This window comes from Micromonospora sp. NPDC005173 (assembly GCF_040608515.1).
Lineage (GTDB): Bacteria > Actinomycetota > Actinomycetes > Mycobacteriales > Micromonosporaceae > Micromonospora.
Genome location: NZ_JBEXIK010000021.1, coordinates 54,813 through 108,783, shown reverse-complemented (window position 1 = coordinate 108,783; position 53,971 = coordinate 54,813). Strand labels below are relative to the sequence as shown.

The 53,971-nt window shown below is 71.7% G+C and carries 44 protein-coding genes and 1 pseudogene (1 of these 45 running past the window's edge); 26 read left to right on the top strand and 19 right to left on the bottom strand.

Features of this window, described 5'->3' with window-relative positions; genetic code table 11:
* Window positions 1-181: 181 nt before the first annotated feature.
* Window positions 182-799, bottom strand: coding sequence for a DUF4126 domain-containing protein (locus ABZV00_RS22850; protein WP_355609447.1), 618 nt, complete (start codon window positions 797-799; stop codon window positions 182-184).
* Between the two features lie 71 nt (window positions 800-870).
* On the opposite strand from ABZV00_RS22850, the gene nucS reads away from it, so the two are divergent.
* The gene (gene nucS / locus ABZV00_RS22845; RefSeq protein ID WP_328419807.1) at window positions 871-1,530 is read left to right on the top strand and encodes an endonuclease NucS; all 660 of its coding nucleotides are present in this window, start codon (window positions 871-873) and stop codon (window positions 1,528-1,530) included.
* 3 nt (window positions 1,531-1,533) lie between these two features.
* Here nucS and ABZV00_RS22840 read toward each other — a convergent pair whose 3' ends face one another.
* The gene (locus tag ABZV00_RS22840) at window positions 1,534-3,030 is read right to left on the bottom strand and encodes an aldehyde dehydrogenase family protein (protein ID WP_355609443.1); all 1,497 of its coding nucleotides are present in this window, start codon (window positions 3,028-3,030) and stop codon (window positions 1,534-1,536) included.
* A gap of 305 nt (window positions 3,031-3,335) precedes the next feature.
* Between ABZV00_RS22840 and ABZV00_RS22835 the strand changes: the two genes are divergently transcribed.
* From ABZV00_RS22835 to ABZV00_RS22815, 5 genes are all read left to right on the top strand, one after another.
* Window positions 3,336-3,701: an FHA domain-containing protein gene (locus ABZV00_RS22835; RefSeq protein WP_355609440.1), complete on the top strand. Its 366-nt coding sequence runs from the start codon at window positions 3,336-3,338 to the stop codon at window positions 3,699-3,701.
* 97 nt (window positions 3,702-3,798) lie between these two features.
* Window positions 3,799-4,863: an alpha/beta hydrolase gene (locus ABZV00_RS22830; RefSeq protein ID WP_355609437.1), complete on the top strand. Its 1,065-nt coding sequence runs from the start codon at window positions 3,799-3,801 to the stop codon at window positions 4,861-4,863.
* A gap of 147 nt (window positions 4,864-5,010) precedes the next feature.
* On the top strand, window positions 5,011-6,801 hold the full coding sequence (locus ABZV00_RS22825; protein ID WP_355609435.1) for a 3-hydroxybutyryl-CoA dehydrogenase: 1,791 nt from the start codon (window positions 5,011-5,013) through the stop codon (window positions 6,799-6,801).
* A gap of 78 nt (window positions 6,802-6,879) precedes the next feature.
* Window positions 6,880-7,203 (top strand): hypothetical protein, encoded by a 324-nt coding sequence (locus tag ABZV00_RS22820; protein ID WP_355609432.1) that lies wholly within the window; start codon window positions 6,880-6,882, stop codon window positions 7,201-7,203.
* A 66-nt stretch (window positions 7,204-7,269) separates the two neighbouring features.
* Window positions 7,270-8,079, top strand: coding sequence for an alpha/beta hydrolase (locus ABZV00_RS22815; protein ID WP_355609429.1), 810 nt, complete (start codon window positions 7,270-7,272; stop codon window positions 8,077-8,079).
* Window positions 8,080-8,092: 13 nt separating this feature from the next.
* On the opposite strand, the gene ABZV00_RS22810 is transcribed toward ABZV00_RS22815, so the two are convergent.
* The 3 genes from ABZV00_RS22810 to ABZV00_RS22800 all read right to left on the bottom strand — a co-directional run bounded on the left by ABZV00_RS22810 (window position 8,093) and on the right by ABZV00_RS22800 (window position 10,300).
* Window positions 8,093-9,187: an AI-2E family transporter gene (locus ABZV00_RS22810; protein WP_355609465.1), complete on the bottom strand. Its 1,095-nt coding sequence runs from the start codon at window positions 9,185-9,187 to the stop codon at window positions 8,093-8,095.
* 124 nt (window positions 9,188-9,311) lie between these two features.
* Complete coding sequence (locus ABZV00_RS22805) at window positions 9,312-9,500, bottom strand: DUF397 domain-containing protein (RefSeq protein WP_328419793.1); 189 nt, start codon at window positions 9,498-9,500, stop codon at window positions 9,312-9,314.
* The gene (locus tag ABZV00_RS22800; protein WP_355609426.1) at window positions 9,491-10,300 is read right to left on the bottom strand and encodes a helix-turn-helix transcriptional regulator; all 810 of its coding nucleotides are present in this window, start codon (window positions 10,298-10,300) and stop codon (window positions 9,491-9,493) included. The genes ABZV00_RS22805 and ABZV00_RS22800 overlap by 10 nt, the downstream gene beginning before the upstream one ends.
* Before the next feature lie 269 nt (window positions 10,301-10,569).
* On the opposite strand from ABZV00_RS22800, the gene ABZV00_RS22795 reads away from it, so the two are divergent.
* Window positions 10,570-10,926: a hypothetical protein gene (locus tag ABZV00_RS22795; RefSeq protein ID WP_355609462.1), complete on the top strand. Its 357-nt coding sequence runs from the start codon at window positions 10,570-10,572 to the stop codon at window positions 10,924-10,926.
* 123 nt (window positions 10,927-11,049) lie between these two features.
* Here ABZV00_RS22795 and ABZV00_RS22790 read toward each other — a convergent pair whose 3' ends face one another.
* The 4 genes from ABZV00_RS22790 to mce all read right to left on the bottom strand — a co-directional run bounded on the left by ABZV00_RS22790 (window position 11,050) and on the right by mce (window position 17,171).
* Window positions 11,050-13,236, bottom strand: coding sequence for a hypothetical protein (locus tag ABZV00_RS22790; protein WP_355609423.1), 2,187 nt, complete (start codon window positions 13,234-13,236; stop codon window positions 11,050-11,052).
* A gap of 178 nt (window positions 13,237-13,414) precedes the next feature.
* Window positions 13,415-14,677 carry a DivIVA domain-containing protein gene (locus tag ABZV00_RS22785; protein ID WP_328419787.1) on the bottom strand — a complete coding sequence of 421 codons (1,263 nt, stop codon included), beginning with the start codon at window positions 14,675-14,677 and terminating at the stop codon, window positions 13,415-13,417.
* Between the two features lie 285 nt (window positions 14,678-14,962).
* On the bottom strand, window positions 14,963-16,318 hold the full coding sequence (gene ccrA / locus ABZV00_RS22780) for a crotonyl-CoA carboxylase/reductase (RefSeq protein ID WP_328426059.1): 1,356 nt from the start codon (window positions 16,316-16,318) through the stop codon (window positions 14,963-14,965).
* Window positions 16,319-16,697: 379 nt separating this feature from the next.
* The gene (gene mce, locus ABZV00_RS22775) at window positions 16,698-17,171 is read right to left on the bottom strand and encodes a methylmalonyl-CoA epimerase (protein ID WP_355609420.1); all 474 of its coding nucleotides are present in this window, start codon (window positions 17,169-17,171) and stop codon (window positions 16,698-16,700) included.
* A gap of 62 nt (window positions 17,172-17,233) precedes the next feature.
* Between mce and ABZV00_RS22770 the strand changes: the two genes are divergently transcribed.
* The 7 genes and pseudogenes from ABZV00_RS22770 to ABZV00_RS22740 form a co-directional block, all read left to right on the top strand.
* The gene (locus tag ABZV00_RS22770; protein ID WP_355609417.1) at window positions 17,234-18,433 is read left to right on the top strand and encodes an acetyl-CoA C-acetyltransferase; all 1,200 of its coding nucleotides are present in this window, start codon (window positions 17,234-17,236) and stop codon (window positions 18,431-18,433) included.
* 55 nt (window positions 18,434-18,488) lie between these two features.
* The gene (meaB, locus tag ABZV00_RS22765; RefSeq protein WP_355609414.1) at window positions 18,489-19,493 is read left to right on the top strand and encodes a methylmalonyl Co-A mutase-associated GTPase MeaB; all 1,005 of its coding nucleotides are present in this window, start codon (window positions 18,489-18,491) and stop codon (window positions 19,491-19,493) included.
* A 114-nt stretch (window positions 19,494-19,607) separates the two neighbouring features.
* The gene (locus ABZV00_RS22760; protein ID WP_328419779.1) at window positions 19,608-20,018 is read left to right on the top strand and encodes an Asp23/Gls24 family envelope stress response protein; all 411 of its coding nucleotides are present in this window, start codon (window positions 19,608-19,610) and stop codon (window positions 20,016-20,018) included.
* Between the two features lie 112 nt (window positions 20,019-20,130).
* Window positions 20,131-20,388 carry a hypothetical protein gene (locus ABZV00_RS22755; protein ID WP_328419777.1) on the top strand — a complete coding sequence of 86 codons (258 nt, stop codon included), beginning with the start codon at window positions 20,131-20,133 and terminating at the stop codon, window positions 20,386-20,388.
* 280 nt (window positions 20,389-20,668) lie between these two features.
* Window positions 20,669-22,357, top strand: a complete 1,689-nt coding sequence (locus ABZV00_RS22750) for a methylmalonyl-CoA mutase family protein (protein WP_355609410.1) — start codon at window positions 20,669-20,671, stop codon at window positions 22,355-22,357.
* A gap of 183 nt (window positions 22,358-22,540) precedes the next feature.
* On the top strand, window positions 22,541-23,464 hold the full coding sequence (locus tag ABZV00_RS22745) for a tetratricopeptide repeat protein (protein WP_355609407.1): 924 nt from the start codon (window positions 22,541-22,543) through the stop codon (window positions 23,462-23,464).
* 66 nt (window positions 23,465-23,530) lie between these two features.
* Window positions 23,531-24,475, top strand: a pseudogene (locus tag ABZV00_RS22740) (arginase family protein); the annotation flags it as partial.
* Between the two features lie 539 nt (window positions 24,476-25,014).
* Here ABZV00_RS22740 and ABZV00_RS22735 read toward each other — a convergent pair.
* Complete coding sequence (locus ABZV00_RS22735) at window positions 25,015-26,982, bottom strand: penicillin-binding transpeptidase domain-containing protein (protein WP_355609405.1); 1,968 nt, start codon at window positions 26,980-26,982, stop codon at window positions 25,015-25,017.
* A gap of 288 nt (window positions 26,983-27,270) precedes the next feature.
* Here ABZV00_RS22735 and ABZV00_RS22730 point away from each other — a divergent pair, with 288 nt between their 5' ends.
* Window positions 27,271-32,352 (top strand): NAD-glutamate dehydrogenase, encoded by a 5,082-nt coding sequence (locus ABZV00_RS22730; protein ID WP_355609403.1) that lies wholly within the window; start codon window positions 27,271-27,273, stop codon window positions 32,350-32,352.
* Between the two features lie 70 nt (window positions 32,353-32,422).
* Here the strand turns inward: ABZV00_RS22730 and ABZV00_RS22725 are convergent, their stop codons facing one another.
* Together ABZV00_RS22725 and ABZV00_RS22720 are read right to left on the bottom strand one after the other, a co-directional pair.
* Window positions 32,423-33,130: a class F sortase gene (locus ABZV00_RS22725; RefSeq protein WP_355609400.1), complete on the bottom strand. Its 708-nt coding sequence runs from the start codon at window positions 33,128-33,130 to the stop codon at window positions 32,423-32,425.
* 1 nt (window position 33,131) lies between these two features.
* A complete protein-coding gene (locus ABZV00_RS22720; protein ID WP_355609397.1) occupies window positions 33,132-34,322 on the bottom strand; it encodes a hypothetical protein in 1,191 nt (396 codons plus the stop codon).
* A gap of 617 nt (window positions 34,323-34,939) precedes the next feature.
* Between ABZV00_RS22720 and ABZV00_RS22715 the strand changes: the two genes are divergently transcribed.
* A complete protein-coding gene (locus ABZV00_RS22715) occupies window positions 34,940-36,706 on the top strand; it encodes a glycoside hydrolase family 6 protein (RefSeq protein WP_355609394.1) in 1,767 nt (588 codons plus the stop codon).
* Window positions 36,707-36,829: 123 nt separating this feature from the next.
* Here the strand turns inward: ABZV00_RS22715 and ABZV00_RS22710 are convergent, their stop codons facing one another.
* The 3 genes from ABZV00_RS22710 to ABZV00_RS22700 form a co-directional block, all read right to left on the bottom strand.
* Complete coding sequence (locus tag ABZV00_RS22710; protein ID WP_328419762.1) at window positions 36,830-37,216, bottom strand: hypothetical protein; 387 nt, start codon at window positions 37,214-37,216, stop codon at window positions 36,830-36,832.
* Between the two features lie 345 nt (window positions 37,217-37,561).
* The gene (locus ABZV00_RS22705; RefSeq protein WP_328419757.1) at window positions 37,562-38,563 is read right to left on the bottom strand and encodes a hypothetical protein; all 1,002 of its coding nucleotides are present in this window, start codon (window positions 38,561-38,563) and stop codon (window positions 37,562-37,564) included.
* Between the two features lie 11 nt (window positions 38,564-38,574).
* Window positions 38,575-39,168, bottom strand: a complete 594-nt coding sequence (locus ABZV00_RS22700; RefSeq protein WP_355609390.1) for a hypothetical protein — start codon at window positions 39,166-39,168, stop codon at window positions 38,575-38,577.
* 177 nt (window positions 39,169-39,345) lie between these two features.
* Here ABZV00_RS22700 and ABZV00_RS22695 point away from each other — a divergent pair, with 177 nt between their 5' ends.
* The 9 genes from ABZV00_RS22695 (at window position 39,346) to ABZV00_RS22655 (ending at window position 50,331) form a co-directional block, all read left to right on the top strand.
* The gene (locus ABZV00_RS22695; RefSeq protein ID WP_355609387.1) at window positions 39,346-39,801 is read left to right on the top strand and encodes a Fur family transcriptional regulator; all 456 of its coding nucleotides are present in this window, start codon (window positions 39,346-39,348) and stop codon (window positions 39,799-39,801) included.
* Window positions 39,798-41,285: a catalase gene (locus ABZV00_RS22690; protein WP_355609384.1), complete on the top strand. Its 1,488-nt coding sequence runs from the start codon at window positions 39,798-39,800 to the stop codon at window positions 41,283-41,285. Before ABZV00_RS22695 ends, ABZV00_RS22690 begins: the two co-directional genes overlap by 4 nt.
* A gap of 240 nt (window positions 41,286-41,525) precedes the next feature.
* Window positions 41,526-44,144: a nitrate- and nitrite sensing domain-containing protein gene (locus ABZV00_RS22685; protein WP_355609381.1), complete on the top strand. Its 2,619-nt coding sequence runs from the start codon at window positions 41,526-41,528 to the stop codon at window positions 44,142-44,144.
* On the top strand, window positions 44,144-44,566 hold the full coding sequence (locus tag ABZV00_RS22680; RefSeq protein WP_355609378.1) for a roadblock/LC7 domain-containing protein: 423 nt from the start codon (window positions 44,144-44,146) through the stop codon (window positions 44,564-44,566). The genes ABZV00_RS22685 and ABZV00_RS22680 overlap by 1 nt, the downstream gene beginning before the upstream one ends.
* Window positions 44,556-44,945 carry a DUF742 domain-containing protein gene (locus ABZV00_RS22675; protein WP_355609375.1) on the top strand — a complete coding sequence of 130 codons (390 nt, stop codon included), beginning with the start codon at window positions 44,556-44,558 and terminating at the stop codon, window positions 44,943-44,945. The genes ABZV00_RS22680 and ABZV00_RS22675 overlap by 11 nt, the downstream gene beginning before the upstream one ends.
* On the top strand, window positions 44,926-45,528 hold the full coding sequence (locus ABZV00_RS22670; protein ID WP_355609373.1) for an ATP/GTP-binding protein: 603 nt from the start codon (window positions 44,926-44,928) through the stop codon (window positions 45,526-45,528). The genes ABZV00_RS22675 and ABZV00_RS22670 overlap by 20 nt, the downstream gene beginning before the upstream one ends.
* 150 nt (window positions 45,529-45,678) lie before the next feature.
* Window positions 45,679-46,716: a lactonase family protein gene (locus tag ABZV00_RS22665; RefSeq protein WP_355609370.1), complete on the top strand. Its 1,038-nt coding sequence runs from the start codon at window positions 45,679-45,681 to the stop codon at window positions 46,714-46,716.
* 164 nt (window positions 46,717-46,880) lie between these two features.
* Window positions 46,881-48,635, top strand: a complete 1,755-nt coding sequence (locus ABZV00_RS22660) for a substrate-binding domain-containing protein (RefSeq protein WP_355609367.1) — start codon at window positions 46,881-46,883, stop codon at window positions 48,633-48,635.
* Window positions 48,636-48,846: 211 nt separating this feature from the next.
* Window positions 48,847-50,331, top strand: a complete 1,485-nt coding sequence (locus tag ABZV00_RS22655) for a sugar transferase (RefSeq protein ID WP_355609364.1) — start codon at window positions 48,847-48,849, stop codon at window positions 50,329-50,331.
* Window positions 50,332-50,374: 43 nt separating this feature from the next.
* On the opposite strand, the gene ABZV00_RS22650 is transcribed toward ABZV00_RS22655, so the two are convergent.
* Window positions 50,375-51,505: a PP2C family protein-serine/threonine phosphatase gene (locus ABZV00_RS22650; RefSeq protein ID WP_355609361.1), complete on the bottom strand. Its 1,131-nt coding sequence runs from the start codon at window positions 51,503-51,505 to the stop codon at window positions 50,375-50,377.
* Between the two features lie 58 nt (window positions 51,506-51,563).
* On the opposite strand from ABZV00_RS22650, the gene ABZV00_RS22645 reads away from it, so the two are divergent.
* On the top strand, window positions 51,564-52,205 hold the full coding sequence (locus tag ABZV00_RS22645; protein ID WP_355609358.1) for a MarR family transcriptional regulator: 642 nt from the start codon (window positions 51,564-51,566) through the stop codon (window positions 52,203-52,205).
* A gap of 11 nt (window positions 52,206-52,216) precedes the next feature.
* On the opposite strand, the gene ABZV00_RS22640 is transcribed toward ABZV00_RS22645, so the two are convergent.
* The 3 genes from ABZV00_RS22640 to ABZV00_RS22630 all read right to left on the bottom strand — a co-directional run.
* On the bottom strand, window positions 52,217-53,242 hold the full coding sequence (locus ABZV00_RS22640) for a PP2C family protein-serine/threonine phosphatase (RefSeq protein ID WP_355609356.1): 1,026 nt from the start codon (window positions 53,240-53,242) through the stop codon (window positions 52,217-52,219).
* 57 nt (window positions 53,243-53,299) lie between these two features.
* Window positions 53,300-53,830 carry a hypothetical protein gene (locus tag ABZV00_RS22635; protein ID WP_355609353.1) on the bottom strand — a complete coding sequence of 177 codons (531 nt, stop codon included), beginning with the start codon at window positions 53,828-53,830 and terminating at the stop codon, window positions 53,300-53,302.
* A gap of 126 nt (window positions 53,831-53,956) precedes the next feature.
* Window positions 53,957-53,971 carry the final stretch of an ROK family transcriptional regulator gene (locus ABZV00_RS22630; RefSeq protein ID WP_355609351.1) on the bottom strand. 1,224 nt of this gene lie beyond the right edge of the window, so 15 of the gene's 1,239 nt are visible here — the last part of the coding sequence; the start codon falls outside the window, past its right edge; it ends in the stop codon at window positions 53,957-53,959.

Here is a 53,971-nt window from a genome sequence, read left to right as displayed (position 1 = left end):
GTCGGCCAGAACTGGAACAGCTGACCCACACCAGCATCACCGCATGAACCGACCGCTGGCCGGCACCCCCAACCCGGGGTGCCGGCCAGCGGCATCTCCAGGGTCACGACGAACCTGGACAGCAGACGAGCCCTGGACAGCAGACGAGCCCTGGACAACAGACGAACCTGGACAGCAGCCGTCAGACGCGGAAGCCGGCGGCGCGGGCTGCCTGGCGTTCCCGGCGACGTTCGGAGCGCCGGCGTAGGAACCAGTAGACGAACGCCACGAGGCCGAGCAGGAAGGCGAGCACCAACACCGGCAGGAGGATCGCCGCCAGTGAGACCAACACGCTTGTGGCGTCCTCGGCGGTGCTGGCAACCGGGGCACCGAACCCGGCGGTGGTGGCGTTGACCACCGGCCGCGCGGCGGACTTGAGCAGGTGTACGCCGAACGCGAGCAGAACGCCGACGACCACTGGCACCCACTGGTGGGACGAGAAGAAGCTCGCCGGGTCGCTGACCGTCACCGTCTCCGACGATGATCCGGCGCCGAAGGCCAGGCCGCCGGCGGTGGGTCGGACCACGGTCTGCACCACGTCGTTGACGTGGTCGACCACCGGCACCTTGTCCGCCACCATCTCCACGGCGAGCAGGGCGGCCAGGATGACGATGACCCAGCCGTTGCCGAGCCACGTCCAGCCGCTGGGCAGGTCGATCAGGTCGGTGTAGCGGGCGAGCAGACCGAGGGTGAGCAGGGGGATGTAGGCGTTCAGCCCCGCCGACGCGGCGAGTCCGGTACCGGTGAGGACTTCGAGCACGGTCTCAGCATCGCATCGACGCGCCAGTGCCGCTCGCTGGCGACCGGTGGGTGCTCGGCTACCCTCGTCGGGTGCGGTTGGTCATTGCGAAGTGCTCTGTGGACTACGTCGGACGGCTCTCGGCTCACCTGCCGCTGGCCACCAGGCTCCTGATGGTGAAGGCGGACGGGTCGGTGTCGATCCATGCCGACGACCGGGCGTACAAGCCGTTGAACTGGATGAGCCCGCCGTGCCGGCTGGAGGAGGCCCCCGGTGTGTGGCGGGTGGTCAACAAGGCCGGCGAGGAGCTGCGGATCACCCTGGAGGAGATCTTCCAGGACACCTCGTACGAGCTGGGGCTGGATCCTGGCCTGCGCAAGGACGGGGTGGAGGCGCACCTGCAGGAGTTGCTGGCGGCCAACCCGGGCACGTTGGGCGAGGGGTACACGCTGGTCCGCCGCGAGTACATGACGGCGATCGGTCCGGTCGACCTGCTCTGCCGGGACGCCAACCAGGGCGCGGTCGCCGTCGAGGTCAAACGGCGCGGTGAGATCGACGGGGTGGAGCAGCTCACCCGCTATCTCGAGTTGATGAACCGCGACCCGCTGCTCACCCCGGTCGCCGGGGTCTTCGCCGCGCAGGAGATCAAGCCGCAGGCGCGGGTGCTCGCCGCCGACCGGGGCATCCGGTGCGTGGTGGTGGATTACGACAAGCTGCGGGGCATCGAGAAGGACGAGCTGACCCTCTTCTGAGAGTCACCGCCCGTACAGCATCTTGATGGTCTTGACCAGTCGGGCGACGTCGGCCGGGGTCCGCTCGAAGGTCATCGACGGCAGCAGTGACCGGGCTCGCCGACGGGTGATCGCCTTTGTCCGGCCGAACTCGCGCAAGCCGTCCTCGCCGTGGATCCGCCCGAAGCCGGAGTCGCCGACCCCGCCGAACGGCAGGGTGGACATCCCGGCGAAGGTCAGGGTGGAGTTGACCGACGCCATCCCGGAGCGCAGCCGTCGGGCGATGGTCACCGCGCGGCGCCGGCCGAAGACCGAACCACCGAGCCCGTACGGCAGCGCGTTGGCCCGGTCGACGGCCTCGTCGGCGTCGCGGACCCGGCTGATGGTCAGCGTCGGCCCGAAGGTCTCCTCGCGGACGGCGGCCGACTCTTCCGGTACGTCCACGAGCACGGTCGGGTGCACGTACGGCGGCTGCACCGCACTCGGGCCGCCGAGCACGGCGCGCCCACCGGAGCTGACCGCGTCCTCGATGTGGCGGCGGATCACGTCGATCTGACCGGGCATGGTGATCGGGCCGATGTCCTCGCCGTCCGGCCCAACGGTCAGCCGGCCCGCACGGGCCACCACCTTGTCGACGAAGGCGTCGAAGATCGGGTCGACGGCGTACACCCGCTCGATGCCGATGCAGGTCTGGCCGGCGTTGGTCATGCCGCCCCAGACGCACGCCGTCGCGGCGGCGTCCAGGTCGGCGTCGCTGTCGACGATCATGGCGTCCTTGCCGCCGCCCTCGATGACCACCGGGGTCAGCGTCTCGGCGCAGGCGGCCATCACCTTCCGGCCGGTCGCCGTGGAGCCGGTGAAGGCCACCTTGTTCACCCCGGAGCGGCACAGCGCGGCGCCCACGTCGCCCAGCCCGTGCACGGCGGTGAACACGGGCTGCTCGGGGACGACCTCGGCGAAGCTGTCCACCAGCCACTGGCCGATTGCCGGCGTGTACTCGCTCGGCTTGAACACCACGGCGTTGCCGGCGGCGAGGGCGTACGCCGCGGAGCCGATCGGGGTGAGGACCGGATAGTTCCACGGCGCGAGGACGCCGACCACGCCGTACGGCTGGTATTCGAGGTGCCCGGAGAACTCGGCGAGGATGAGCCGGGACCGCACCCGGCGCGGGCCGAGCACCCGGCCGGCGTTGCGGGCGGCCCAGTCGACGTGCTCGATCGCGGTGACGATCTCGACGATGGCGTCGGCGACGGGCTTGCCGCCCTCGAGGTGCATCAGCTCGGCGAGCTGCTCGATCCGCTTGGCGAGCAGGGCGCGCCAGCGCAGCAGCCGCGCCCGACGGCCGGTGAAGCCCAGACCGGCCCACCACTCGCCCGCGGCGCGGGCGCGGTCGACGGCCTGCCGCACGTCGGTGTGGGTGGCGACGGGGAAGCGACCGGCCTCGGCGCCAGTGGCCGGGCTGGTGGACACCAGCAGGCCCGCATCGATGACCGGGGTGCCCGGGACATGAACAGCCGTCATGGCGGAAGTCTAGACCCGGAGATTACTCGCCGGTAGGCCCCGATTCGGGCCGGCGGGACGAGAGTCGCATCGACCCGCCCACTCGTTGATCAGAGCAGTTCAGGCCCTTGGGGCCGGATGCTGCCCGTCCGAATCGTCGAACGGGAGGTGGCCGGGAGGTGGCGCGGAGCTGACCGGCCGGTCAATATTGACGATTACCGTCTGGTGGCAGGCTGACGCGCGGAGTGACGGTGTGGGTGGAGGGATGACTGTCGATGGACGAACATCCGGAACTGAGGCCACTGTTGACGGTCGCAGGTGGGCCGATGCGCGGGGCGAGCTTTCGACTGCGGGCCGAGCCGCAGGTGATCGGTCGCGCCCCGACCGGTCATGTGGTCATCAACGACCCGCACCTGAGCCGTCGGCACGCGGAGGTGTGGCTGGCCCCGGAGGGCGCCTCGCTCCGGGACCTGGGCTCCACCAACGGCACCTGGCTCAACGACCGCCGGATCACCGAGGTGGAACGACTCTCCGACGGCGACCTGATCCGGATCGGCCGCACCGAGCTGCGCCTGTTCGACCCGGGGGTGGCCCACACCGATCCGGTCGGGCTCAGCTTCGGCCCGTCCCGGCTCGACATCCGGCCGACGCTGCCTCTGCCCCTGGCCACACCGCCCTCCGCGCGCCGCTGACCCCTCACTCGGATGCCGGTGGGCCACATTCGCGGCGGACCGCGGATGGGTGGCTGGCACATGGACCGGCGTCGGCGGGCGTGGCACCATCCCGCGAATGGAGACCGAGCAGCGGACCGTGACGGCGAACGGCATCACCCAGGCGGTACGGGTGGCAGGCCCGCCGGACGGCATCCCGGTGCTGCTGATCCACGGCAACTGCTCGTCCGCGCTGTTCTGGGAGCCGCTGGTCCGGCGGCTGCCGCCGACGCTGCGGGTGGTCGCCCCGGACCTGCGCGGCTACGGCGACTCCGAAACCGCCCCGGTGAACGCCACCCGAGGGCTGACGGACTTCGCCGACGACGTGGCCGCCCTGCTGGACGACCCGACGCTCTTCGGCACCGCCGACGCCCGCCCGGTGGTGGTCGGGCACTCCCTCGGCGGGGGCGTGGCGATGCGGCTGCTGGTCGACCACCCACACCGGGTGGGCGCGCTGCTGCTCGCCGCGCCGGTCTCCCCGTACGGCTTCGGTGGCACCCGCGACCTGGTCGGTACACCGACCACCGCCGACTTCGCGGGGACCGGCGCCGGCACGGCCAACGCGGACTTCGTCGCCCGGCTGGCCGCCCACGACCGGAGCGCGGATGCCCAGACCAGCCCACGCGCCGTGCTGCGGGCCACCTATGTGGCTGATCCGGCGTCGCTGGGCGCGGACGAGGAACTGCTGCTGGACAGCCTGCTCTCCACCGCGACCGGGGACGACAACTACCCGGGCACGGCGGCGTCCTCGGAGAACTGGCCGGGCATGGCGCCGGGGGAGCGCGGGGTGCTCAACGCGCTCGCGCCGACCTGGTTCCGGCTCGCCGACGAGCTGGTGGCCGTCGCCGACAAGCCCTCGGTCACCTGGGTACGCGGCGACGCCGACGTGATCGTCTCGGACACCTCGCTGTTCGACCTGGCGTACCTGGGCTCGCTCGGTGTGGTGCCCGGCTGGCCTGGTGAGGAGGACTGCCCGGCGCAGCCGATGATCGGCCAGACCCGGGCGGTGCTGGAGCGGTACGCGGCGGCCGGCGGCGCGTACCACGAGGTGGTGCTGCCCGGCTGTGGGCACAGTCCGCACCTGGAGCGGCCAGCGGCGTTCGTCTCGGAGCTGCTGGCGCTGACCGCCGTCCCGGCGAGCTGAAGCGGAGCCTCGGCAACCCGGGCAGACGGTGTCGTCGTGGGTGAAATATGCCACGGCGCCTCGACAACTGTGCGTCACGTGGCAGACTCGCGCGCATAACCTTAGCGGCCGTTCAGTGGTCGTGCGGACTGTCTGGGGAGGCCGGTCGTGGCGCGCGAGTTCAGCACCGTAGGCGTTGTGGGGCTGGGCACCATGGGTGCCGGCATCGTCGAGGTCTTCGCCCGCAATGGCATCGACGTGGTGGCGGTCGAGATCTCCGAGCCGGCGCTGGAGCGTGGCCGAGTCACCCTCACCGGCTCCACCGACCGTGCGGTGGCCAAGGGCAAGCTCGCCGCGGCGGACCGGGACGCCCTGCACGAGCGGGTGCACTTCGCGGTCGGGCTGGACGCGCTGCACTCCGTCGACCTGGTCATCGAGGCGGTGCCCGAGCACCTGGACCTGAAGCAGCGGATCTTCGCGGAGCTGGACCGGGTCTGCCGGCCGGAAACCATCCTGGCCACCAACACCTCGTCGCTGAGCGTCACCGAGATCTCGGTGGCCACCACCCGGCCCAACCAGGTGATCGGCATCCACTTCTTCAACCCCGCGCCGGTGATGAAGCTGGTCGAGGTGGTCCGCACCGTGGTCACCGCGCCCGAGGTGGTCGCCGACGTGGAGGCGCTCTGCGCCCGGCTCGGCAAGGTCGACGTCACCATCAACGACCGCGCCGGCTTCATCGCCAACGCGCTGCTCTTCGGCTACCTCAACCACGCGGTCGGCATGTTCGAGTCGCACTACGCGACCCGGGAGGACATCGACGCCGCCATGAAGCTCGGCTGCGGCCTGCCGATGGGCCCGCTGGCGCTGATGGACCTGATCGGCCTGGACACCGCGTACGAGATCCTGGACACCATGTACCGGCGCGGCGGGCGGGACCGCCGGCACGCCCCGGTGCCGCTGCTCAAGCAGATGGTGACGGCGGGGCTGCTCGGTCGGAAGTCCGGCCGGGGCTTCTACACCTACGAGCGGCCCGGCTCGCCGGTGGTCGTACCGGACGAGGCGACGCCGCTGGCCTCGGCGGTCGCGCTCGCCGACGGCGCGCGGGCCATCACCAAAGTTGGCGTGGTCGGCTCGGGGACGATGGCCACCGGGATCATCGAGGTCTTCGCGAAGGCCGGCTACGAGGTCGTCTCGGTGACCCGGGGCGCGGAGAAGTCCGCGAAGGTCTGCGAGGCGGTGAAGACCTCGCTGAACAAGGGCGTGGTGCGCGGCAAGCTTGCGGAGGCCGACCGGGACGCCGCGCTGGGCCGGATCAGCTGGTCGGCCGCGCTCGACCACCTCGCCGACGTCGACCTGGTGGTCGAGGCCGTGGTCGAGGAGTTGAGCGTGAAGAAGGCGCTCTTCGCCAGCCTCGACGAGATCTGCAAGCCGGGCGTGGTGCTGGCCACCACCACCTCGTCCCTGCCGGTGATCGACGTGGCGATGGCCACCCACCGGCCGGCCGACGTGGTGGGGCTGCACTTCTTCAACCCGGCGCCGATCATGCCGCTGGTCGAGGTGGTCCGCACCATCCGCACCTCCCCGGAAACCACCGCGACCGCCCGGGCGGTCTGCGCCGCGCTGGGCAAGACCGCCGTGGTCTGCGGCGACCGATCCGGGTTCATCGTCAACGCGCTGCTCTTCCCGTACCTCAACGACGCGGTGAAGATGCTGGAGGCCAGCTACTCCACGGCCGACGACATCGACCACGCCATGAAGCTGGGCTGCGGCTACCCGATGGGCCCGTTCGACCTGCTCGACGTGGTCGGGTTGGACGTCTCGCTGGCCATCCAGCGGGAGCTGTACCTGGAGCTGCGCGAGCCGGGCTTCGCGCCCGCGCCGCTGCTGGAGCACCTCGTCACCGCCGGCTACCTGGGTCGCAAGACCCGCCGGGGCTTCCGCGACCACTCGCACCGCTGACGGGTCAACGCCGATCTCAGCCGTCGGGCGGGACGGCCGTGGGGCCGTCCCGCCCGTCGGACCGTACGCTTGGTGACTGTGAGCCCCCGTCGCAATCGCCCCCGCCGGGACGAGAACGCCAACCTGGACGACGACCGGGTCCGGCAGGGCGTCGCCTCGGTGCAGCAGTGGACCGACGGCGCCTGGCAGGTACGCGGGATCGGCGCGGGGGCGTCGGTCAAGACGTACCGTTGCCCCGGCTGTAACCAGGAGATTCGGCCCGGCGTGGCGCACCTGGTGGCCTGGCCTGCGGACGGCCTTGGTGACCTCACCGACCGGCGGCACTGGCACAGCGGCTGCTGGCGCGCTCGCGACCGGCGTGGCCCGGCGGTGCAGCGCGGCCGGGGCACTCCGCGCTACTGAGCGACCTGGATCACCCTGTTCGTGCCTGGGCGGGCGGCGGCGGTGACTTCGCGACAGACTTGAGCGGTGAGCACAGCGATCCGCGCGTCGTCGATCCTGCCCGGCCGCCGGGAGGACATCGAGCTGCACACCGCCGATGGTCTGCGGCTGGTCGGCGAGTTGGCCGTGCCGGCCGACCGGCCGCCGGTGGCCACCCTGGTCTGTCTGCACCCGCTGCCGACCCACGGCGGGATGATGGACAGCCACGTGTTCCGCAAGGCGGCCTGGCGGCTGCCCGCGCTGGCAGACGTGGCCGTGCTCCGGTTCAACACCCGGGGGACCAGCAGCGTGCGCGGCACCAGCGAGGGGGCCTTCGACGGGGCCGTCGGCGAGCGCTTCGACGTGGCTGCCGCCATCGAGTACGCGGAGTTCGCCGAACTGCCGAACATCTGGCTGGTCGGCTGGTCGTTCGGCACCGACCTGGCGCTCAAGTACGGCTGCGACCCGGCGATCGCCGGCGCGATCCTGCTCTCCCCGCCGCTGCGCTTCTCGGCACCGGAGGACCTGGCCACCTGGGCCGCCTCCGGTCGGCCGCTGGTGGCCCTGGTGCCGGAGTTCGACGACTACCTGCGCCCGGCGGAGGCCGAGGAGCGGTTCGCCGCGGTGCCGCAGGCCGAGGTGGTGGGGGTGTCGGGCGCCAAACACCTCTGGGTCGGCGACGCGGAGAGGGTGCTCGACGAGATCGTCCGTCGGGTCAACCCGGCGGTCGCGGTGCCGCTGCCGACCACCTGGGACGGCCCGATGGAGGCCGGCGACGTCAGCGCGTACGCCGACCGGACGGTGGCGTCGTTCGCCGACATCCCCGTCCCCGGCCCGCTCGCCGGCCAGGCCGACTGACGCCAGGGGCCGGTCAGCGGGTCTCCTGCCGGGGGAGCACCACCTCGCGCAGGATCAGTTGCAGCGCGGCCACCGTGGGGATGGCGATCAGCGCGCCCACCACGCCCAGCAGCGCCACCCCGAGCAGCGCGGCCAGCAGGGCGGCCACCTCGTTGACCTCGACCGAGCGTCGCATCACCTTCGGGTAGATCAGATAGTTCTCCACCTGCTGGTAGATGAGGAAGAACACCACGCAGGCGATACCCACCGGCAGGCTGGTGGCGAAACCGACCAGGCTCACGACCACCGCGCCCAGAGTGGCACCGATCTGCGGGATCAGGTCGGTCACCGCGACCACCACGGCCAGCGCGAAGGGGTACGGCAGCCCGACGATCAACGCGAACACGAAGGTGGTCGCGCCGGCCAGCACCGCGATGCTCAACGCGCCGACCATGTACGCGCCGACCTTGGCCAGGATCTCGTCACCGATCAGCTGTACGCGCTCCCGGCGTGAGCGCGGCACCAGCGCGTAGCCCAGGGAGCGCAGCCGGTTGAAGTAGGCCAGGAAGTAGATGGTCAGCACCAGCACGGTCAGCGTCCGGAACACCGTGCCGAAGATCAGTTGGGCGCCGCCGAGCACCCCGCCCAGCGCCCGGCCCACCGTCTGGGCGTTGGCCGCGCTCTGCACCCGCTCCATCACGTCGTACCGCTCCACCAGGTCATTGACCGTCGGGTTGCGGCGCAGGTCCTCGACCAGGCTGGGGATCTGGTCGATGAACTGCCCGGACTGGGTCACGATCGGCGGGACCAGCGCCACCACGCCGCCGCAGAGCAGCAGCACCACCGTCAGCGCCACCACCGCGACCGCCAGGCCGTGCGGCAGCTTCCAGCGGCGCAGCCGGACCACCGCCGGGTTGAGGCCGACCGCGAGGAAGAGCGCGATCACCACCAGCACCAGGATGCCGCCGGCGTTGCGGACCCCCAGATAAAGGGTGTACGCCAGCAGCACGCCGACCGCGCCGGTGAAGCCGATCAGGAAGCTGTTGCGCCGAAGCGGACGCCCCGGCGTGCCGAACTTTCCGGACGGGACGGCCGGCGGCTCGTCCGGGTCGACGCCCGGGTCGGGGATCGGCACCGGGCGTGGCGTCTCGGTTGGCGGGGGAGTGATCGGCGGGGGACTGGCCGGCGGGCGACCGGGCGTCGCGTCCGGGTTCTCGGCCGGCGGGCCGTTCTGCGGCAACAGGACCTCCGGGTCAGGCGGTGGGTCGGCGGGCGAGGGCGACGAACGCCCGCCAGGCGGCCGGCGCGAAGACCAGCACCGGGCCGGTTCGGTCCTTGCTGTCCCGCACGCCCACCACCCCGGGAAGATTGTCCGCCACCTCGACGCACTCTCCGTTGCCGCTCCGGCTGGATGTGCGCCACCGGGCACCGGTCAGGTCCATGTGGTCACGACTTCCTTCATCAGCTCGATCGACTGCCGGCGCGAAAGGGCACCATTCCTGATCATTTCCCAGCGCGCCAGCAGTGTGGCCACCTCATGGTCGCCATCTACCACGAGGCCGTCAATCTGGTGTTCCATGTGTCCCACCCAACCACCGTCGGCGCCACGGGCCAGATTGAACGGCCCCGACAGGCCGACGTGCAGCCCGACCTCGGCCGGAATGATGTGCAGGCTGACGTGCGGCCGTTCCAGGCTGGCAACCAGATGAGTGATCTGCTCGACCATCAGCCCTCGGAAGTCCTCCCCGGCACGCCGCAGCACCAACTCGTCGACGACCGCGATGAACTGCGGCGGCTCCGGCTGGACCAGCAGCGACTGTCGGTCAAGCCGGGCGTGCACCCGTCGCTCCACCTCGTCGTCGCTGAGCAGGTCATCGCAGCGAATGACGGCGCGGGCGTAGTTCTCGGTCTGGAGCAGGCCGGGGATCAGCGTGGGCTGGAAGCAGCGCAACTGGCGGGCGCTGCGCTCGGCGTCCAGCCAGGGCCGGAACCAGCTTGGCTGGCCGTCCCGCTCGGCGAGCTTGAGCAGGTAGACCAGCAGGCCGCCGGTGGCCAGCACCTCGTCGGCGCGGGCCAGGAAGAGCCGGTCCAGCGGGCGCTGACCCAGCTCCAGCGCGGACACCATCGAACCGGAGTAGTGCACCAGCCGGCCGAAGTCCTCCTGACTCATCCCGGCGGCGGTGCGCAGCCGGCGCAGTTGGGCGCGGATCATGTCGGCCGTCGGCGCGGCGTCGCCTTCCACAGTGCCTCCGCAGGTCGGGGGTCGTCTCCACCGGCCCGCCCGGCGGGTCGCGCAACCGACGCAGCTCCGCCGTCGGACGCGCCGATGCCTTCCGACCGTAGCGGTGTGATCAGCAGACTGTCACCTACCGGATCGCCGTCGGCAGCTCCGGTTGTCACCCCACCGGGCCCGCGCACCCGGCGGCGCGTTCCCGTCCCCAGTCGAGGAGGTACCCCATGCCCAGCTCAAGCCGCCCCGGCTGGCCCCGACGGTCGCGGGCGCGTACGTCGATGGCCGGGCTGCCGCACCCGCGGCTCGGGCCGTACCCCGCACATCCCCGAGCCTGCGGTGAACGGACGCCGCACACCCCGCTGCGGCCGATGTGGTGCTGCCGGGCCGACGGCCGGCCGTGGCCGTGCGCGGAGGCCCGGTTGCTGCTCAAGGCGGAGTTCGACGCGGACCCGGCGGCCCTGACCATCTACCTGGCCGGGCTCTATCACGAGGCGGCACACGACCTGTACCAGCTCAACCCCTACGACGGGCCGACCCCTCGGGAGCTGTTCGAACGCTTCGTGGCGTGGGGCCCGTTCCGCCGCCCGGTCATCGACCCGCCCCCGGGCCCTGACCTGCCGTGCCAGCCCGGCTGATCAGGCCGGTGCCCGATGCTGTTCCGACGCCCTGTCGAGCTGCCCCAGATCTGGGGCAGCTCGACAACCAGATCTGGGGCAGCTCGACAGCGACGCGGCGGGGCCGGGCTGTTGCCGTGCGGGTCAGTCCTTCTCGACGGTGACCTTGCTGGGCTTGGCACTGCGCTCGTCGGTGGTCGGCTTGGTCGGCCGCTTGCCGTTCTCGCCGGTGCTGGTGATCTTGGTCGGCTTGGCGCCCCGGCCACCCTCACCCGGAACGGCGGCCACGGTCGGCTCGCCGTCCACCCCGGCGCTGGCCGCCCCGCCGTCGACGGTGGTCAACGGCTCGGCCACCGGCCGGGTCGTGGACTGCTCGGCGGGCTCGGCCTCGGCCTCGGCGCTCGCCGGCTGCCGGGCGTCGGCAGGCTCGGCCTTGAACCCGTTCGCGGCGGCTCCGGCGGTCGCCGGGGCAGCCGCGGGGGCGGTCACGCGGCCGTCGCCAGCAACCGGTGCGGTCAGGCCGTCTCCAGCGACCGGCGCGGTCGGACCGTCTCCAGCAACCGGTGCGGTCGAGCCGTCTCCGCTGGTCGGCGCGCTCGCCGTCGCTCCGTCGCGCGTGGCCGGCGCGCTCGCGGCCCCGTCGACGGTCGGGACGGTGACGCTCTGCAACCGCAGCTCGGCCATCTGCCGCTGGAGCTCGTCGGACTCCTGCCGGGACTTCCAGGTTTCCTGCCGCAGGTCGGCGAGCTGCTGCTGGGCCTGGGCGATCTCCAGCATCACCTGGGCGAGCTGCTGCCGGCCGGCCGCCGACTCCTGCTGAGTGGCAGCCAGATGCTGCTGGGTGGTGGCCAGGTGCTGCTGCGTGGTGGCCGCGTACTCCTCGAACTGGCGGCGGGAGGCCGCGACATGCTCGTCGGCCTCGCGGCGCTTGTCACCCGCCTCGGTCTCGGCCCGGCTCAGCATCTCGGCGGACTCTTCCTCGGCCTGCCGGCGCATGGTCAGCGCATCCTGCTCGGCCGCCTGGCGGATCGCGTCGGCGCCCTGCTCGACCTCGTTCTTGCGGGTGGTGTACTCGGTCTCCAGTGTGTCGCGCCGGGTGATGAAGCCCGTCTCCAGCTCCTGCTGGCGGCTGCTGAAGGTGGTCTCCAGCTCCTCCTGCCGGCTGGTGAAACCGGTCTCCAGCTCGTGCTGGCGGGACTTGTACTGCTTTTCCAGCTCGTCGCGACGCTTGGCGAACTCCTGCTCGGCAGTGGACCGCCGCTGGGTCAGCTCCCGGTCGGCCGTCTCCCGCCGGGAGTTGACCTCCTGTTCCACGCCGGCCCGCCAGGCGCCCAGCTCCTGCTGGGTCTGCGCCCGGGCGTGCTGCACGTACGCCTCGGTCTCGCTGCGCATCCGCTGCACGTACGCTTCGGTCTCGCCCCGGCTGCGCTTGGCCGACTCGGTGGCCTGCGTTATCAGCCGCTCCGCCTCCTGCTGGGCCTTCGCCCTGGTGGCCCGGCCGGCCATCGACGCATCGTCGATGATCTGCTTGGCCTCCTGCTGCGCCTTGGCGTGAGTGGCCCGGCCGGCCTCGGTCGCGGTGTCGGTGAGCCGCTTGGCCTCCTGCAGGGCCTTGGCGTGCACCTCCTTCGCGGCCTCGCGCAGCTCGCTGGCCTCCTGTCGGGCGGTGGTCAGCGTCTCGCGGGCCGCCTCGCGCAGCTTGGTGGCCTCCTGCTGGGCCCGGGTGTGGATCTCCTTGGCGGTGTCCCGCAGCTGGGTGGCCTCCTGCTGGGCCTTCGCCAGCGCGTCCTGCGCCGTCTTGCGCAACTGCGCCGACTCGTCCTTGGCCGACTGCAGAGTCTCTTCCGCCTCGGCGCGCCGGGCGGCGCTGTGCCGCTCCTCCTCCGCGCGTCGTGCGGCGAGGGTGATCTCGAAGTCCTTCAGTGCCCGCGCGGCCTGCTCGCGGGCCTCATCGATGATGTGCTCGGCAGCGGCGCGGCGGGCCTCGATCTCCTCGTTCGCCGCGGACAGGATCTCCTCGCCCTGCTCCTCGGCGAGGGCGAGGATCGACTCGACCCGGGGGCCGAGGTGCCGGAACGAGGCCCGGTCCACCACGTTCATCTGCTTGCGCACCTGGACGAGGTCCCGCTGAAGCACCTCGACCTGGCCGGCGAGCTTGTGGATCTGTGTGTACGCCTGTTCCCGTTCGGCGGCGAGGGTCGCGATCTCGTGCTCGGCACGCGCGACGTACCGGTCGACCTGTTTCTTCTCGTATCCCCGCAGAGCGGACTCGAAGCTGGGCTCCGTGGTCACGTCCCCGCCGAGTGCGAACAGTTCCTCGCCGTGCGACATGCCCCCATCCTCACACGCAACGGCCCCTGCTGGGGCGATACGGACGCCCCTTATGGGACCTACTTCACTCCGGACGCAACGGGTGAATGCCAAGGGGCGGGAAACGCACACGGCGCGAGGTCACACCGGTTACCCGGTGTCACCTCGCGCCGTCGTTGCCCCAACCTGACGCCTGGCGTCAGCCGGCAGTCTCCGCCGTCGCCCGCTCCTGACCGCCGTCGGCCTTCTTGGCCTCCGGCTTGGCCGCCGGAGCGGCCGCGGCTGGCATGCCGGGGACGATGCCGGCGAGCCCGGAGAGCATCTGACCGAGCTGCGAGGTGACCGCGTCCTTCTGCCGGGTGAGGTCCTCGACCTCGCGGCGGGCGGCCTGAGTGGTCAGCTCCGCCTCGGTGCGGGCCTCGGTGAGCAGGCGCTGCGACTCGGCCTTGGCCTCGTTGAGCGTCTTCTCCGAGTGCGCCTTCGCCTTGTCGAGCGTCTCGGCTGCGCTGCGCTCCGACTCGACCCGGCGGGCCTCAGCGCGCTGCTCGATCTCCTTGGCGCGCTCCTGCGCGGCGCGGGCCCGCTGCTCGGCCTCGCTGACCATCTTCTGGGTCTGCGCGACCTGGGCGGCGTGCCGCTCGGACTCTTCGCGCTCGGCCTTCTCCCGCCGCTCGGCGAGCTGCAGCTCCAGGGCCTGGAGGTCCTTGTCGCGCTTGTCCCGTGCGTCGGTGAGCAGCTTGGTCGCCTCGGCGCGCTTCTCCTCGGCCTCGCGGGCGGCCTTGGCCCGCTGCTGGGTGATCTCCCGCTCGGCAGTGGCCCGGAGGGTGGCCACCTCCCGCTCGACGGTCGACTTCAGCTCGGCCACCTCGTGCGCGGTGACGGTCCGAAGCTGCTTGGTCTCGCGGTCGGCGTCGGCGCGCAGCGTGTCGGCCTCGCGGCGGGCCTGCACCCGGACCTCGGCGGCCTCGCGCTCGGCGGCGGTGCGCAGGTTGCCGGCCTCGCGCTCGGCGCTCGCCTTCATCGCGGCGGCCTCGGCGCGGGCCTTGTCCGTGATCTCACGGGCCTCGAGGCGGGCGGCGGAGAGGATGCCCTCAGACTCGCGCTTGGCCTCGTTGCGGTGGTCGTTGGCCTGCTCCTCGGCGAGCCGGAGGATCTGCTCGACGCGGGTGCCGAGCCCGGAGAGGGTGGGCCGGTTGTTCTCTTCGAGCTGCTTGTTCGTGTCGGTGAGCTTCTGCTCCAGCGCACTCATGCGCTGCTCGGCCTGGCGGAGGCGACGCTGGGCGTCGTTCATCCGCTGCTCGGCCTCGGCACGGGCCTGCTCGGACTGGGTCAGCGCGGCCGTCATCCGGCCGAGGAAGTCGTCGACCTGGTGAGTGTTGTATCCGCGCAGGCCAACGGTGAAATCTGGCTGCGAGTTCGCGTTATCGAAGAACGCGAGAGGGGAGGACTGCTGCTGGGGCATTGGGACATACTGGCAGACGCCCCAGGGTGCTTCGCAAGAGCGGTGCGCAGCTTTCGTGTCCTCTTTACATGGTCAACTCCCGCAATCGGCGAGGCCGGACCAATCGGCGATCTTGGCAGGTCCCGGGCGGGTCGGACGCCACGGAGAGTGACACGAAAAAGGGCCACGGGACGTGCCCGTGGCCCTTTGTTCGATCCGGCTGGGTATCCCACAAATAGGGTGGAAGAACAATGGCCGTTCACCGCAATGGCCATCCGGTGCTCGTCCGTCCGGCCTGCGGCCCGGTCAGTGCCCCCGGAACCGGTTGATCGCGTCCTCGTGCCGGGCCCGCAACTCCCCGTCACGGACGCCCAGCCCGTCGGCGGGGGCGAGGCAGCGCACTCCGACTTTGCCCTGGTGGGCGTTGCGGTGCACCTCGTACGCCGCCTGGCCGGTCTGCTCCAGCGGGTAGGTGCGGGACACCGTCGGGTGCACCTTGCCGAGCGCGACCAGGCGGTTGGCCTGCCACGCCTCGTGGTAGTTGGCGAAGTGGCTGCCGACGATCCTCTTGAGGTGCATCCACAGGTAGCGGTTGTCGTACTGGTGCTGGAAGCCGCTGGTGGAGGCACAGGTGACGATGGTGCCGCCGCGCCGGGCCACGTAGACGCTCGCGCCGAAGGTCTCCCGGCCGGGGTGCTCGAAGACGATGTCCGGGTCCTCACCCCCGGTCAGCTCGCGGATCCGCTCGCCCAGGCGCTTCCACTCGTCCGGGTCCTGGGTCTCCTCGTCCTTCCAGAACCGGAAGCCCTCGGCCGCCCGGTCGATGACCAGCTCCGCGCCCATCCGGCGGCACAGCTCGGCCTTCTCCGGCGACGAGACGACGCAGACCGGGATGGCGCCGCCGTTCAGCGCCATCTGGGTGGCGTACCCGCCGAGGCCGCCGGAGGCGCCCCAGATCAGCACCACGTCGCCCTGTTTCATGTTGGCCCCGTGGTGCGAGACGAGCTGCCGGTACGCGGTGGAGTTGACCAGCCCTGGGCTGGCCGCCTCCTCCCAGCTCAGGTGGCGCGGCTTGGGCATCAGCTGGTTGGCCTTGACCACGGCCAGTTCGGCCAGCCCGCCGAAGTTCGTCTCGAAGCCCCAGATCCGTTGCTGTGGGTCGAGCATGGTGTCGTCGTGCCCGGCCGCGTCCTCCAGCTCGACGGAGAGGCAGTGCGCGACGACCTCGTCGCCAGCGGCCCACCGGGTCACCCCGGGGCCGGTGCGCAGCACCACGCCGGCCGCGTCCGAGCCGACCACGTGGTACGGCAGGTCGTGGCGGCGGGTCAGCTCGGAGATCCGGCCGTACCGCTGGAGGAACTTGAAGGTGGGCAGCGGCTCGAAGATGCTGGTCCACACCGTGTTGTAGTTGATTGCGCTGGCCATCACCGCGATCAGCGCCTCGCCCGGCCCGAGCTCCGGTGTCGGCACCTCCTGCACGTGTAGCGCCTTGCGGGGGTCCTTGTCCCGGGTGGCCATGCCGTCGAACATCCGGGCCTCTTCGGCGCGGACGACCACGCCCCGGTAGCTCTCCGGTACGGGCAGCCCGGCGAGGCCGGCCAGTTCGCGGTCCGGGTCGCTCGATTCCTCCGCCGCCATGATTGCTTCGAGGATGTCCTGCACGGTGACCTCCGGTTCGTCCGCACCCGCACGGGCCCGGGTGCTGCCATCGTCGGCGCCGGTGGGGCACGACCGCCATGTCGGCATTCGACACATCCGGCACCGGTCGCGCTCCTGTGGGCCGGGACGTTACTGAACGGTAGCTAAAGCCGGAAGTCATCTGTGAAAAACTGCATCGGCCGATGCGTGAAGGTGTCCGGCGGCCCCGCCAACCGCGCACCCACGCGCTCTCGGGCCCGTTGCGCGGTCCCCGCGACGCTTGATCGTCTCCATTTCGCCGATGTGGCGGTGTCCGGACGATCGCGACACCGCCACATCGGCGATCTGGAGTTGATCAGAGCCCCGCCGCCAGCGAGCGGCGCCGCGTGGGGGCGTGGGGGGCTCAGTGCGAGGCGGCGGGTTCGACGAGTTCGACCAGGACGCCGCCGGCGTCCTTGGGGTGCACGAAGTTGATCCGCGAGTCCGCGGTCCCGCGCCGCGGGGCGTCGTAGAGCAGCCGCATCCCCCGCGCGCGCAGCGCCGCGCAGGCCACGTCGATGTCCACCACGGTGTACGCGACCTGCTGCACGCCCGGCCCGTTGCGGTCCAGGAACTTGGCGATCGTCGACTCGGGGGTGAGCGGGGCGAGCAACTGCACGCAGCCGCCCTCGGCGGTCGGCCCGACGGCCAGCATCGCTTCCCGGACGCCCTGCTCGGCGTTGGTCTCGATGTGTACGCAGCACATCCCGAACGTCCGCTGGTAGAAGTCGATCGCGGCGTCCAGGTCGGCCACGGCGATCCCGACGTGGTCAATCTTGCGAAGCCCGATGTCTGTGACGTAGTCCGCACCGGGCTCGGCGGGGGAGTTCTCAGCCATGGCGCTAGTCTGACCGAACAATCGTTAAGGCGTACAGCTCGGCACCCCCCTCGGAGGCAGGCATGGCTTCGGTGATCGTCAGCGGCGCGCGGACCCCGATGGGGCGGCTGCTGGGCAACCTCAAGGACCTCCCGGCCACGAAGCTCGGCGGGATCGCGATCAAGGCAGCGCTGGAGCGGGCCGGTATCAGCCCGGACCAGGTCCAGTACGTGATCATGGGTCAGGTCCTCCAGGCCGGTGCGGGCCAGATCCCGGCCCGGCAGGCGGCGGTCGAGGCCGGCGTGCCGATGTCCGTGCCGGCGCTGACCATCAACAAGGTCTGCCTCTCCGGCCTGGACGCGATCGCCCTGGCCGACCAGCTGATCCGGGCCGGCGAGTTCGACGTCGTGGTGGCCGGTGGCATGGAGTCGATGACCAACGCCCCGCACCTGCTGCTCGGCCAGCGCTCCGGCTACAAGTACGGCGACGTGGTGATCAAGGACCACATGGCGCACGACGGGCTCAGCGACGCCTGGGACTGCTGCTCCATGGGCGAGTCCACCGAGCGGCTCGGTACGAAGCACGGCATCTCCCGCACCGAGCAGGACGCCTTCGCGGCGGCCAGCCACCAGCGGGCCGCGGCCGCGCAGAAGAACGGCCACTTCGCCGAGGAGATCACCCCGGTGGTGATCCCGCAGCGCAAGGGCGACCCACTGGTGATCAACGAGGACGAGGGGATCCGCCCGGACACCACCGTCGAGTCGCTGGCCAAGCTGCGTCCCGCCTTCGCCAAGGACGGCACGATCACCGCCGGCAGCTCCTCGCCGATCTCCGACGGCGCCGCCGCAGTGGTCGTGATGAGCAAGGCCAAGGCCAAGGAGCTGGGGCTGACCTGGCTGGCCGAGATCGGCGCGCACGGCAACGTGGCGGGCCCGGACAACTCCCTGCACTCGCAGCCGTCCAACGCGATCAACCACGCCCTGAAGAAGGGCGGCCTGAGCGTCGAGGACCTGGACCTCATCGAGATCAACGAGGCTTTCGCCCAGGTCGGCGTGCAGTCCACCCGTGACCTTGGGATCAACCCGGACAAGGTCAACGTCAACGGCGGCGCCATCGCGCTGGGGCACCCGATCGGCATGTCCGGTGCCCGGCTGGTGCTCACCCTCGCGCTGGAGCTGAGGCGGCGTGGCGGCGGCACCGGCGCGGCGGCGCTCTGCGGCGGCGGCGGCCAGGGCGACGCCCTGATCATCCATGTTCCGGGTAAGGCTGAGACCAACCAGTGAGCGCGAGAAGTGAGCCGGTTCTGCGAGCCCCGCAGTCGTGAACGAAAATGGCACAGTGAGCGAAGCGGTCGAGCACGTTCCGGCGGCGGGCGCCTCGTCGGTGCGCCGTAGCCGGGACGTACCGCTGCTGGTCGAGCGGGCCCGCGCGGGCGACCCCCGCGCGGTGGCCCGGCTGATCACGCTGGTGGAGAACGGCGACGATCTGCTGCCGGAGATCGCGGCGGCGCTCGCGCCCTACGCCGGGCAGGCCCAGGTGGTCGGGCTGACCGGTTCGCCCGGGGTGGGCAAGTCGACCACCACCAATGAGCTGGTCCGCGCGCTGCGGGCCCGGGGGCACCGGGTCGGCGTGCTGGCGGTCGACCCGTCCAGCCCGTTCACCGGCGGGGCGATCCTCGGCGACCGGGTGCGGATGCAGGACCACGCCACCGACCCGGGCGTCTACATCCGGTCGATGTCCAGCCGCGGGCACCTCGGCGGGCTGGCCGCCGCGACGCCGCAGGCGGTCCGGGTGCTGGAGGGCGCCGGCTGCGACGTGGTGCTGGTGGAGACCGTCGGCGTCGGGCAGGCCGAGGTGGAGGTCGCGTCGCTGGCCGACACCACGCTGGTGCTGCTCGCCCCCGGCATGGGCGACGCCATCCAGGCGGTCAAGGCCGGCATCCTGGAGATCGCCGACGTGTTCGTGGTCAACAAGGCCGACCGGGACGGCGTCGACGCCACGGTCCGCGACATCCAGGGCATGATCGCCCTCGGTGAGCGCGGCCCGGGGCAGTGGCGGCCGCAGGTGGTCCGCTCGGTCGCCGCGCGGGGCGAGGGCATCGACGACATCGCCGCCGCGATCGACAAGCACCGTGGCTGGCTGGTCGAGCACGGCGAGCTGCGCCGCCGCCAGGAGACGCGGGCCGCCGCCGAGATCGAGGCCATCGCGCTCGGCGTGCTCCGAGCCCGGATCGGCTCACTGCGTGACGGTACGGAGCTGCCCACGCTCGCCGCCAAGGTGGCCGAGGGCGCGCTCGACCCGTACGCGGCGGCGGATACCCTGCTCTCCCAGCTCGCCCGCTGACCGTCCACCAGGGACACCCCGACATCCCGGCGCCCTTGTAGGCTCGCACCGCCCCACGGCGGTGGGGGTCGGGCGTGTGCCAGTCTGGTGGCGCGAAGAGCAGGGGAGCGGGACGTGAGTGACGAGGCGACGCGAGAGCTGACCACGGTGTCGGCGGCGGCCGGTGGGTCGACGCAGGTCTCCGACGAGGTGATCGAGAAGATCGCCGTAGCGGCGGCCCGCGCGGTGCCCGGGGTGGCCGAGCTTGGTGGGGACGTCGCCCGGTTCTTCAACTCGTTCCTCGACAAGGTGGGGCTGGATGAGGTGGGCGATGCCCGGCGGGGCTGCTCGGCCCACGTGACCGGGAACGCGGCTGTGGTCAACCTGGTGCTGGTGATCCAGGCCGGCCAGCCGGTGCCGGAGGTGACCGGCCAGGTGCGGGCCCGGGTCACCGAGGCGGTCGAGGCGTACGGGCTGCGGGTCGACGAGGTCAACATCCGGGTCGACGACGTGGAGATGGGCGGGGCCGCGGCTCCGACGGCCTGACCTCCGACAGGGCGGCCGCAGAGGTAGACGCCCGGCGTGCGCATCCCGGTGGGTGCCTTAAGCTCCTGGTGTCAAGATCCATAATGGACGGTTCACCAGGAATGGAGTAAGGATGGCGAAGAACTCGCGTCACCCCCGCCCCCGCACCCTCATCGCTGCTGTCGCCTTGGCTGGCGGCTTGGTGCTGGGCACCGCCTCGCCCGCTCTTGCGGACTACAACAGCCCGATGTACCCGACGATGTCGGCGTGCAAGGCGGCGCGGCCGACGTACGTCTCGTCGTGGACGTCGCCCCAGCAGTGCTGGCCGATGTACAACTACAACGGCACCAAGTTGCTTGGTTACCAGTTCCTCGTGAAGACCCGCTACTGAGATCAGTCTCCTGACCTCGGCTGGCGGTGGGCCGAAGGTGGCCATCGTAGGGGGATGACAATCGCCCGCCGTGCCACCGGCGGCCTCTCATTCCGGTGCGACGGTGGCAACGGCCACCGTCGCGCCGGCACCCTCACCGACTCGGTCCACGTACTCGGCCTGCCGTCGAATGGAAACCGCCCAGCTCACGTTACCCACGGGTACGGCGTGACTTAGCGATCGTTCAGGCGAGGGCTCTACACTCGATGTGCAGTCGAGGACCCGAGGAGGAGCCCTGCGCATGGACGCCGACGAGATCGCCGCCGGACGGGCACGCTGGCAGGCCCGGTACGACTCCGCGCGCAAGCGGGACGCGGACTTCACCACGCTCTCCGGGATGCCGGTCGACCCGGTCTACGGACCGCCGGAGGGTGCCGCGTACCCGGGCTTCGAGCGGATCGGCTGGCCGGGCGAGTACCCGTACACCCGGGGTCTCCATCCGACCGGCTACCGCGGGCGGACCTGGACGATCCGGCAGTTCGCCGGCTTCGGCAACGCCCAGCAGACCAACGAGCGCTACAAGATGATCCTCGGTGCCGGCGGTGGTGGCCTCTCGGTCGCGTTCGACATGCCGACCCTGATGGGCCGCGACTCCGACGACCCGCAGGCGCTCGGCGAGGTCGGGCACTGCGGCGTCGCCATCGACACCGCCACCGACATGGAGGCGCTCTTCGACGGCATCGACCTGGCCAGCGTCACCACCTCGATGACCATTTCCGGCCCGGCCGTGCCGGTGTTCTGCATGTACCTGGTCGCCGCCGAGCGGCAGGGCGCCGACCTGTCCAAGCTGGATGGCACCCTGCAGACCGACATCTTCAAGGAGTACATCGCGCAGAAGGAGTGGCTCTTCGACCCCGAGCCGCACCTGCGCCTCATCGGCGACCTGATGGAGTACTGCGCCGGGGAGATCCCGCGCTACAAGCCGCTGTCGGTCTCCGGCTACCACATCCGCGAGGCCGGCTCGACCGCCGCGCAGGAGCTGGCGTACACCCTGGCTGACGGGTTCGGCTACGTGGAGCTGGGGCTGAGCCGAGGGCTCGACGTCAACGTCTTCGCGCCGGGGCTGAGCTTCTTCTTCGACTCGCACGTCGACTTCTTCGAGGAGATCGCCAAGTTCCGGGCCGCCCGCCGGATCTGGGCCCGCTGGCTGCGCGACGTCTACGGCGCGACCAGCGAGAAGGCCCTCTGGCTGCGGTTCCACACGCAGACCGCCGGGGTGTCGCTGACCGCCCAGCAGCCGGTCAACAACGTCGTACGCACCGCCGTCGAGGCGCTGGCCGCGGTGCTCGGCGGGACCAACTCGCTGCACACCAACGCGCTGGACGAGACCCTGGCGCTGCCCACCGACGAGTCCGCCGAGATCGCCCTGCGTACCCAGCAGGTGTTGATGGAGGAGACCGGTGTGGTCAACGTGGCCGACCCGCTCGGCGGCTCCTGGTACGTCGAGGCGCTCACCGACAAGATCGAGGCCGAGGCGGAGGAGATCTTCGCCCGGATCAGGCAGCTCGGCGGCGAGGGCCCGCACCAGATCGGCCCGATGACCTCCGGCATCCTGCGCGGCATCGAGGACGGCTGGTTCACCGGGCACATCGCCGAGTCGGCCTTCGTCTACCAGCAGGCGCTGGAGAAGGGCGACAAGAAGATCGTCGGCGTAAACTGCCACACCGGCACGGTCGCCAAGGAGCTGGAGATCCTGCGCATCTCGCACGAGGTGGAGCTGGAGCAGCGCCGGGTGCTCGCCGAGCGCAAGGGCGCCCGGGACGAGTCGGCGGTCCGCGCGGCGGTGGCCCGGATGGTCGAGGTCGGCCGCACCGACCAGAACATGATTCCCGCCATGTTGGACGCGGTCCGCGTCGAAGCCACCCTCGGCGAGATCTGCGACGCTCTGCGCGCCGAATGGGGCACCTACCGCGAACCCGCCCGCTTCTGACCCTTCACCGCCCCCGACCCCCCTCGATCTTGCACCTTCTGCCCCGACATATGCCGCGTCTCGGGGACAGAAAGTGCATGATCACGGGGGTTGGGGGCGGCGCGGGTTGGTGGGCGTGAGAGTTGCAACGTCGGGGTTGCGGGTGAGCTGAGATCGCGGGCTCACGTGCGAGACTAGGTAACCATGAGCGACCCACGGATCACCTCGTCGATCTTCACCCGCGGCGCGGTCGACCTCAGCACGCTGCGCGGCCCCGCACCAGCCAGTACCCGACCCGGCACACCCCCGCAGGGCGGCCCGTCCGCAGGCGCGCCCGGCGCGCCCACCGCTGGCGGTAACGCCGCCATCGTCGACGTCACCGAGGCCACCATCCAGGCCGACGTGCTCGAACGGTCGATGGCCCTGCCGGTCATCGTCTTCTTCGGCGCGGCCGGCTTCCCGGAGAGCGACGAGTTCGCCCCGGTGCTGGAGCGGCTGGCCGCCGAGAGTGGCGGCGCGTGGGTGCTCGCCCGGGTCGACGTGCAGGAAAGTCCGCGGATCGCCCAGATGTTCCGGGTCCAGGGCATCCCCATGGTCTACGCGGTGGCCGGCGGCCAGCCGATCGACGCCTTCTCGGGCGTGGTGCCCGAGGCGCAGTTGCGCCAGTGGCTCCAGGCCGTGCTCAAGGCCGGTGGCGTGGCTGTCGCCGAGCCGGAGGACCCGCGCCTCGACGAGGCGGACGACGCGCTGATGAGCGGCGACCTGGACGCCGCCGAGCGGGCGTACCGCAAGATCCTGGCCGACTCCCCGGCGGATGCCGCGGCCGAGGCCGGTCTGGCCCAGGTCGGGGTGGCCCGCCGGGTGGCCGGTGCCGACCCGACCGCCGCGCTGGCCGCCGCCGAGAGCGCTCCCGACGACGTGGCGGCCCAACTGCTGGCCGCCGACATCGAGGTGCTCAGCGGCATGGCCGAGCAGGCGTACGCCCGGCTGGTCGGCCTGGTCCGGCGCACCGCTGGCGAGGACCGCGAGACGGCACGCCAGCACCTGGTCTCGCTGTTCACCATCGCCGGCCCCGACGATCCGGCGGTCGCCTCGGCGCGCCGGGCTCTGGCCAGCGCCCTGTTCTGAGTTCGTAGCACGCCAGCGCGGGCCGGCGTTCCGGCCGGCCCGCCCGACCACCGAGGACGGGAGCTCATGATGCGCCGGATCGCCGTCCTCGATGCGCCGACAAATCTTGGTCTGCGGCCGCCGACGTCCACCTCGGTCCCGGGCTGCGGCAAGGCGCCCGGTGCGCTGCGGGACCACGACCTGCTGGCCCGGCTGCGGGCCCGCGACGCCGGCTGCCTCACCCCGCCCCGGTACGACCCGGGCGACTGGCGGCCCGGCGACGGGGTGTGCCACGCCCGGGAGATCGCCGACTACTCGATGGCGCTCGCCGAGCGGATCGGCTCGATCATCGACCGGGGCGAGTTCCCGGTGGTGCTGGGCGGCGACTGCTCGGTGCTGCTCGGCTCGGCGCTGGCCATGCACCGCCTCGGTGAGGCGGTCGGCGGGCGGATCGGGCTCGTCTTCGTGGACGGGCACTCCGACTTCCGGCACCCCGGCAACGCCTCCTACGTGGGTGCTGCGGCCGGCGAGGACCTGGCCCTGGTCACCGGTCGGGGGCAGGCCGACCTGGCCGCGCTGGAGGGGCGTCGGCCCTACTTCCGTGACATCGACGTGGTGGTGCTCGGCATCCGGGCGCAGGACGAGTACCGGCTCGACCTCCAGGCGGCCGGGATCATCACCCGGCCGGTGCCCGCGCTGCGCGCCGAGGGTGCCGCTCGGACGGCTCAGTGGGCGCACGAGCAGCTCGCCGACTGCGCGGGCTACTGGGTGCACATCGACGTGGACGTGCTCGACCCGGCCGTGATGCCCGCCGTGGACGCGCCCGACCCGGGCGGGATCGCCTTCGCCGAGCTGGAGATCCTGCTCGCCGGCCTGGTGGACACTCCGCACTGCCTGGGCGTCGAGCTGACCGTCTTCGACCCCGACTACGACCCGGACGGCTCCTATGCCGCCGAGATCGTCAACACCGTGGTGGCCGGCCTGGCCCCGGTCACCGCCCCGGAGGCGGTACCGCCCCGGTTGCTGTCGGCCCGCCCCGCCGCCCCCGCCCCGCGGCGCGGGAAGGGGCGGCCAGCGGTTGCCCCCGAGCGGCCCGACGGAGCGCGTCCCGCGCCCGTCGACGAGGCGCAGTCCGCCGCGCTCGACTTCGCCGTCGCTGCCGGTTCGCCCGCCGACGGCCCCTCCGGCGTCCGCCCGTCGGGCCGGCCGCGCGGCGTTCCGGCCCCCGCCGAGCCGGAGCCGCTCGGCACCCTGGCGTCGGTGCACGCGGAGCCGGCGGGCGTCGCGGCTCCGGTCGAGCGGGAACCGGTCGGCCCGCCCGCATCGGCCGGCCCGGGTCTGCTGCGGCGGCCCTCGCCAGCCGCCCCGGACTCCACCGACCGCCCCAACGTCGACACGGCCTGACCTACCGACCGCCCGAACGTCGACACGGCCTGACCTACCGACCGCCCCGATGCGGGGGCGGCCGGTGGCCGTGATCGACACGGTATCGGCGATGTTGGGGTGTCCAGTGGCTCGGACACCCCAACATCAGCGACCTCGCGAGTGGATCACCGCAGTGCCTGGGCGGGTCAGCGGGCCGGTAGGGCGCGCAGGAAGCGCTCGGCGATCGGCACGGCCGAGGCGGTGCTGGCGCCGCCCCTCTCCACGAAGACGGCGAACGCGACGTCGCCCCGCCAACCGACGAACCAGGCGTGCGTGTGGGCCGGATTGTCGTCGTACTCGGCGGTGCCGGTCTTGCCGTACACCTCGCCGCCCGGCACGTCCTTGAGCGCGCTGCCGGTGCCGACGGTGACCACCTCGCGCATCATCGTGCGCAGCGCCGCGACCGACTCCGGCTTGAGCTGCTCGCCGGCTGCGGCGGGCTTGGCCGGTGCCGGGTCGATCAGCAGCTTCGGCTGCTCGAACCGGCCTCGGGCGACCGCGGCGGTGGCGCCGGCCATGGCCAGCGGGCTGACCAGCGTGGTGCCCTGCCCGAACGAGGCGGCGGCCTGCTCGGCCGGGCTGCCGCCGGTCGACACCTTGCCGGTGAACGCGTCCGCGCCGAGGTCCCACTGCCCCTCCAGGCCCAGCGAGCGGCCGGCCGCGGCCAGCCCGTCGCCGCCGAGCTTCGGCGCCAGCGCCGCGAACGCGGTGTTGCAGGACTTGGCGAAGTCGGTGCGGAACGGCACCGAGCCGAGCTGGAAATTGTCCGAGTTCTTGAACGAGCGACCGTCGACGGTGAAGGTCTTCGGGCAGTTCACCGGCCCGTCCAGCGTCACCGCGCCCCGGTCCAGCAGGCCCAGCGCGCTGACCATCTTGAACGTGGAGCCCGGCGGCACCTGGGCGGTGAAGGCCAGGTTCTCCCCGGCCGGCCCGGGGCCGTTCGCCACGGCGAGCACCGCACCGTCGCTGATCCGTACCGCCACCAGGGACGATCGGCGGGGCTCCGCACGCAGTGCCCCGTCGGCCGCGTTCTGAGCGGCCACGTCCAGCGTGGTCTTCAGCGCCTGCCCGGGCTGCGGCTCCCGACGGAACAACTCGGTGCCGGTGGGTGCCAGCTTGCCGCCCTCGTCCGGGCGTTCGACCACCACGGTCAGCCCGGGGTTGCCGCGCAGCCGCTCGTCGTAGCGGCCCTGCAAGCCGCCGTGCCCGACCAGGTCGCCGGCGACGTACCGGTCCGGGTGCGCGGCGAGGTCGTCGGCCTGCGCCTGATCGACCGAGCCGAGCAGCGCCCGGGCGAACTCCCGGGTGGGCGCCAGGTCGATCTTGTCGGACTGGAACTTGGTGCCGGGCAGGTCGTAGATCCGGGGCTTGATCTGGAGGTACGCCTCCTCGCGCAGCGACACCACCTCGACGAAGGCGCCCGGCTCGGCCTTCGCCACCCGCGAGGGCAGATCGGTCAGGTCGATCGCGGGGACCAGCGCCGGTCGGATCGCCTTGAAGGCCGCGTCGAGATCCTTGACCAGCTTATTGATGTCGGCGACCCCGTTCGGCTGCACGCCCACCCGGATCACCGGACGCGGTGACACGATCGGCTGCCCGGCGGCGTCCAGCAGCCCGGCCCGGGGACCGGTGTCGCGGCGCAACCCCAGCCGGTCACCCTTCGTGAGCTGCTCGTGCAGCACCCGGGGCTCCCACGTCACCTGCCACTGGTCGTCGTCGCCCTGGACGAGCCGCACCTCCCGGTCGTACGCCCAGCGGGTCTGACCGGGCAGGGTCCACTCCACCCGGATCGGCACGGTCGCGATGTCGGCGGTGACCTTCGGCTCGCCCCGGCGGGTCAGCGTGGGCGGGGTGGCCGCCAGCTCACCGGAGAGCTCCTTGATCTCGCGGCTCACCTCGGCCGCCGGCACCTTGGCGCCGGTCGTGTCGACCAGGCCGACCGCCTGGAGGTCGCCACTGCGCCAGCCGGCCAGAAACGCGTCGACGCTGCGCTGCGGCCCGTCGTCGCCGGAGCAGGCGGCCAGGAGACCGGCGGCGACCAGGGTCGCGGTGAGGGCGGCGATGCGCCGGCGGGCATGGTTCGGCCGGTGGGGCCGGGGGTACGACAGGGGCATGAAGCGGGTCCTTCCAATCTCGGACTGCCCTGCACGGTAGTACGCGGATGGTGTCCTCAACGTCCCGTGATGCGGCCCTACGTGCGGAAAGACGGTCCGTGCCGGTGTGATGAACATCGCGTGGCGGGGTATCCCGCAACCGGCCAACCTCATGACCCGCAACGGGTGAAAGGACAGAGTCCCGATCCGGACGTCTGGCCGGTGGTCCGCCGACGATCGTGCAGAACGGCAGGGCCTAGGCTTGGGCTGAGTGACCCACAACGTGGTGGGTCGAGGGGAGTGGCACCGATGGACCGGCGTCCGGCGATCAAACCGGAACCCGACCTCCGGCAGGATGACTCTGGCCGGGACGACGACAGCTTCGATTCGGCGACCGACGGGGACGGCTACGGCCGACTCGACACGGGAGTGACCGGGCTGACCGGGTCGAGTATCGACACGATCTACGATCTGGGCCTGCCGACAGAGGCGTTGGCCGACGATGTGGAGGACGCCGAGCTCGACGAGCCGGTGCCCAACGCGGAGCGCCTGGTGGCCCAGGCCGTCGCGCTCGCCGGAGACGATCACGACGCGGCGACCCTGGTAGGCCGCTTCTGGCGGTTCGCCCCGGACGAGGAGCTGGTCGGCTTCACGGCGGAGGAGATGCTCGACGCGGCCCGCGCGCACCGGGACCTCGCCCAGCAACGGGTGCCGGGAGAGCTCAAGCTGCGGATCCACGAACCGCACGCGGACCAGCACCACACTGTCGTCGAGTTCGTCACCGACGACATGCCGTTCCTGGTCGACTCGGTGACCGCGCTGCTCAACTCGTACCACCTGGACGTGCACCTGCTGGTGCACCCGCTGGTGGTGGTCCGGCGCGAGCCGCTGGGCCGGCTCACCGAGGTTTCCGCGGACGTCGAACCGGACGACGCGATCGCCGGTGACATCATCGAGAGTTGGATGCGGATCGAGATCGATCCGGTCCGGGACGCCGCGGAGCGGGATCGGTTGCGCCGCGAGCTGCAACGGGTGCTCACCGACGTGCGGGAGGCGGTGGAGGACTGGCCGAAGATGCGTCAGCGGGCCCTCGCGCTCGCCGACGAGCTGGCCTCGGCCCGCACCTCGGACAACCGTCCGCCGGTGCCGGAGAAGGACATCACCGACTCGGTGGAGTTGCTGCGCTGGCTCGCCCAGGACCACTTCACCTTCCTCGGCTACCGCGAGTACCGGTTGGTGGACGCCGCCGGTGGCGGCGGCGCGGACATGGTCGACGGCAAGGCCCTGGAGGCGGTGCTCGGCACCGGTCTGGGCATCCTGCGTTCGGATTCGCCGGAGGCCCGGTCGCTGTCGTCGATGACGCCCGAGGCGCACGAGAAGGTGCTGGAGAAGCGCCTTCTGATCATCACTAAGGCCAACTCGCGCGCTACCGTGCACCGCTCGGCGTACCTGGACTACATCGGCTTCAAGATCTTCAACGAGGCCGGCGAGGTGATCGGCGAGCGGCGCTTCCTGGGCCTGTTCTCCACCGCCGCGTACCGGACCAGCGTGCGGGAACTGCCGGTGGTACGCCGCAAGGTGGCCGAGGTGCTGGACCGCTCCGGCCTGAGCCGGCGCAGCCACTCCGGCAAGGACCTGCTCCAGATCCTGGAGACGTACCCGCGCGACGAGCTGTTCCAGATCAAGACCGACGACCTGTACCACGCGGTGATCGGCGTGCTGCGGATGGCGGGCCGGCGACAGCTGCGGGTCTTCCTGCGCCGGGACGCGTACGGGCGGTTCATCTCCTGCCTGATCTACCTGCCCCGGGACCGGTTCACCACGCAGAACCGGCTCCGCATGCAGGACATCCTGCTGCGCGAGCTGAACGGTGTCGGGGTGGACTACACCACCCGGGTGACCGAGTCGATGCTGGCGCGGGTCCACTTCATCGTCCGTACCGACCCGACCCGGCCGCCCGGTGAGATCGACGCCGACCTGCTCGCCGAGGAGTTGGCCGACGCGACCCGGCTCTGGGACGACGACTACCGGCTGGTGCTGGAGCGCAAGCTCGGCGACGAGCAGGCCAAGCACCTCTTCGCCCGGTACGCCGACGCGTTCCCGGAGGGCTACAAGGACGGGCACACGCCGTACGAGGCGATGAAGGACCTGGCCAAGCTGGAGCTGCTGGAGGAGCCGGGCCAGCTGGAGATGCACCTGTTCCGCAAGCAGCTCCCGCCCCGGCCCGGCACCCGCGTGCCGGGGGCGGACCCGACCGAGGCGATGGACGTCCGGTTCAAGGTCTACCGGTACGGCGAGCCGATGATGCTCTCCGCCGTACTGCCGGTGCTGCACTCGCTCGGTGTCCGGGTGGTCGACGAGCACCCGTACGAGGTGGACCGGATCGACGGCCGGGTGTACCTCTACGACTTCGGCCTGATGCTGCCCGAGGCGCACCAGGAGCTGGCCGAGGTACGCCCGCACGTGGAGAACGCGTTCGCGGCCGCCTGGCGTGGCGAGGCCGAGGTGGACCGGTTCAACGAACTGGTGCTGCGCGGCGGGCTGACCTGGCGGCAGGTGGTGGTGCTGCGGGCGTACGCGAAGTACCTGCGGCAGGCCGGCACGGTCTTCTCGCAGGACTACATGGAGCAGACCTTCATCGCGTACCCGAAGCTCGCCGCGCTGCTGGTGGAGCTCTTCGAGACCCGGTTCGCGCCGGGCGAGCTGAGCACCGAGCAACGTCAGCAGCGCAGCGGTGAGCTGGTGGAGACGATCCGGGGCGCGCTGGACGACGTGGCCAGCCTCGACCAGGACCGGATTCTGCGCTCGTACCTGACGCTGATCGAGGCGACCCTGCGGACCAGCTTCTACCAGAAGCGCGCCGACGGGCGGCCGAAGGCGTACGTGGCCTTCAAGCTCGACCCGCAGGCCATCCCGGACCTGCCGGCGCCGCGACCGAAGTTCGAGATCTTCGTCTACTCACCCCGGTTCGAGGGCGTGCACCTGCGGTTCGGGCCGGTGGCCCGGGGCGGGCTGCGCTGGTCCGACCGGCGGGAGGACTTCCGCACCGAGGTGCTCGGCCTGGTCAAGGCGCAGATGGTGAAGAACACCGTGATCGTGCCGGTGGGTGCCAAGGGCGGCTTCGTGCTGAAGCAGAAGCCGGGCGACCGGGACGAGGCGGTCGCCTGCTACCAGGCGTTCGTCGGCGCGATGCTGGACGTCACCGACAACATCGTCAGCGGGCAGATCGTGCCGCCCGAGGACGTGGTCCGGCACGACGGCGACGATCCGTACCTGGTCGTGGCGGCGGACAAGGGCACCGCGACGTTCTCCGACATCGCCAACGAGATCTCCAAGACCCACAACTTCTGGATGGGTGACGCGTTCGCCTCCGGCGGTTCGGCCGGCTACGACCACAAGAGGATGGGCATCACCGCCCGGGGCGCCTGGGAGTCGGTCAAGCGGCACTTCCGGGAGCTGGGCCTGGACACCCAGACCCAGGACTTCACCGTGGTCGGCGTCGGCGACATGTCCGGTGACGTGTTCGGTAACGGGATGCTGCTCTCCGAGCACATCCGGCTGGTGGCCGCCTTCGACCACCGGCACATCTTCCTCGACCCGACCCCGGACGCGGCCACCTCGTACGCCGAGCGCAGGCGGCTGTTCGAAATGCCCCGATCATCCTGGGAGGACTACAACCCGGAGCTGATCTCGGCCGGCGGTGGCATCTTCTCGCGTACCGCCAAGTCCATCCCGATCACCCCGCAGGTCCGCGCGGCGATCGGCCTGGACGACGACGTCACGCAGATCTCGCCGCAGGAGCTGATGAAGGCGATCGTCACCGCGCCGGTCGACCTGTTCTGGAACGGCGGCATCGGCACCTACGTCAAGGCGTCGAGCCAGACCAACGCCGAAGTGGGCGACAAGTCCAACGACGCGATCCGGGTGGACGGGCGTAGCCTGCGCTGCCGGGTGGCGGGCGAGGGCGGCAACCTGGGCTGGACCCAGCTCGGCCGGATCGAGTACGCGTTGACCGGTGGCCGGATCTACACCGACTTCATCGACAACGCGGCCGGCGTGGACACCTCCGACCACGAGGTGAACATCAAGATCCTGCTGAACACCGCGGTCGCCGACGGGGAGCTGACCACGGCTGCGCGGGACGAGTTGCTGGCCGAGATGACCGACGAGGTCGCGGAGTTGGTGCTGCGGGACAACTACGACCAGGCCCGGGCGATCAACAACGCCCAGGCCCAGGCCGCCTCGCTGCTCCCGGTGCACCGCCGGATGATCAACGACCTGGAGCGCTCGGGCGCGTTGGACCGGGCACTGGAGGCGTTGCCGCCGGACGAGGAGCTGGCGGTCCGCAGCGAGTCGGGGCTGACCGCGCCGGAGTTCGCGGTGCTGCTCGCGTACGTGAAGATCGTCCTGGAGCGGGAGATCCTCACCGAGGGGCTGGCCGACGAGGAGTGGACGACCGAGGTTCTGGTCAACTACTTCCCGACGCCGATGCGCGAGCGGTTCGCCGACCGGATGGGCCGGCACCGGCTGCGCCGGGACATCGTCACCACCGTGCTGGTCAACGAGGCGATCAACCGGGGCGGCATCTCGTTCGTCTTCCGGGTGGTCGAGGAGACCGCGGCCAGCGCGGCCGACGTGATCCGGGCCTACGTGGTGGTCAGCGAGGTGTTCGGGCTGCGCGAGCTGTGGGACGCGGTCGAGGCGCTGGACAACAAGGTTGCGCCGGAACTGCAGACCAGCGTCTACCTGGACACCCGGCGGCTGCTCGACCGCGCGGTGCGGTGGCTGGTGTCCAACCGGCGCTCGCCGATCGACGTGCCGGCCGAGATCGCCCGGCTGCGCGACGGGGTGGCCCGGCTGCTGCCGGGGCTGGAGGAGCTGTTCTACGGCACCGAGCGGCAGGGCATCGTGGCGCACATCGACTCGATGACCGAGCGTGGCCTGCCCCGGGAGCTGGCGGAACGCGCGACCCGGCTCATGTACAGCTTCGGTCTGATGGACGTGGTGGAGACCGCGACCGGCAGCGGGCGGGACGTCAGCGAGGTGGCCTCGGTCTACTTCGTGCTCTCCGACCTGTTCCGGGTGGATTCGCTGCTGTCGAAGATCTCCCTGCTGCCGCGGGAGGACCGCTGGCAGACGTTGGCCCGGATGGCGCTGCGCTACGACCTGTACGCCGCGCTGGCCGCGCTCACCGCGGAGGTGCTCGGCTCGACCCCGGACGAGCTGCCGCCGCACGAGCGGGTGCAGCAGTGGGAGCAGTCGAACGCCACCTCGATCCACCGGGCCCGCCGAGCCATGGGGGAGTTCGACGAGTCGAGGGCGGATCTCGCCGCCCTGTCCGTGCTGCTGCGCCAGATCCGCACCCTGGTGCGGACCTCCGCCGCAGCCTGAGTCGGTACGCCGGACGCGGTCCGGCCGGTCGGGTAACCCCAACCGGCCGGACCGCGTTGGTGTTGGCTGGTCATTCCACCAGGGTGGCGAAGACGACCACGTTGTCCGGGTAGCTCTTGACGGTCTCGTCGAACTGACCGCCGCAGGTCACCACGCGCAGACCGGCCCGGTCGTTCGGCCCATAGACCAGCTCGTTGGGGAAGGACGTCTTCGGGTACGACTTCACCGAGTCGACCCGGAAGGCGACCGGTTTTCCGTCCGCCCGCCCCACGGTGATCCTGTCGCCCGGGACGAGGGAGCCGAGGTCGAAGAAGACGGCCGGGCCGAGCTTCGCCGAGTCCACGTGCCCGACGATGACCGCGTTACCGGTCTCGCCGGGGCTCACGCCCGGCTCGTACCAGCCGGCCTGATCGGCCTTGCTCAGCGGAGGGACCTGGACGGTGCCGTCCGGGTTGGTGCCCAGCGACATGATCGTCGCGTTGACGCCGATCCGGGGGATCTCGATCGTCGTCGCTGCGGAGCGGGCCAGTCCGGCCGGAGCGTCTGCCTGCGCGACGGATTCCCCGTCGACGGGAGGGACGCCGGTGGCGGTGACCGTCGGCCCGGTGACCTCGGGACCGGCCTGGGCCAGTGGCTGCGGCGGGCGGGGTGCGGGCGTGGTCTTCAGGGAGGCACCGATCATGCCGGCGCCGATCATGGCCAGGGTGACGACGGCGACGGCCGCGCCGGCGGCGCGCCACGGTTTCCCGTGACGGCCGCCGGCCCGTGTCGTCGTCATGTCAGACGAGCGAACCATCGGTCCGCCGACGACGCATCAGCACGATCCCGCCCAGCGCGGCAGCGCCGAGCAGGCTCGCCCCACCGGTAGCCAGGCCACGGTCGGTGCCGGTGCTGGCGCCACCGTCACCACCGTCGACCCCGCCGCGGGGCAGGACGACGAGCTCACCCTCGCCGCACGAGCCCTTGAGCTCGTGGCGACCCGGACGGGCGTCCTTGTCGACCTTGGCCTCGCCGTAGTAGACGAAGTCCTTCTTGTGCTCCCAGTCCTTCTTGTCGTGGTCCTTGGAGTCCCGGTCCTTCTTGTCTTCGTCCTTGGAGTCCCAGTCCTTCTTGTCGTGGTCCTTGGAGTCCCGGTCCTTCTTGTCTTCGTCCTTGGACTCCCAGTCCTTCTTGTCGTGGTCCTTGGAGTCCCGGTCCTTCTTGTCGTGGTCCTTGGAGTCCCGGTCCTTCTTGTCTTCGTCCTTGGACTCCCAGTCCTTCTTGTCCTGGTCCTTGGAGTCCCAGTCCTTCTTGTCGTGGTCCTTGGAGTCCCGGTCCTTCTTGTCCTCGTCCTTGGACTCCCAGTCCTTCTTGTCGCGGCTGTCCTCCGCGTCCTGGCCGTGCTCCTCGCCCTTCCAGTCCTTGCTGCCCTCGTCGGCGGCAGCGCCGCCGCCCTGGCCGTAGCGCTCGCCGTTGGGCGGCTGCGGCTTGCCCGTGCCGTTCTCGTCCTTGCCGTGCTCGTCCTTGTCCTTGTCCTTGTCGTCCTTGCCGTTCTCGTCCTTGCCGTCGTGGTCCTTGCCCTTGTCGTCCTTGCCGTGCTCGTCCTTGTCCTTGTCCTTGTCGTCCTTGCCGTGCTCGTCCTTGCCCTCGTGGTCCTTGTCCCTGTCGTCCTTGCCGTGCTCGTCCTTGCCGTGCTCGTCCTTGTCGTCCTTGTCGTCCTTGCCGTGCTCGTCGTGCACCGGCTTGAGCTTGACCTTGCCGGTGACCTTGGACCACACGAACGCGTGCTCCTGTCGCTCCGAGCAGATCTCGAGGAGCTTGACCTCGTCGCCGGCCTTGACCACGTGCGGCTTGGCGAACACCTTGCCGTCACGGTCCTTGCCGTCGTCGTGGTGACCGTCAGCGAACGCGATCCCCGGCGCGAACACCAGCAGCGACGCGCTCCCGAGCGCGGCGCCCGCAACGACCTTCCCGAGCATCTTCTTAGCCATGACCTGCGTCACTCCATCCCTGTTGTCCTGAGCCCGGCGACAACCGAGCTACGACCGACGTTAGACCGTTTCATGACCTTTGAAGCGAAAGATTCGTGTTTTGGCGGTTGCTGTTGGTAGGTGGCAAAGGAGGCACTGCGCGGCTTTCGCCGCAGTGAGTGCCGTCTCAGGCGCGGCACGCCGTTGCGAGCGGCCCGCGCTGTTCCGCGCTCGCTGTGCCCTGCCCGTCGTGCTCATCCGGTAGGGGTGAGCACGGTGCCGCTCGTGCCGCTCGGGCCCGGCTCGGCGGTATCGTCCGACTCGGGTCACGGGCCTCACCATGGGAACGCATCGAGCCATTGCCATGGAAGCGCTCCCATGCAAGAATCGGCGCACGCGGTTCGGGGAGCCACACCGCGCAGGCAGGGAGTCGAGGGCATCCGGTCCACCGGACGACATCCCGCCGCCGATTGACCGCCCGGCCGCGTGCCGGTCGTTCACCACCACCACCACGCCCGTCCGGGTCGGGCACCCCCGAAGAATCCCGTTTGGCGCCGGCGGCCGTCCGTCCAGGACGCCCACCGGGCCGTCTCGCCGGGCCGTACGCGAGCCCGGTCTCGCCCAAGGAGATCAGTGGCATGAATGTGTGGAGAAGGCTGTCCGGCCAACGCCGGGCCCTCGCGCTCGCCGGCGCGGGCGTCCTGGTCGCCGGCGGGTTGGTGACCATTCCGGTCACCGTCGCGCACGCCGCGACGCAGTGCGACGTCGCTTACACGACGAACGACTGGCCCGGTGGCTTCACCGCGAGCATCACCCTCAAGAACCTCGGCGACCCGGTCAACGGCTGGACCCTCGGCTGGACCTTCCCGAACGCGGGCCAGCGGGTTCAGCAGGGCTGGTCGGCCGAGTTCACCCAGTCCGGCAGCCAGGTCACCGCACGCAACCTGTCCTACAACGGCAGCCTCGCCACCGGTGCCTCGATCAGCCTCGGCTTCAACGGCGCGTGGAGTGGCAGCAACCCCAAGCCGACGTCGTTCACCCTCAACGGGGTGACCTGCAACGGCGGCACCACGCCGCCCCCAACCACCCCGCCGCCGACCACGCCACCCCCGACCACCCCGCCGCCGACCACGCCGCCGCCCGCCGGCAGCAAGGTGGACAACCCGTACGCCGGGGCGCGGGGGTACGTGAACCCGGAGTGGAAGGCCAAGGCGGACGCCGAGGCGGGTGGCAGCCGGATCTCCAACAACCCGACCGCCGTCTGGCTGGACCGGATCGCCGCCATCAACGGCACCCCGGACAGCAGCTCCAACGGCGCTTTCGGGGTACGGGACCACCTGGAGGAGGCGCTGCGCCAGGGCGCCGGCTACATCCAGTTCGTGATCTACAACCTGCCCGGCCGGGACTGCGCCGCGCTCGCCTCCAACGGTGAGCTGGGCCCGAACGACCTGCCCCGCTACAAGGCCGAGTACATCGACCCGATCGCCGCGATCCAGGCCGACCCGAAGTACCGGAACCTACGCATCATCAACATCATTGAGATCGACTCGCTGCCGAACCTGGTGACCAACACCTCGGGACAGCCGGGCGGTACGGCCATGTGCGACACGGTCAAGGCCAACGGCGCGTACGTCAACGGCGTCGGCTACGCCCTGACGAAGCTGGGCGCGCTCGGCAACGTCTACAACTACATCGACGCCGCGCACCACGGCTGGATCGGCTGGGACAGCAACTTCGGCCCGACCGCCGACATGCTCAAGAGCGCCGCGGTCGCCTCCGGCAGCACGGTGGCGAACGTGCACGGCTTCATCGTCAACACGGCCAACTACTCGGCTCTCCGCGAGCCGTACGTCAAGATCACCGACTCGGTCAACGGCCAGTCGGTGCGGCAGTCCAAGTGGGTCGACTGGAACTTCTACGTTGACGAGCTGTCCTTCGCCCAGGCGTTCCGGCAGAAGCTGGTCCAGGTCGGCTTCGACGCCAACATCGGCATGCTGATCGACACTTCCCGCAACGGCTGGGGCGGCTCCGCGCGGCCCACCGGACCGGGCGCGACGACCAGCGTGGACACCTACGTCAACGGGGGTCGGATCGACCGCCGGATCCACGCCGGCAACTGGTGCAACCAGTCCGGTGCGGGCCTCGGCGAGCGGCCCCGGTCGGCGCCGGAGTCCGGCATCGACGCGTACGTCTGGGTGAAGCCTCCGGGCGAGTCGGACGGCTCCAGCGAGCTGATCCCGAACGACGAGGGCAAGGGCTTCGACCGGATGTGCGACCCGACCTACGGCGGCAACCCCCGCAACGGCAACAGCGCGACGGGTGCCCTGCCGAACGCGCCGATCTCCGGTGCCTGGTTCTCCGCCCAGTTCCAGGAGTTGATGCGCAACGCGTACCCGGCGCTCTGACCGGCTCGCTCCCGCACCCACCCGCCGCCGGCAGTAGGTGAGGCACTGCCGGCGGCAGGTTCCCCCCGGGTCCCCGGTCCGACCGTTGTGGTCGGGCCGGGGACCCGCCCTCGTGCGCCGGGATCAGGGCACGGTGCGTTCGATCGCCGCCCGACCCTGCTCGGCCAGATCGCGGCGGGCCTTGTCCAGGTTCTCCGGGGTGAGGTCCTGCCCGCGGGCCATCACCAGATCCTCCGGCTCCCAGGGTTGCTCCGCCCCGGTCCGGATGTTGTCCCCGCCGGCGCCGGTACCCGTCCCGGTCGCTCCGGTGCCCGCCGCGTACGGGTCGCCGATCAGGTCGTCGGTGTCCGGCGCGAGGTCGTCCGGCCGGTCGCGGGGCTCGGCGAAGGCCGGGGTGTCCCGGTCGGGGCCGCCGCCGGTCCGCAGCTCCGGGACGGTGCTGTCATCGTCCACCGCAGAGGCCACCTCCGGGCTGTCCTCCAGCGGCGGTCGGCGATCGCGATCGGTCATGGTGCTGCCTCCTGTGTCCGACACGTTGCCTGATCCCCCTCGCGTACCCCCTCGGGCCGCGCTCATGCCCCGCGCCCCCGACACCGGCGTACACCGGTGCGCGGCCGATGGTCAGCGACCGGGCTCCTCCTCGTTGGGGGCGGGTGGTTCCGCCGGGCGCAGCCGCTGCCAGAGCAGCATGAGCAGGCCGAAGACGAGCATCACCAGGCCGGCCCACAGGTTGATCCGGAGGCCCTGGGCCTTGTCCCACCCGGCTTCGCCCGCCCGGAGGGTGCCGTGGGCGCTTTGACGGATGTGCGCGGGCGCCCCGGCCGGTCGGCCGGGGCGCCCGTGGTTTGTCGTCGCTCAGCGACCCAGCACGCGGTCCAGGAAGTCCCGGTAGCGGCGCACCGCCACCCGCAGGTGCTCGGTGTCCGCCGAGCCGGCGTCCTGCCATCCGCCCAGGGTGGTCTTCTGCGCGGCCAGCGCCGAGGCGAGTGCCTGGATGGCCTCCTCCACCAGCGCCTGCGCCTCGGCGGCCGCGGCCTGCGGATCGTCCACGAAGCGCAGCTGCACGTCCCGCCAGCGGTCCCGGAACGCCTGTGCCGTGTCCGCGTCGAGGAGCGCGGCCGCCTCGGCCGCCACGGTCGAGCCGGCCGGTCGCGACGTCCCAGCGGACTCCAGCGAGGTGCCGGCGCCACGTCCGGCGAGCACCGGGTCGGCGTCCGGCGAGACCGCGTCCGGGTCGACCATCTCCGGCGTCGCGCTGCCGTAGGCGGCCGCGTCCGGATCGCCACCGGCCGCGGTCAGATCGCTGCGCCGCTCGGGCGCACCGTCCGTGCTTCCCGGCGGTACGACGGTCCGCGAGGTGTCCGCGTCGGCCCGCCAGTCGTCGTCGGTGTCCGCGTCCTCGTCCGCGTCGGTGTTTCGGCGGTGCAGCTCGGCCGTGGGGTCGGCGCGCAGACCCTCGCGTTCGCCGTCCTCGGCACCGTCGCCCGGCTGGGCGGTCCGCTCGCCCCGGGGGTCCGGCTTGTCCTGCGGGCGCGGGCTGGCCAGCGCGGAAGCCGCCACCGCGTCGGCCACCGTGGTGGCGCCGAACGTGGTCGGCAGCGGCCCCGGCTCGTGGAACCCGCCCTCGTCGGCGGACCGGTCGTCCGGGTCGGCGGACCGGTCGTCCGGCCGGTCGCGCCGGGACCCGTCGGCCCGCTCGTCGGCGACGGACGGGTCGTCGAACGTGCCCCGGTCGTCCAGGGCGTCCTCGGGTATGTCCGAGCGGCCGGCCCGGTCACCGGCCGGCGGCACCGGGACCGGCGCGGACCGGACGGCCTCCGGGTGGTCGTTGCTCACCTGCTGCTCTTCCTGGCGCATCGGTGGTCTCCTCAGCGGCTCGTGGCGTCGTGCGGGGTGTCCGGATGGCGCTGCTCGGGCGGATGGTGGCCGACCGGCTCCTCGCCGAGCAGGTCGGCGAAGAGTGCCCGGTAGTGCACGACCGCCTGGCGCAGCTCCTCGGTGCTGGCCTCGCCCCGGGAGTTGCGCAGGTGGATCTCGTGCGCGTCCCGGTAGTTGGCCAGCGTGCGGGCGTGGTCGACGGAGAGGTGGGCGGTCTGGTCGGAGAAGTCCCCGGTCGGGTAGCCCTGCTCCTCGATGAGCCGGGTGACCAGTTCATCCGCGTCACCCACGGTCTCGCTCGGCGAGTCGATGAAGCGGACCTGGAGCTCCTCCCAGGCGGCGGCGTAGCGGGCCCGGGACTCCGGGCTGAGCGGGGTGAGCGCGAGATCGGCGTGCCGGCGTTCCCGGTCGCGCAGTTCGCGCTCCGCGGCAGACCGGCTGTCCTGCTCGGCAACCACCCGGTCGTACTCCGGCCCGAACCGGCTGCGCAGCTCGCGGCGCCGGATGAGCGACCGGGCGGCCACGGCCAGCGCCGCGATCACCAGCACGACGAGCACGATGACGATTATCTGCGTGGGCGACATGGGCTCCTCCTTCGTTACCCGGTATTCCCTCCGCGTACTGATCGCCAATCCCCATCCGGGGCACTTTCCTTGCCGGCCCGCGTCCGATGTCGGGATTCCTCCCGGCGATGACGAGGCACACAGTGCCGCACCCGACTAAAACTTGACTCATTCCAGAAAACGAGCTTGGGTGGTGTGATGCCGCTCGGAACCGACGTCGAACGCCTGCGGGCCGCTGGGCTGCGGGTCACGCAGCCTCGCCTCGCGGTGCTCGCGACGGTGCGTGAGCGGCCGCACCTGGATGCCGACACGATCACCCGGCGGACCCGGGTCCGCCTCGACCGGGTCTCCGGCCAGGCGGTCTACGACGTCCTGCACGCACTGACCGACGCGGGTCTGCTGCGCCGGTTCACCCCGGCCGGCGGGCCGGCCCGGTACGAGGTGGGCGGGGACGACCACGACCACCTCGTCTGCCGGGAATGTGGGGCGATCGTCGACACCGGCCGGAGCGCCGCCCCCGGGCCCTGCCTGGACCCGGGAGCCGCCGCGTTCGAGGTCGGCTACACCGAGGTCACCTACTGGGGCCGCTGCCCCGACTGTCAGTCCCAGCACCGATCAGAAACGCCGCACCAGCCACCTGGAGGAGAGCGATGAGCGACCAGGCCAACAAGCCGATCCTCACCACCCGGCAGGGTCACCCTGTCAACAACAACCAGCAGCAGCGGACGGTCGGCTCGCGCGGCCCCGCGACGCTGGAGAACTACCACTTCCTGGAGAAGATCAGCCACTTCGACCGGGAGCGGATCCCGGAGCGGGTCGTGCACGCGCGCGGTTTCGTCGCACACGGCGATTTCGAGGCGTACGGGACGATCGGTGACGAACCGGCGGCGAAGTACACCCGCGCCAAGCTGTTCCAGACCAAGGGCAAGAAGACCCCGGTCACCATCCGGTTCTCCACCGTCATCGGCGGCCGGGACTCCTCCGAGGCCGCCCGCGACCCGCGCGGCTTCGCGGTCAAGTTCCGCACCGAGGACGGCAACTGGGACGTGGTGGGCAACAACCTCCAGGTCTTCTTCATCCGCGACGCGATCAAGTTCCCCGACGTGATCCACTCGCTGAAGCCGGACCCGGTGACCTTCCGCCAGGAGCCGAACCGGATCTTCGACTTCATGTCGAACACGCCGGAGTCGATGCACATGCTGACCTGGCTCTTCTCCCCGTACGGAATCCCGAAGAACTACCGCACCATGCGCGGCTCCGGGGTGAACACCTACCGTCTCGTCAACGCCCAGGGCGAGGGCGTGCTGGTCAAGTTCCACTGGATCACCCAGCAGGGCGAGCACAACCTGACCCAGGCCGAGGCGGACGCGATCCAGGCCACCGAGCTGGGCCACGCCTCCAAGGACCTCTACGACGCCATCGAGAGCGGCGAGTACCCGCAGTGGGAGCTCAACGTGCAGGTCATGAGCGACGACGAGCACCCGGAGCTGGACTTCGACCCGCTCGACGACACCAAGATCTGGCCGGAGGAGCAGTTCCCCTACCTGCCGGTCGGCATGATGACGCTCAACCGCAACATCACCGACCACCACAACGAGAACGAGCAGATCGCCTTCGGCACCGGCGTGCTGGTCGACGGCATCGACTTCTCCGACGACAAGATGCTGGTCGGCCGGACCTTCTCCTACTCGGACACCCAGCGCTACCGGGTCGGCCCGAACTACCTCCAGCTGCCGGTGAACCGGCCGCGCGAGGACGTCCAGGTCAGCACCAACCAGGGTGGCGGCCAGATGTCGTACGGGGTGGACAACCGGGGCGGCAACCCGCACATCAACTTCGAGCCGTCCTCGGTCGCCGGCCTCCAGGAGGCCGACGAGTCCTACCGGGAGTACCGGCCGTTCGTCTCCGGGCAGGTCATGAAGGCCCCGATCGAGCGGCAGAACAACTACTCCCAGGCGGGCCGCCGCTTCCGCGAGATGGCGGACTGGGAGCGCGACGACCTGATTCTCAACCTGACCACGCTGCTGGCTCAGTGCGACAAGCACATCCAGGAGAAGATGGTCTGGCACTTCAGCCAGTGCGACGAGAACTACGGCCGTCGGGTCGCCGAAGGGCTCGGCATCTCCGCCAACGCCTGACCCGTACCGCACCACCACGAGCGCCCCGCCGGTCCGCCGGCGGGGCGCTCGCCGTACCGCTCGGGGTGCATTCCGGAGCGTCGATCTCGGCGCGACAGGCGGTAGTGCAACGGCCCGCGATTACGTATCCTGCCCAAGGCGCCCGCGCCGGTGCCCGGCGTCATGGCCGGGCGCAGCCGGCCGGCGCGTTGCCCGGCGGTGCCGGCGCCCCTCCTGCCACCCCTGCACGGGCGAGGTCTGATGAGAACCCGCGACTGGCCGATCCGTTCGAAGTTGACCGCGCTGGTCGTCGCGCCGGTCACCGCACTACTGGCGTTATGGATCTTCGCGACCACGCTGACCTTCGGTCCCGCCCTGAACCTGCTCTCCGCCCGGACCCTGCTGTACGACCTGGGTCGCCCCGGTGAAGTCGTGGTCACCGAGCTGCAACGGGAACGCCGGCTCTCGGTGGTCCAACTCGCCGGCACCACCGAGCTGCCCGCGCTGACCGAGCAACGGCAGCGCACCGATCGGGCGGTCACCGAGCTGCGCCGCCGGGTCGACGGGGAGGAGCTGCGCGACGCCGCCAACGACCTGCTCGACACCCGGGTCGACCAGCTGGTCACCGCGCTGGCGGCGCTGCCGGCCGGCCGGGACTTCATCGACGACCGCAAGGTGGACCGGGCCGGCGCGATAGGCCTCTACAGCGGCATGATCTCCTCGGCCTTCCAGGCGTTCGCCGGCATGGCGACCCTGGCCGACCCCGACCTCAACCGGCAGGCGTTGGCGCTCACCGCGCTGGGCCGCTCCCGCGAGCTGCTCGGCCAGACCGACGCCCTGCTGGCCGGCGCGCTGACCGCCGGCCGGTACGCCGAGGGGGAGCACACCCAGCTCGTGCAGGCCATCGGCAACCAGCGGTGGCTCACCGAGAGCGCGGTGGCCGACCTGCCCGAGGCCGGCCGGGCCGCGTACCAGCGGTTGACCGAGAGCGAGGCGTTCACCCAGCTGCGCACCATGCAGGACGCGCTGGTCGTGGCCGACCGGTCCAGCCGGCCGCAGGTGGACGCGGCGAGCTGGCAGGCCAGCCACGACGCGGTGCAGCAGCAGTTGCGTGACTTCGAGCTGGCCGAGGCCGACGGGCTCACCGACCGCTCGGTGCCGATGGCGGTCCGGATCCTGATCCGCCTGGCCGCCGCCGGGGTGCTCGGGCTCGTCGCCGTGGTGGTCTCGGTGCTGGTGGCGGTGCGGGTCGGCCGCACACTGGTCCGACGGCTCAGCGGGGTCCGCACCGCCGCCCTGGAGTTGGCCGAGCACCGGCTCCCGGACGTGGTGACCCGGCTGCGCCGAGGCGAGCAGGTCGACGTCGCCCGGGAGGCACCCCCACTGGAGTACGGCCACGACGAGATCGGCGAGGTCGGGCGAGCCTTCACCGAGGTGCAGCGCACCGCAGTCCAGGCCGCGGTGGACGAGGTCACCCTGCGTCGTGGGCTCAACGAGGTCTTCCTCAACATCGCCCGGCGCAGCCAGAGCCTGGTGCACCGGCAGTTGCACCTGCTGGACCGGATGGAGCGACGCGCCGAGGACCCGGACGAGCTGGCCGAGCTGTTCCAGGTGGACCACCTCGCCACCCGGCTCCGCCGGCACGCCGAGGACCTGGTGATCCTCGCCGGCTCCGCGCCGGGCCGGGGCTGGCGCAACCCGGTCGCGATGGTCGACCTGGTCCGCGGTGCGATCTCCGAGGTCGAGGCCTACGACCGGGTGGACATCACCTCCGTACAGCCGGCCGGTGTGCTGGGCCGGGCCGTCGGCGACGTCATCCACCTGCTCGCCGAGCTGATCGAGAACGCCACCGCCTTCTCCCCGCCGGACACCCGGGTCACCGTGACCGGGGAGCAGGTGGCCAACGGCTACGCCCTGGAGATCACCGACCGTGGGCTGGGGATGTCCGCCGCCGCGTTGGAGACCGCCAACACCCGGCTGGCCAGCTCGCCCGAGTTCGACCCGGCGCAGAGCGCCCGGCTCGGCCTGTTCGTGGTGGCGCGGCTGGCCGCTCGGCACGGCGTACGGGTGCGGCTACGCCCGTCCGGGGAGGGCGGGGTGACCGCCGTGGCGCTGGTTCCCACCGACCTGGTCACCGCCGAGCCTCCGGCCGGCCCCGACCCTGCCGCACCGGGTGCCGCGCCGGCCGGCCCGGACCGGCGGCTGACCCGGACCAGCCGTCGGGGCGCCGTGCCCCGGCCCCGGATGGGCCGCAGTCGACCGACCACCGCGGCGTCCGCCGCCGGTGCCCCGTCCGCTCCAGCCACCGGCACCCCGGCTCTGGGCAGCCTGGCTCCGGCCGTGCCTCCCGCGATCGGGTCGGACGCCACCGAGCTGGGCGATCACGGGTCGCCGGTCACCGCGCCGGCCGCGGTCGATGGGCCAGGTGACGGTGTCGCCGACCGGGTGCCACCCGCTGACGAGTCGGTGGACGAGCTGGACGGGCTGCCTCGCCGGGTGCGGCGGCGTACCCCCACCACCCGGCCCCGGTCGACCGTCGCCGACACAGCGACGCCCCGATCGCCGGAGGAGGTACGCCGGGTGATGTCGGCCCTCCAGGCCGGCACCGCCCGGGGCCGCGCCACCGTCATCACCCCGGCCATCCCGGCGGTCCCGGCAGCTCCGGAAAGCCCGGCGGCCCGGGCAACTCCGGTCAGCCCGGCCGCTCCGGCGGACGCGGCGGCTCCGGTGAGTTCGGCCGCGCCGGTGACCCCGGCCAGCCCGGTCGGCGCGGACCCCCGTACCGGTCCGGCTGCCGACCCTGGGCCCGCCTCGCCCACCGCCGCGCCCGGACCGGCGGCGGCCCCCGAACCCCTGACCGCGAGTGAGAGGGACGCCTAGTGCGGCATTCGACGAAGCAGAGCGCCGGCCTCGACTGGCTGCTCGACGAGTTGGTTGTACGGGTACCGGCCGCCCGGGAGGCGGTGGTGCTCTCCGCCGACGGGCTGCTGCTCGGCTCGTCGGCCGAGTTGGGGCGCTCCGACGCTGAGCACCTCTGCGCGCTCGCCGCCGGCTTCTCCAGCCTGGCCAGGGGCGCGAGCCGGCACGTGGACGGCGGCCCGGTCCGGCAGACCGTGGTGGAGATGGAGTCGGCGTACCTCTTCGTCACCGCCGCCGGGCAGGGCGCCTGCCTGGCCGTGGTGAGCGATGCCGACGCGGACATCGGGCTGGTCGCGTACGAGATGGCGATGCTGGTGATCCGGGTGGGGGAGAACCTCACCGCGCCAGCCCGATCGTCGGCCGGTGCCGGTGATGCGGGCTGAGCCGCCCGGGCCGCAGCACGAGTGGCTGGACGGCGACGCCGGCCCGGTAGTGCGCCCGTACACACTCACCGGCGGCCGGGTACGCTCCGCCGTCGACGGTTTCGACCTGGTCGCGTTCGTACTGGCCAGGTCGGACCTCGATCCGGCGGGTGACCCGCGGCTGCTTCCGGAGCACCGGCGGCTGGTCGAGCTGGCCCGTCAACCTGTTTCGGTGGCCGAGTTGGCGGCCGAGTTGGACCTCGCGGTCGGGGTGGTCCGGGTGCTGCTCGGTGACCTCCTCGCCCAGGGCCTGGTCGCGGTGCACGAACCGCCGGCCGCCGGCAACCTTCCCGACGACGACATCCTCAAGGCGGTGGTCAGTGGACTCCGTGCGCTATGACCATGTGGGATCTGGCACCACCATCCCGCTGGCACTGAAGATCCTCATCGCCGGAGGCTTCGGAGCAGGCAAGACGACGCTGGTGAGCGCGCTCAGCGAGGTCCGGCCGTTGCAGACCGAGGAGGTGCTGACCGGTGCCGGGATCGGCACCGATGACGTCTCCGGGGTGGAGGGGAAGTCGACCACCACGGTGGCGATGGACTTCGGACGGATCACCATCACCGAGGATCTTCAGGTCTACCTGTTCGGCACCCCGGGCCAGGACCGGTTCTGGTTCCTCTGGGACGAGTTGGCCTTCGGCGCGCTCGGTGCGGTGGTGCTCGCGGACACTCGGCGGTTGGCCGACTGCTTCCCCTCCATCGACTACTTCGAGCAGCGCGGCATCCCGTTCGTGGTCGGCGTGAACTGCTTCGACGACTCGCGCCGGTTCAACCTGGAGACCGTACGCCGGGCGCTCGACCTGGACCCGGACGTGCCGATGGTGCTCTGTGACGCCCGGGACCGGCAGTCCGGCAAGTTGGTGTTGATCTCCCTGGTCGAGCATGTTGCCCGGCAGCGCGGGGAGCCGGTGCCGGCCGCCTGAGCGGGGCGCCGCCCGCGTTCGGCAGCGCCGACGCTGTCGTGGGCGAAGGCGTCGACGATGCCGATCCGCCGCCGGAAAGCCGGTTAACGGGCGGGCATCGCGGGCAGCCTCTGGTTGGATCGACGGAGGATGCCGGCGGAGGGGTTGCACGTGAGTGGTCAGGGCGAGATCGTCCACATCGGGGGTTACACGGCGCAGAGCGGCGGGCGGGGCAGCGGCATCGTGGCGGCCCGCCGTGACCCGGCCACCGGGGCGCTGACTCCGCTCGGCACGGTGGCGGTCACCCCGTCGCCCTCCTTCCTGGTTCGGCATCCCACCCAGCCGGTGCTCTACGCGGTCAACGAGCTGACGGACGGCGAGATCAGCGCCTGGCGGGTCGGGCCGGACGGCGCGCTGGACCCGCTCGGCAGCCGGTCGACCGGCGGCGCCGAGCCCTGCCACCTGGCCGTGCTGCCCGACGGCGCCCACCTGGTGGCGGCCAACTACGGCGGCGGCAGCGTCGCGGTCTTCCCGCTCGACCCGCAGGGTTCGCCCGGCGAGCGCACTGACCTGGTGGTGCACGAGGGTCACGGCCCCGACCCGGAGCGCCAGGAGCGGGCGCACACCCACATGGTCTCCCCGGGGTCGGGCCGGGGGCCGTTGCTCGCGGTGGACCTCGGCACCGACTCGGTCTACCGGTACGACCTGGATGGCGCGAGCGGGCGGCTGGTCCCACGCAGGCCACGGATCCGGACGGCGCCCGGCACCGGGCCCCGGCACCTGGCCCGCCACCCTGACGGACGGCGCTGCTACCTCGCCGGCGAGCTGGACGCCTCGGTCGTCGCGTACGAGCTGACCGACGACGGCGCGCTGCACCAGCGTGGTCGGGTCGAGGCGAGCGAGCGGACCGGCCACGTCCAGCCGTCGGAGGTGGCGGTCGCCCCGGATGGTCGATTCCTCTACGTCGCCAACCGCGGGGTGGGCACCCTCGCCGTCTTCAGCCTGGCCGGCGAGTTGCCCGAGCTGGTGGCCGAAGTGGACACCGGTGGCGAGTGGCCCCGGCACTTCGCGCTGGTCGGGGACCACCTCTACGTCGCTGATGAGCGGGCGGACATGGTGCGGGTCTTCCGGCGGAACGCCGACACCGGCGTCCCGGCGCCCGTCGGGGAGCCCGTGCTGGTGCCGAGCCCGACCTGCGTGCTGCCGTGAGCCTCGGCGTCGATGGACGGGATGCGAGGGCGGCGCGGGTTTGGCAACACGACGGGGCCGCATCATCACTGTGAGTTGCTAAACAGTGATCAACTGTTTCTCCTGCGTAACTTTAGTCCGAACGGTTGTGGCAAGGACGGCATCTTGTACGCAAGATGGTCACCGTGTCAGCAGGCCGCCATCGCATGCGTTCGAAACTTCATCTAGCCGCCGCCGCCGCGACGGCGACGGTTCTCGTCGTCACGACCGGCGTCTGGTTCGGCTATCGAGAGCTGATCCAGCCCAACTGTTCGGGCGAGATCCGGCTCTCGGTGGCAGTCGCGGCCGAGCTCGCGCCAGCGGTGGACGCCGCCGCGTCCCAGTGGGTGAAGGACGGCGCCGCGGTAGGCGGCACCTGCATCCGGGTGGACGTCTCAGCGTCCGACCCGGTCGACGTGGCCGCCGTGGTGGCGGCCAAGCACGGGGTCATCCTGGCCGGCGTGGGGCAGGCCAGTGGCACTGCCGTCACCCCGGACGTCTGGGTGCCGGACTCCTCGACGTGGCTGCTGCGGTTGAAGAAGGACGCGACCGCGTTCGCTCCGACCAACGGCGCGTCCATCGCGCGCAGCCCCATCGTGGTCGCGATGCCCGAGCCGGTGGCAACCCGGCTCGGCTGGCCCAACAAGAAGTTCACCTGGACGGATCTGCTCAAGCAGGTCAACAGCAGCAAGCCGCTGCGCACCGGGATCGTCGAGCCCACCCGGGACGCGGCCGGCCTGTCCGGTCTCCTCTCGCTGACCACGGCCGCCAGCGCGGCTGGCGGCGACGCCCAGCGCAACACCGTCGGCGCGCTGCGTGCGCTGGCCACCGGCCGTTCCTCGCTCCGTAACGACCTGCTGGCCCGCTTCCCGACCTCCAAGGACGCGACGTCCATCGCCAGTGGTCTCGGCGCGGCGGCCCTGTCCGAAGAAGACGTGATCGCGTACAACAGCAAGGAGCCGCCGGTCAAGCTCGCCGCGCTCTACATGGAGCCGGCGCCGATGCCGCTGGACTACCCGTACGCGGTGCTGCCCGGCCTGGAGCCGTCCAAGGCGTCCGCGGCCCGGGTGCTGTTCGAGCTGCTCACCACCCCGACCTTCCGCAACCGGCTCGCGGCGCAGTCGCTGCGCGCACCGGACGGCAACTGGGGCTCTGGCTTCAAGGCGCCGCAGGGTGCACCGAGCCCGGCCGGCGGCGCGTCGACCGCGCCGGCGACCGGCGGCACCGCCGCGGGTGGCCTGGACCCGGCCGCCATCCAGCGCGTCGTCACCACCTGGTCGGTCGCCACCCAGTCGGGTCGGATGCTCTGCGTCATCGACGTGTCCGGCTCGATGAAGGACGAGGTGCCCAGCGCCAACAAACGCAGCCGGGAGGAGGTCACCGTGGACGCGGCCCGCCGCGGCCTCGGCCTCTTCGACGACTCCTGGTCGATCGGGCTGTGGACCTTCTCCACCAAGCTGGTCGGCAACCGGGACTACCGCGAGCTGGTCGGCATCGGCCCGCTCTCCGGCCAGCGGGCCCAGCTGGAGGCGGCGCTCGGCAACATCAAGCCATCCGACGGCGACACCGGCCTCTACGACACGATGCTCGCGGCCTACAAGACGGTGCAGGCGGACTGGCAGCCCGGCCGGGTCAACTCGGTGGTGCTCTTCACCGACGGCAAGAACGAGGACGACAACGGCATCTCCCAGGCCGAGCTGCTCGCCCAGCTGAAGCGGCTCGCCGACCCGGAGCGGCCGGTCCAGGTCGTCATGATCGGCATCGGTGAGGGCGTCAGCAAGACCGAGCTGGAGTCGATCACGAAGGTGACCGGTGGCGGTAGCTTCGTCACCAAGGACCCGACCGAGATCGGCTCCATCTTCCTCAACGCCATCGCGCTCCGTCCCCCGGCGCCGCGCTGAGTCGACGCGCAGCACAAAAGGGCCCGCCGTACCGCAATCCGGTACGGCGGGCCCTTTTTCGCCCTCAACGCTGAAGAAAAGTGACGGCAATGCGTCGGAAGTAATCGGTCACCACAGTTGTCGGGGCAGGATGTCGACGTGTCCGACAATGTCGGCCCGCCTCCGGTCCGACCCGTCGGCCGAGGCCGTCCTGAGCGGAGTGGGAGGGCCGGTGACCGCTGCGACACTGTTGACCCCCGCCAGCACGTCGGCGAAGCCGGAAGGCCGTCCGGCCGGGCTGGTGGCGCGCGCCGACGAACGGTCCTACATCCGGATCCTGGTGGTCCTGGACACCACCGTCCTCATCCTCGCGCTGCTCATCGGGTACGTCTCCCGCTTCGGTAACGAGGAGCCGAGCGGCTCGAAGATCCCGTACGTGCTGGTGGCCCCGGGGCTGGTGCTGGCCTGGCTGGTCTCACTCAAGGCGCTCGGCTGCTACGACGACCGGGTGATCGGCTACGGGGCGGACGAGTACCGGCGGGTCAGCACGGCCAGCCTGCGGCTGGCCGGTGCGATCGCCATCGCCGGGTACATCGCCGACGTCGGGGTGTCCCGAGGCTTCCTCGGCATGTCCTTCGCGGTGGGCACCGTCGGGCTGGAGGTTGTCCGCTTCGCCGCCCGCAAGCGCCTGCACCGGGCCCGCTCGCAGGGCGCCGGCTGGTCCCGGAAAGTGCTGGTGGTCGGCGGCACCGCGCACGTGCTGGAGCTGGTGCAGACGTTGCGCCGGGAGCCGTACGCGGGCTATCAGGTGGTCGGCGCGTGCATCCCCGACGCGCTGCTGGCGCCGGTGGCGCAGCGGCTGGGTGACGTGCCGGTGGTGGGATCGTTCCGTGGCATCCCGGAGGCCGCGACCGCGATCGGCGCGGACACCGTCGCGGTCACCGCCTCCGGTGAGCTGACCGCCACCCGGCTGCGCCGACTCGGCTGGCAGTTGGAGGGGACCGGTATCGACCTGGTGGTGGCGCCCGCGCTGACCGACGTGGCCGGCCCGCGGATCCACACCCGCCCGGTCGCCGGGCTGCCACTCATCCACGTCGAGGCGCCCGAGTTCCGCGGCGCGCGGAAGCTGGTGAAGGGCTTTGTCGACCGGTCCGTCTCATCGATGGCGCTGTTGGCGCTGCTGCCCCTGATCGCGGTCATCGCGCTGGCCATCAAGCTGGACAGCCGAGGCCCGGTGCTCTTCCGGCAGGTCCGGGTCGGCCGGGGCGGGCAGGAGTTCGGCGTGTTCAAGTTCCGCACCATGGTGGTGAACGCCGACGTACTGCTCGGTGAGTTGGCCGCCCGCAACGAGACCGACGGTCTGATGTTCAAGATGCGCGACGACCCCCGGGTCACCCGGGTTGGCCGGCTGCTGCGGAAGTGGTCGTTGGACGAGCTGCCGCAGCTGGTCAACGTGCTGCTGGGGCAGATGAGCCTGGTCGGGCCGCGCCCGCCGCTGCCCTCCGAGGTGGCCCGCTACGACGGTGATGTGGCCCGGCGGCTGCTGGTCAAGCCAGGAATGACGGGTCTGTGGCAGGTCAGTGGCCGGTCCGACCTGAGCTGGGAGGACGGCATCCGGCTCGATCTCTACTACGTGGAGAACTGGTCCCTCGCCGCCGACCTCACCATCCTCTGGAAGACCTTCGGCGCCGTGCTGAAAAGCCGCGGCGCGTACTGACCGTCGGCCGGCGGTGATCCCCGCCGACGACACGCCGGGCCGGCTACGGCTGCGGGCCGGTCCAGTCCAGGCAGACCACCACCGCGTCGTCGACCAGGTCACCGGACACGAACGCGCGCAGGTCCCCGATCAGCGACCGGACGGCGTCCAGCGGCTCCATCGGGCCGGTCCGCCGAAGGAACCGGTCCAGCGCCGTCTCGCCGTAGCGCACGTCCTGCCCGGTGGCGTCCACCACCCCGTCGCTGACCACGAAGAGCCGGTCGCCGCGCTCCAGCGGAAACCGCTGCTCGTGGTAGTCGGTCGCCTCGAACATGCCGAGCGGGAACTGCGCCTCCAGCGGCTGCTCGGTGACCTCTCCGTCGCGCAGCAGGACCAGGCGGGGCGAGCCGGCGTCGACCACGGTCATCACCCCGGAGCGCAGGTCCAGCTCCATCAGCAGCGCGGACAGGTGCCGTTCACCCCGGTACTCGTCGTACAGGGCCTGGTCGGCGAGGGCGGCCTGGTCGGCCAGGCCGAGCCCGCCCCGGCGGGCGTTGCGGAGCGCGTGGGTGGCCAGTGAGGTGAGCAGGGAGGCCGCGACACCCTCGCCGGTGCCGTTGATGGTGGACAACCAGAGCCGCTGCCCGTCGTCGGACCAGTCGAAGCCGTCGCCGCGCACCGTGTACGCCGGCTCCAACTGCCCGGCCAGACTGAACGAGGGCCGGATCCGGCTGCGGCCCGGCAGCAGGTCCCACTGCATCTCGGCGGCCAGGGTGAGCCGCTGGCTGCGCCGCGCGGCGCGGTAGACGTCGGTGCCCGCGGAGACGGCGGCCAGCTCGTGGGCGAGCGCGGTGGTGATGTCGGCCAGCTCGCCGAGGAGGGCAGGGTCGTCCGGGACCGGTGCCAGTCGCAGCACGCCCCGACGCTCGCCGCGCACGCTGACCGGGAGCCAGGCGGTGCCGTCGGCGAGCACCGGCGACTGATGGTCGAAGGCGCGCCAGGCGGGGTGCCCGGGACCCGTGATGGGATCACCCTCGGTGAGGGGCAACAGCTTCGAGAGCCGGTAGTCGACCTGGTACAGCTCCGCCTCGGTGATCCCGTACGACTGGGCCAGAACATCCCCGATGCCGACGACGAGTCGATCGGCGGGTGTCTCGTTCAGGGCGCGTCGTGCCCGATTGACCGTTTCGCTCATCACCACTCCCTTGATCAAAGCTCGACCACCAGTGGGTTCGGAGTAGTCTCGGGCCACCATGGCCGAACTGCACGGTCCGCCGGACCCCGAGACGAGTATGGCTGCCGCATTAGACGCGGCAGCGGCTGCCCTGCTGACCGTGTGGGAGTCCGCCCGGGAGAGGACGGCCAACCGGGTCTCCGGAGCCCAGCTACGGGCTGTGATGGTGGTGGAGCAATTCGACGGGATCAACCTTCGCCGGCTCGCCTCCCGACTCGACATGCTGCTCAGCTCCGCCAGTCGGCTCTGCGACCGGCTGGTCGCCGCCGGAATGCTGGAGCGCGAGCCGGGTCGGTTCGATCGGCGGGAGATCGCCCTGCACCTCACGCCGGAGGCCCAGCGGCTCCTCGCCGAGCTGCGGGCCAACCGGCAGGCACAGCTCGCCGCCGTGCTGAACGGGATGACACCGGCGGGACGCAACGCGCTGCTGCGGGGGATGCAGGAGTTCGACGAGACCGCCCGCCGGCAGCGGAGCCAGAACGTGCAGGCGCCGGGTGGGCCGGACGGACCGGACCGGCCGACCGGGCCGACGGACTCGGTGGAGGATCCGGACGGGCCGACCCGGGCGGTGTGGTCGGGCGTCTCGGGTGGCCCGGAGCGGACCGTCGGCGCATCCCGGGAGCAGCCCACCGGTGAGCCCCCGGTGTCCCGGACCGCCTGACGCCCCGTCGGTCACGCCGGCGCTGACGCACGCACGGCCAGCATCGCGATGTCGTCGTGGGCCTGCCCGTCCAGCCATTCGTCGACCAACTGGAGCAGCCAGTCGACCAGCGCTGCCGGAGGCAGCCCGGCCGCCGAGGCGAGCGCGGCGCTCAGCCGGGCCTCGCCGAACATCTCCACGCCGCGCGGCCCGCCGCGCGCCTCGGTCACCCCATTGGTGTACGCGAGCAGCAGGTCGCCCGGGGCGAGGTGCACCCGGGTCTCGGCGAACCGGGCGGCGGCCAGCGCGCCGACCGGCATTCCGCCGACCGGAACCGGGGTGACCGTGCCTGCGGCCGTGAGCAGCAGCGGCGCTGGATGGCCACCGCCGGCGATCTGGATGTCCACCCCGGCCGGCCCGGAATCCATCGAGCCGAGCAGCAGGGTGGTGAGCTGGCTGCGGCGTGCCGCGTCCGGCGCGTCGAACAGCGCCCGGTTGAGCAGCCGGATCAACTCCAGCGGGCGCCGCTCGACCAGCCGCAGCGTCTGCAACGACTGACGGACCCGGCCGGTCAGCACGGCAGCGCCGACGCCCTTGCCGCAGACGTCGCCGAGCGCGAACAGCGCGCCGCGAGGGTGCGGGAACACCTCGTAGAAGTCGCCGCCGATGCGCAGGCTGTCGCCCGCGGCCCGGTAGCCGCCGGCCATGCGCACCCCGGGCACCGTGGGCAGCTCCGGCGGGAGCAGGCTGGTCTGCAGCACTCGGGCCAGGTGGGCCTGCTCGCCGTACAGCTCGGCGGCGGCCAGCGCGGCGCCGGCCCGGGTGGCGAACTCGCGGGCCAGCTCGATGTCGCGCCGGTCGAAGCCGGCACGCCCGGCCCGGCGGATCAGCAGCAGGGCACCGGCCGGCCCGCCGGCGCTGAGCATCGGGCCGACCAGCACGTTGCCCGGCTGGCCGAACCCCGGCGGCAGCACGGTGGCCAGGTTGGCGAGCTTGGCCTCCAGCCACGGGCTCGGCTCGGTGAGCTCGCCGTCCAGCGCCTCGGTCAGCCCGGGCACGGTGCCGGTCAGCTCCGGGCCGGCCAGCCCGGCGACCGGGGCCGGATCGCCGTCGGCTTACCGGATCCAGCTGACGTGCGGCTCGGCTGTCGGAGGTGGTCGGTGCACCGCCACGGCGGCGTCGGCCAGGTACGGCACGGCGAGGGTCACGCTGGCCCGCAGCGTCTGGTCCCGGTGCAGGGAGAGCCCGAGCCGGCTGCCGGCCTGGGCGAGGAACGCGGTGCGGGAGCGCTCGGCCAGCAGGGCGTCGGCGCGGGCCTGCTCCTCGGTGACGTCCCGGATGTACCAGGCGTACCGGCCGTCGGCGAGCTGTCGCCGGGCGCCGCGCAGTCGCCGGCCGCGATACTCGGCGTCGAAGCTCTCGGTGTCGTCGGCGGTCGCCCGGGCCAGTGCCGGCACCGGGCACCGGGACAGGTCGACGCCTGCGGTGATCTCCGGGAGCAGCTCCGTCGCAGTGGCGTTGACCAGGGTGACCCGCCCGCCCGCGTCGGTCGTCAGCACGGCCTCGGCGAGCCCGTCGAGCAGCTCACGGGCCAACTGGGAGTCGGCCGGCAGCGGATGGCCGGTGGACTGTCGGGTCGTGCTCACCGCCCGACGCCGGCCCGCGTCTGACGACCTCTGCACATGCTGTTCCTGGCTCCTTGCCCGGGGATCGTTGCCGGAGGGAAAGCGTACCGAGCCCCTCCGACGGACGCCCAGAGCGGACGGCCCGGTTCAGCCGCAGCGGGC

What these genes read in the sequence shown, in the direction of transcription:
- ABZV00_RS22840 (WP_355609443.1), bottom strand. Translation starts at nt 3,030, where the DNA reads ATGACGGCTGTTCATGTCCCGGGCACCCCGGTCATCGATGCGGGCCTG.
- ABZV00_RS22835 (WP_355609440.1), top strand. Translation starts at nt 3,336, where the DNA reads ATGCGCGGGGCGAGCTTTCGACTGCGGGCCGAGCCGCAGGTGATCGGT.
- ABZV00_RS22830 (WP_355609437.1), top strand. Translation starts at nt 3,799, where the DNA reads ATGGAGACCGAGCAGCGGACCGTGACGGCGAACGGCATCACCCAGGCG.
- ABZV00_RS22805 (WP_328419793.1), bottom strand. Translation starts at nt 9,500, where the DNA reads ATGGACCTGACCGGTGCCCGGTGGCGCACATCCAGCCGGAGCGGCAAC.
- ABZV00_RS22795 (WP_355609462.1), top strand. Translation starts at nt 10,570, where the DNA reads ATGGCCGGGCTGCCGCACCCGCGGCTCGGGCCGTACCCCGCACATCCC.
- ABZV00_RS22790 (WP_355609423.1), bottom strand. Translation starts at nt 13,236, where the DNA reads ATGTCGCACGGCGAGGAACTGTTCGCACTCGGCGGGGACGTGACCACG.
- ABZV00_RS22785 (WP_328419787.1), bottom strand. Translation starts at nt 14,677, where the DNA reads ATGCCCCAGCAGCAGTCCTCCCCTCTCGCGTTCTTCGATAACGCGAAC.
- mce (WP_355609420.1), bottom strand. Translation starts at nt 17,171, where the DNA reads ATGGCTGAGAACTCCCCCGCCGAGCCCGGTGCGGACTACGTCACAGAC.
- ABZV00_RS22770 (WP_355609417.1), top strand. Translation starts at nt 17,234, where the DNA reads ATGGCTTCGGTGATCGTCAGCGGCGCGCGGACCCCGATGGGGCGGCTG.
- ABZV00_RS22755 (WP_328419777.1), top strand. Translation starts at nt 20,131, where the DNA reads ATGGCGAAGAACTCGCGTCACCCCCGCCCCCGCACCCTCATCGCTGCT.
- ABZV00_RS22750 (WP_355609410.1), top strand. Translation starts at nt 20,669, where the DNA reads ATGGACGCCGACGAGATCGCCGCCGGACGGGCACGCTGGCAGGCCCGG.
- ABZV00_RS22745 (WP_355609407.1), top strand. Translation starts at nt 22,541, where the DNA reads ATGAGCGACCCACGGATCACCTCGTCGATCTTCACCCGCGGCGCGGTC.
- ABZV00_RS22735 (WP_355609405.1), bottom strand. Translation starts at nt 26,982, where the DNA reads ATGCCCCTGTCGTACCCCCGGCCCCACCGGCCGAACCATGCCCGCCGG.
- ABZV00_RS22730 (WP_355609403.1), top strand. Translation starts at nt 27,271, where the DNA reads ATGGACCGGCGTCCGGCGATCAAACCGGAACCCGACCTCCGGCAGGAT.
- ABZV00_RS22725 (WP_355609400.1), bottom strand. Translation starts at nt 33,130, where the DNA reads ATGACGACGACACGGGCCGGCGGCCGTCACGGGAAACCGTGGCGCGCC.
- ABZV00_RS22720 (WP_355609397.1), bottom strand. Translation starts at nt 34,322, where the DNA reads ATGGCTAAGAAGATGCTCGGGAAGGTCGTTGCGGGCGCCGCGCTCGGG.
- ABZV00_RS22715 (WP_355609394.1), top strand. Translation starts at nt 34,940, where the DNA reads ATGAATGTGTGGAGAAGGCTGTCCGGCCAACGCCGGGCCCTCGCGCTC.
- ABZV00_RS22710 (WP_328419762.1), bottom strand. Translation starts at nt 37,216, where the DNA reads ATGACCGATCGCGATCGCCGACCGCCGCTGGAGGACAGCCCGGAGGTG.
- ABZV00_RS22705 (WP_328419757.1), bottom strand. Translation starts at nt 38,563, where the DNA reads ATGCGCCAGGAAGAGCAGCAGGTGAGCAACGACCACCCGGAGGCCGTC.
- ABZV00_RS22700 (WP_355609390.1), bottom strand. Translation starts at nt 39,168, where the DNA reads ATGTCGCCCACGCAGATAATCGTCATCGTGCTCGTCGTGCTGGTGATC.
- ABZV00_RS22695 (WP_355609387.1), top strand. Translation starts at nt 39,346, where the DNA reads ATGCCGCTCGGAACCGACGTCGAACGCCTGCGGGCCGCTGGGCTGCGG.
- ABZV00_RS22690 (WP_355609384.1), top strand. Translation starts at nt 39,798, where the DNA reads ATGAGCGACCAGGCCAACAAGCCGATCCTCACCACCCGGCAGGGTCAC.
- ABZV00_RS22685 (WP_355609381.1), top strand. Translation starts at nt 41,526, where the DNA reads ATGAGAACCCGCGACTGGCCGATCCGTTCGAAGTTGACCGCGCTGGTC.
- ABZV00_RS22675 (WP_355609375.1), top strand. Translation starts at nt 44,556, where the DNA reads ATGCGGGCTGAGCCGCCCGGGCCGCAGCACGAGTGGCTGGACGGCGAC.
- ABZV00_RS22650 (WP_355609361.1), bottom strand. Translation starts at nt 51,505, where the DNA reads ATGAGCGAAACGGTCAATCGGGCACGACGCGCCCTGAACGAGACACCC.
- ABZV00_RS22645 (WP_355609358.1), top strand. Translation starts at nt 51,564, where the DNA reads ATGGCCGAACTGCACGGTCCGCCGGACCCCGAGACGAGTATGGCTGCC.